Annotated in this window: 54 protein-coding genes (2 of these 54 cut by a window edge); 43 read left to right on the top strand and 11 right to left on the bottom strand. The window is 45.5% G+C overall.

Annotation, left to right across the window (positions count from 1 at the left end):
• The 4 genes from HPY28_RS01455 to HPY28_RS01440 form a co-directional block, all read left to right on the top strand.
• Nucleotides 1-297, top strand: partial view of a dihydrolipoamide acetyltransferase family protein gene (locus tag HPY28_RS01455; protein ID WP_174229953.1) — the 3' portion only. It extends 1,005 nt beyond the left edge of the window; 297 of the gene's 1,302 nt are visible here — the last part of the coding sequence; its start codon lies off the left edge, out of view; the stop codon is at nucleotides 295-297.
• A complete protein-coding gene (gene lpdA / locus HPY28_RS01450; RefSeq protein ID WP_017248395.1) occupies nucleotides 298-1,743 on the top strand; it encodes a dihydrolipoyl dehydrogenase in 1,446 nt (481 codons plus the stop codon).
• Between the two features lie 131 nt (nucleotides 1,744-1,874).
• Nucleotides 1,875-2,225, top strand: a complete 351-nt coding sequence (locus HPY28_RS01445) for a VOC family protein (RefSeq protein WP_017248396.1) — start codon at nucleotides 1,875-1,877, stop codon at nucleotides 2,223-2,225.
• A 430-nt stretch (nucleotides 2,226-2,655) separates the two neighbouring features.
• A complete protein-coding gene (locus HPY28_RS01440; protein ID WP_017248397.1) occupies nucleotides 2,656-3,090 on the top strand; it encodes a hypothetical protein in 435 nt (144 codons plus the stop codon).
• A 169-nt stretch (nucleotides 3,091-3,259) separates the two neighbouring features.
• Here HPY28_RS01440 and HPY28_RS01435 read toward each other — a convergent pair whose 3' ends face one another.
• Nucleotides 3,260-3,850: an NAD(P)H oxidoreductase gene (locus HPY28_RS01435; protein WP_026043077.1), complete on the bottom strand. Its 591-nt coding sequence runs from the start codon at nucleotides 3,848-3,850 to the stop codon at nucleotides 3,260-3,262.
• 2 nt (nucleotides 3,851-3,852) lie between these two features.
• A complete protein-coding gene (locus HPY28_RS01430) occupies nucleotides 3,853-4,851 on the bottom strand; it encodes a hypothetical protein (protein WP_017248399.1) in 999 nt (332 codons plus the stop codon).
• Nucleotides 4,852-5,018: 167 nt separating this feature from the next.
• On the opposite strand from HPY28_RS01430, the gene HPY28_RS01425 reads away from it, so the two are divergent.
• The 3 genes from HPY28_RS01425 (at nucleotide 5,019) to HPY28_RS01415 (ending at nucleotide 6,598) form a co-directional block, all read left to right on the top strand.
• Nucleotides 5,019-5,363, top strand: coding sequence for a winged helix-turn-helix transcriptional regulator (locus tag HPY28_RS01425; RefSeq protein WP_007721669.1), 345 nt, complete (start codon nucleotides 5,019-5,021; stop codon nucleotides 5,361-5,363).
• Nucleotides 5,364-5,393: 30 nt separating this feature from the next.
• Nucleotides 5,394-5,612 carry a hypothetical protein gene (locus tag HPY28_RS01420; RefSeq protein WP_174229952.1) on the top strand — a complete coding sequence of 73 codons (219 nt, stop codon included), beginning with the start codon at nucleotides 5,394-5,396 and terminating at the stop codon, nucleotides 5,610-5,612.
• A 491-nt stretch (nucleotides 5,613-6,103) separates the two neighbouring features.
• Nucleotides 6,104-6,598, top strand: a complete 495-nt coding sequence (locus tag HPY28_RS01415) for a YdhK family protein (protein WP_173621753.1) — start codon at nucleotides 6,104-6,106, stop codon at nucleotides 6,596-6,598.
• 92 nt (nucleotides 6,599-6,690) lie between these two features.
• On the opposite strand, the gene HPY28_RS01410 is transcribed toward HPY28_RS01415, so the two are convergent.
• The 3 genes from HPY28_RS01410 to HPY28_RS01400 form a co-directional block, all read right to left on the bottom strand.
• Nucleotides 6,691-7,161 carry a GbsR/MarR family transcriptional regulator gene (locus HPY28_RS01410; RefSeq protein ID WP_173621754.1) on the bottom strand — a complete coding sequence of 157 codons (471 nt, stop codon included), beginning with the start codon at nucleotides 7,159-7,161 and terminating at the stop codon, nucleotides 6,691-6,693.
• A 128-nt stretch (nucleotides 7,162-7,289) separates the two neighbouring features.
• Nucleotides 7,290-8,690: a M14 family zinc carboxypeptidase gene (locus HPY28_RS01405; RefSeq protein ID WP_371813410.1), complete on the bottom strand. Its 1,401-nt coding sequence runs from the start codon at nucleotides 8,688-8,690 to the stop codon at nucleotides 7,290-7,292.
• A complete protein-coding gene (locus tag HPY28_RS01400; RefSeq protein ID WP_174229950.1) occupies nucleotides 8,674-9,867 on the bottom strand; it encodes an MFS transporter in 1,194 nt (397 codons plus the stop codon). The genes HPY28_RS01405 and HPY28_RS01400 overlap by 17 nt, the downstream gene beginning before the upstream one ends.
• A gap of 212 nt (nucleotides 9,868-10,079) precedes the next feature.
• On the opposite strand from HPY28_RS01400, the gene HPY28_RS01395 reads away from it, so the two are divergent.
• The 24 genes from HPY28_RS01395 to HPY28_RS01280 all read left to right on the top strand — a co-directional run bounded on the left by HPY28_RS01395 (nucleotide 10,080) and on the right by HPY28_RS01280 (nucleotide 37,936).
• Nucleotides 10,080-12,146: a sigma-54-dependent Fis family transcriptional regulator gene (locus HPY28_RS01395; RefSeq protein WP_174229949.1), complete on the top strand. Its 2,067-nt coding sequence runs from the start codon at nucleotides 10,080-10,082 to the stop codon at nucleotides 12,144-12,146.
• A gap of 223 nt (nucleotides 12,147-12,369) precedes the next feature.
• Entirely contained in the window at nucleotides 12,370-13,620 is a 1,251-nt protein-coding gene (locus tag HPY28_RS01390; protein WP_173621756.1) for an MFS transporter, read from the top strand.
• 161 nt (nucleotides 13,621-13,781) lie between these two features.
• Nucleotides 13,782-14,558 carry an enoyl-CoA hydratase/isomerase family protein gene (locus HPY28_RS01385; RefSeq protein WP_174229948.1) on the top strand — a complete coding sequence of 259 codons (777 nt, stop codon included), beginning with the start codon at nucleotides 13,782-13,784 and terminating at the stop codon, nucleotides 14,556-14,558.
• 21 nt (nucleotides 14,559-14,579) lie between these two features.
• Entirely contained in the window at nucleotides 14,580-15,347 is a 768-nt protein-coding gene (locus HPY28_RS01380; RefSeq protein ID WP_174229947.1) for a 3-hydroxyacyl-CoA dehydrogenase, read from the top strand.
• A gap of 34 nt (nucleotides 15,348-15,381) precedes the next feature.
• The gene (locus HPY28_RS01375; protein ID WP_174229946.1) at nucleotides 15,382-16,149 is read left to right on the top strand and encodes an electron transfer flavoprotein subunit beta/FixA family protein; all 768 of its coding nucleotides are present in this window, start codon (nucleotides 15,382-15,384) and stop codon (nucleotides 16,147-16,149) included.
• Nucleotides 16,150-16,171: 22 nt separating this feature from the next.
• A complete protein-coding gene (locus HPY28_RS01370) occupies nucleotides 16,172-17,140 on the top strand; it encodes an electron transfer flavoprotein subunit alpha/FixB family protein (RefSeq protein WP_174229945.1) in 969 nt (322 codons plus the stop codon).
• Between the two features lie 86 nt (nucleotides 17,141-17,226).
• Nucleotides 17,227-18,624 carry an aldehyde dehydrogenase family protein gene (locus HPY28_RS01365; protein WP_174229944.1) on the top strand — a complete coding sequence of 466 codons (1,398 nt, stop codon included), beginning with the start codon at nucleotides 17,227-17,229 and terminating at the stop codon, nucleotides 18,622-18,624.
• Nucleotides 18,625-18,656: 32 nt separating this feature from the next.
• Entirely contained in the window at nucleotides 18,657-20,258 is a 1,602-nt protein-coding gene (locus HPY28_RS01360) for a long-chain-fatty-acid--CoA ligase (protein ID WP_174229943.1), read from the top strand.
• A gap of 26 nt (nucleotides 20,259-20,284) precedes the next feature.
• On the top strand, nucleotides 20,285-21,328 hold the full coding sequence (locus HPY28_RS01355; RefSeq protein ID WP_174229942.1) for a zinc-dependent alcohol dehydrogenase family protein: 1,044 nt from the start codon (nucleotides 20,285-20,287) through the stop codon (nucleotides 21,326-21,328).
• 139 nt (nucleotides 21,329-21,467) lie between these two features.
• Nucleotides 21,468-23,375, top strand: coding sequence for an alkyl/aryl-sulfatase (locus HPY28_RS01350; protein ID WP_174229941.1), 1,908 nt, complete (start codon nucleotides 21,468-21,470; stop codon nucleotides 23,373-23,375).
• 228 nt (nucleotides 23,376-23,603) lie between these two features.
• A complete protein-coding gene (locus HPY28_RS01345; RefSeq protein ID WP_174229940.1) occupies nucleotides 23,604-24,020 on the top strand; it encodes a PaaI family thioesterase in 417 nt (138 codons plus the stop codon).
• On the top strand, nucleotides 24,017-25,198 hold the full coding sequence (locus tag HPY28_RS01340; RefSeq protein WP_174229939.1) for a CaiB/BaiF CoA transferase family protein: 1,182 nt from the start codon (nucleotides 24,017-24,019) through the stop codon (nucleotides 25,196-25,198). The genes HPY28_RS01345 and HPY28_RS01340 overlap by 4 nt, the downstream gene beginning before the upstream one ends.
• 176 nt (nucleotides 25,199-25,374) lie before the next feature.
• Nucleotides 25,375-26,556, top strand: a complete 1,182-nt coding sequence (locus HPY28_RS01335) for a lipid-transfer protein (RefSeq protein ID WP_174229938.1) — start codon at nucleotides 25,375-25,377, stop codon at nucleotides 26,554-26,556.
• A gap of 25 nt (nucleotides 26,557-26,581) precedes the next feature.
• Nucleotides 26,582-27,775: an acyl-CoA dehydrogenase family protein gene (locus tag HPY28_RS01330; protein ID WP_174229937.1), complete on the top strand. Its 1,194-nt coding sequence runs from the start codon at nucleotides 26,582-26,584 to the stop codon at nucleotides 27,773-27,775.
• 55 nt (nucleotides 27,776-27,830) lie between these two features.
• Nucleotides 27,831-29,435 carry a long-chain-fatty-acid--CoA ligase gene (locus HPY28_RS01325; protein WP_174229936.1) on the top strand — a complete coding sequence of 535 codons (1,605 nt, stop codon included), beginning with the start codon at nucleotides 27,831-27,833 and terminating at the stop codon, nucleotides 29,433-29,435.
• Nucleotides 29,432-29,839: an FAS1-like dehydratase domain-containing protein gene (locus tag HPY28_RS01320; RefSeq protein ID WP_174229935.1), complete on the top strand. Its 408-nt coding sequence runs from the start codon at nucleotides 29,432-29,434 to the stop codon at nucleotides 29,837-29,839. Before HPY28_RS01325 ends, HPY28_RS01320 begins: the two co-directional genes overlap by 4 nt.
• A 13-nt stretch (nucleotides 29,840-29,852) precedes the next feature.
• Nucleotides 29,853-30,233, top strand: coding sequence for a MaoC/PaaZ C-terminal domain-containing protein (locus tag HPY28_RS01315; protein WP_173621768.1), 381 nt, complete (start codon nucleotides 29,853-29,855; stop codon nucleotides 30,231-30,233).
• Between the two features lie 18 nt (nucleotides 30,234-30,251).
• Nucleotides 30,252-31,496, top strand: coding sequence for an acyl-CoA dehydrogenase family protein (locus HPY28_RS01310; protein WP_174229934.1), 1,245 nt, complete (start codon nucleotides 30,252-30,254; stop codon nucleotides 31,494-31,496).
• A 15-nt stretch (nucleotides 31,497-31,511) separates the two neighbouring features.
• Nucleotides 31,512-32,255: an SDR family NAD(P)-dependent oxidoreductase gene (locus tag HPY28_RS01305; protein WP_017248424.1), complete on the top strand. Its 744-nt coding sequence runs from the start codon at nucleotides 31,512-31,514 to the stop codon at nucleotides 32,253-32,255.
• Nucleotides 32,256-32,257: 2 nt separating this feature from the next.
• Nucleotides 32,258-32,716, top strand: a complete 459-nt coding sequence (locus HPY28_RS01300) for a MaoC family dehydratase (RefSeq protein ID WP_035291153.1) — start codon at nucleotides 32,258-32,260, stop codon at nucleotides 32,714-32,716.
• A 28-nt stretch (nucleotides 32,717-32,744) separates the two neighbouring features.
• Nucleotides 32,745-33,896 (top strand): acyl-CoA dehydrogenase family protein, encoded by a 1,152-nt coding sequence (locus HPY28_RS01295; RefSeq protein ID WP_017248426.1) that lies wholly within the window; start codon nucleotides 32,745-32,747, stop codon nucleotides 33,894-33,896.
• Nucleotides 33,897-33,932: 36 nt separating this feature from the next.
• The gene (locus tag HPY28_RS01290; RefSeq protein WP_173621772.1) at nucleotides 33,933-34,748 is read left to right on the top strand and encodes an SDR family NAD(P)-dependent oxidoreductase; all 816 of its coding nucleotides are present in this window, start codon (nucleotides 33,933-33,935) and stop codon (nucleotides 34,746-34,748) included.
• A gap of 85 nt (nucleotides 34,749-34,833) precedes the next feature.
• Entirely contained in the window at nucleotides 34,834-36,879 is a 2,046-nt protein-coding gene (locus HPY28_RS01285) for a heterodisulfide reductase-related iron-sulfur binding cluster (protein WP_173621773.1), read from the top strand.
• 208 nt (nucleotides 36,880-37,087) lie between these two features.
• Nucleotides 37,088-37,936, top strand: coding sequence for a VOC family protein (locus HPY28_RS01280; RefSeq protein WP_174229933.1), 849 nt, complete (start codon nucleotides 37,088-37,090; stop codon nucleotides 37,934-37,936).
• Nucleotides 37,937-38,065: 129 nt separating this feature from the next.
• Here the strand turns inward: HPY28_RS01280 and HPY28_RS01275 are convergent, their stop codons facing one another.
• Nucleotides 38,066-38,695 (bottom strand): hypothetical protein, encoded by a 630-nt coding sequence (locus HPY28_RS01275; protein WP_174229932.1) that lies wholly within the window; start codon nucleotides 38,693-38,695, stop codon nucleotides 38,066-38,068.
• Between the two features lie 432 nt (nucleotides 38,696-39,127).
• Between HPY28_RS01275 and HPY28_RS01270 the strand changes: the two genes are divergently transcribed.
• On the top strand, nucleotides 39,128-40,606 hold the full coding sequence (locus tag HPY28_RS01270) for an Lsa family ABC-F type ribosomal protection protein (RefSeq protein WP_017248431.1): 1,479 nt from the start codon (nucleotides 39,128-39,130) through the stop codon (nucleotides 40,604-40,606).
• Between the two features lie 162 nt (nucleotides 40,607-40,768).
• The gene (locus HPY28_RS01265; protein WP_017248432.1) at nucleotides 40,769-41,359 is read left to right on the top strand and encodes a dihydrofolate reductase family protein; all 591 of its coding nucleotides are present in this window, start codon (nucleotides 40,769-40,771) and stop codon (nucleotides 41,357-41,359) included.
• A gap of 61 nt (nucleotides 41,360-41,420) precedes the next feature.
• On the opposite strand, the gene HPY28_RS01260 is transcribed toward HPY28_RS01265, so the two are convergent.
• Nucleotides 41,421-42,386 (bottom strand): DHH family phosphoesterase, encoded by a 966-nt coding sequence (locus HPY28_RS01260; protein ID WP_017248433.1) that lies wholly within the window; start codon nucleotides 42,384-42,386, stop codon nucleotides 41,421-41,423.
• Nucleotides 42,387-42,472: 86 nt separating this feature from the next.
• Nucleotides 42,473-44,485: a sigma-54 interaction domain-containing protein gene (locus HPY28_RS01255; RefSeq protein WP_017248434.1), complete on the bottom strand. Its 2,013-nt coding sequence runs from the start codon at nucleotides 44,483-44,485 to the stop codon at nucleotides 42,473-42,475.
• Nucleotides 44,486-44,733: 248 nt separating this feature from the next.
• Between HPY28_RS01255 and HPY28_RS01250 the strand changes: the two genes are divergently transcribed.
• From HPY28_RS01250 to HPY28_RS01220, 7 genes are all read left to right on the top strand, one after another.
• On the top strand, nucleotides 44,734-46,344 hold the full coding sequence (locus HPY28_RS01250) for a glutathione ABC transporter substrate-binding protein (RefSeq protein WP_035291157.1): 1,611 nt from the start codon (nucleotides 44,734-44,736) through the stop codon (nucleotides 46,342-46,344).
• Nucleotides 46,345-46,373: 29 nt separating this feature from the next.
• Entirely contained in the window at nucleotides 46,374-47,294 is a 921-nt protein-coding gene (nikB, locus tag HPY28_RS01245; protein WP_017248436.1) for a nickel ABC transporter permease, read from the top strand.
• A 17-nt stretch (nucleotides 47,295-47,311) separates the two neighbouring features.
• Nucleotides 47,312-48,856: an ABC transporter permease gene (locus HPY28_RS01240; RefSeq protein WP_017248437.1), complete on the top strand. Its 1,545-nt coding sequence runs from the start codon at nucleotides 47,312-47,314 to the stop codon at nucleotides 48,854-48,856.
• Nucleotides 48,857-48,866: 10 nt separating this feature from the next.
• The gene (locus HPY28_RS01235; protein WP_026043082.1) at nucleotides 48,867-49,832 is read left to right on the top strand and encodes an ABC transporter ATP-binding protein; all 966 of its coding nucleotides are present in this window, start codon (nucleotides 48,867-48,869) and stop codon (nucleotides 49,830-49,832) included.
• Nucleotides 49,833-49,851: 19 nt separating this feature from the next.
• Nucleotides 49,852-50,817 (top strand): ABC transporter ATP-binding protein, encoded by a 966-nt coding sequence (locus HPY28_RS01230; RefSeq protein ID WP_174224599.1) that lies wholly within the window; start codon nucleotides 49,852-49,854, stop codon nucleotides 50,815-50,817.
• A gap of 35 nt (nucleotides 50,818-50,852) precedes the next feature.
• Nucleotides 50,853-52,208: a M20/M25/M40 family metallo-hydrolase gene (locus tag HPY28_RS01225; RefSeq protein ID WP_017248438.1), complete on the top strand. Its 1,356-nt coding sequence runs from the start codon at nucleotides 50,853-50,855 to the stop codon at nucleotides 52,206-52,208.
• Between the two features lie 174 nt (nucleotides 52,209-52,382).
• Complete coding sequence (locus tag HPY28_RS01220) at nucleotides 52,383-52,958, top strand: hypothetical protein (RefSeq protein ID WP_017248439.1); 576 nt, start codon at nucleotides 52,383-52,385, stop codon at nucleotides 52,956-52,958.
• A gap of 114 nt (nucleotides 52,959-53,072) precedes the next feature.
• Here HPY28_RS01220 and HPY28_RS01215 read toward each other — a convergent pair whose 3' ends face one another.
• From HPY28_RS01215 to HPY28_RS01205, 3 genes are all read right to left on the bottom strand, one after another.
• Entirely contained in the window at nucleotides 53,073-53,444 is a 372-nt protein-coding gene (locus HPY28_RS01215; protein WP_017248440.1) for an ArsR/SmtB family transcription factor, read from the bottom strand.
• A complete protein-coding gene (locus HPY28_RS01210) occupies nucleotides 53,445-53,879 on the bottom strand; it encodes an SRPBCC family protein (protein WP_017248441.1) in 435 nt (144 codons plus the stop codon).
• A 182-nt stretch (nucleotides 53,880-54,061) separates the two neighbouring features.
• The gene (locus HPY28_RS01205) at nucleotides 54,062-54,973 is read right to left on the bottom strand and encodes a LysR family transcriptional regulator (RefSeq protein ID WP_174229931.1); all 912 of its coding nucleotides are present in this window, start codon (nucleotides 54,971-54,973) and stop codon (nucleotides 54,062-54,064) included.
• A gap of 209 nt (nucleotides 54,974-55,182) precedes the next feature.
• Between HPY28_RS01205 and HPY28_RS01200 the strand changes: the two genes are divergently transcribed.
• The 3 genes in view from HPY28_RS01200 to HPY28_RS01190 are tightly spaced (at most 39 nt apart) and all read left to right on the top strand, a layout consistent with a single transcriptional unit that may run on beyond the window.
• Nucleotides 55,183-55,965 carry an enoyl-CoA hydratase/isomerase family protein gene (locus HPY28_RS01200; RefSeq protein ID WP_173621784.1) on the top strand — a complete coding sequence of 261 codons (783 nt, stop codon included), beginning with the start codon at nucleotides 55,183-55,185 and terminating at the stop codon, nucleotides 55,963-55,965.
• 39 nt (nucleotides 55,966-56,004) lie between these two features.
• On the top strand, nucleotides 56,005-57,546 hold the full coding sequence (locus tag HPY28_RS01195) for a class I adenylate-forming enzyme family protein (protein WP_174230162.1): 1,542 nt from the start codon (nucleotides 56,005-56,007) through the stop codon (nucleotides 57,544-57,546).
• A 1-nt stretch (nucleotide 57,547) separates the two neighbouring features.
• On the top strand, nucleotides 57,548-57,671 hold the 5' end (the start) of the coding sequence (locus HPY28_RS01190; RefSeq protein WP_017248445.1) for a long-chain-fatty-acid--CoA ligase. 1,463 nt of this gene lie beyond the right edge of the window; 124 of the gene's 1,587 nt are visible here — the first part of the coding sequence; it begins with the start codon at nucleotides 57,548-57,550; its stop codon lies off the right edge, out of view.

The following is a 57,671-nucleotide window of genomic DNA, read 5'->3' as shown; positions in this document are numbered from 1 at the left end:
GGCAAATTGACCATGGAACACATAACAGGCGGCACCTTCACGATCAGCAATGTAGGTCCAATCGGGGGACTGCAAGCAACTCCCATCATTAATCACCCCGAAGTGGCCATTATCAGCTTGCACAAAATGGAGAAGCGATGGGTTGTGCGTGAGGATGAAGGGGTCATTCGCTGGATGATGAACCTGTCACTTTCGTTTGATCACCGCCTGATCGATGGCGTGACGGCAGTGCGTTTTACCAACCGGATCAAGGAGCTGCTGGAAGATCCGAATCTATTGTTTGCGGAGATGGTATAGATGGTAGTCGGCGAAGTAGCAGTCGAAACAGATGTGGTTGTCATCGGTGGTGGGCCAGGAGGTTATGCAGCCGCTATTCGTCTCGGGCAGCTGGGGAAATCGGTCGTTCTAATTGAAAAAGAAGTACTGGGTGGAGTCTGCTTGAATCGCGGATGCATTCCGTCGAAAGCATTGATTCATACAGCAGGTGAATACCACAAGCTAAGTAGTCTGAATAAGCTTGGAATCCAACTGCCTACAGGGAAATCGACCTTCCATATGTCGAGCTGGCAGACGTGGAAGTCCTCTGTCGTTGCTCAACTGAACAATGGGGTCGATTATCTCTGCCAGGCCAATGGGGTTACAGTCGTAAAGGGGACAGCGACATTTCTCTCGAGTGATCGGATTGGCGTAGAGACGAGTGGCGATTTTGAAACGTACAAATTCAAACAAGCGATTATCGCGACAGGATCACGTCCATTCATTCCACCGTTTTTGAAAACAGATGGAGAATATATTCTGGATTCTACTGATATGCTGGCATTGGATGAAGTACCGGAAACACTGGCTATTATCGGCGGGGGTTATATTGGAATGGAGCTCGGGATGGCGTTTGCCAAGCTTGGATCACAGGTGACCGTCATTGAGGCAACCCAGCGCATTTTGCCGCAAACAGCTGCCCATCTCTCCCAAGAAGTGCTCAAGCAGGCAAAACAGCTCGGGATGACGGTAAAGATCGCGACAAAAGTAGAAAAGGCTGAGGTAGCGAACGGAAGAGTCACACTCGTATGTACTTCGGAAAAGAACGGTTCTGAAAGTATCACCGCACATAAAACGCTCGTCACTATTGGGCGAGTGCCTAACACAGGTGAACTCGGACTTGCTCAGGTGGGAGTAGAAATGGACGAGCGCGGCTATATTCCCGTGACATCGACTGGTAGTACGAACAAGTCGCATATTTTTGCCATCGGCGATGTAACACCTGGCCCTGCGTTAGCCCATCGTGCGACGAAGCAAGGGATTGTGGCAGCCGAGGTGATCGCAGGGCTGCCTAGCAGTGTAGATTCCCCTTATGTCCCTTATGTGATTTTTACCGAGCCGCAAATTGCGGGTGTGGGGATGACACGAGAAGAGGCAGAGCTTCAAGGGTATAAAGTCAAAGTAGCAGCCTTCCCTTATCGAGCGAATGGCAGAGCACTCGCCATGGATGAAGGAGAAGGTTTTGCAGAAGTGATCGTGGATCAAGAAAGTCATTTGTTGTTGGGAATGCACGTAGTAGGTGCTGATGCATCGAACCTGATCGGGGAGGGTGTGCTTGCACTTGAGCTTGCTGCACGTGTAGAGGATGTGGCGTTAACCATGCATCCGCATCCCACTTTAAGCGAGATATGGCTGGAGGCTGCCGAAGCGGTGTTAGGTCATGCCATTCATATCGTAAACAAATCAAAAGTAGCTGTGAACAAATAGGTTTATCGTGAAACCTTAAAGATAAGTGACGGATATTCATGACAATGATCAGCCTCGGAGCCTGTCAAGATTAGCACTTGCATGAATGTGCTACGCTTGAATTAATCTCGTGCAAAGGATGTGTGGTCATTATGAAATTGAATCACGTCAATCTTACCGTTACGGATGTTCCAGCTGCTTCTGATTTCTTGGAGAAATATTTTGGCCTGAAAAAGTTAGATACGTCGGCAGATGCCCGTGGCGATAATTTTGGGGTCCTATTTGACGATAACGGCCTGGTGTTTACCTTGATGAAGGGTGCCGAAGTCCAATATCCCAAGACATTTCATATCGGCTTCATCCAGGAGAGCGAAGAGAAAGTAAATGAAATCAATCAACGCTTAAAAGAAGATGGTTACAAAGTAGCTCCGCCAGTAAGATCGCACGGATGGACGTTTTATGTGAAAGCTCCTGGTGGCTTCACAGTTGAGGTACTTGCGTAACGCGTATACACATAGTCGAAAGCCTTCTTTTTCTCATAAGAAAAAGGGGGCTTTCTCTTTTCGTGCTCATAGATGTGATTGGCTTGAGAAATGAGAGACAAAACGCGAAAAGATGACTGTCAATGATCACCGAAATATTCGGGGGAATTTCGGGTGCGGGAAGTAATGTATCGGATCGATTGGAAGATAAATAAACGGAGAGGGGTGGCTCTCTGCGGAGACACTAGCCGAAAAAAATGCCAGAGTAACTTAAAATGATACAGTTGTATTATTTAAAATTGCGTGTTATGATGTTTTTGTAAAAAATGGAAGGAGATGGAAATTGTGTATATTTTGTAATGTTCGAATGTCGCTACCAAGTCTATTCCCCTGTCAACTTGCTTCTCTTCTGAGGGCGAGTAAAAAGAAGAGTAAGAAGGAGTGTTTTACGATGAAAAAGTTTATGACTAGTTTAGCAACACTAGCATTATTGACTTCAGCAGTTCCTGCATTTGCACAGGAGGGACAGCAAACACCTGTAACTACTGCATCCACACAATATTCGTCATCAACCATTTTATCAATATCTCCTAATGAAGACGAAAAGTATGAAGATGTGTTTCAAGATATTGGGGTGAAGTTTAATTATATTCCAGGTGTAGATAGATATAAGTGGGTTCGTTACAATATTACCGATGGATATGAGGATATGACTGGTACCTCGTACACTACTAGCTCAAAAATTTATAGTTTCAGAATTGGAAAACTATACAGATTAACTGCTTATGCTGTAGACTCAAACAATAGAATTCTCGCAGTATCAGACCCGGTGGAAATTAGAGGGGAAAAAGGTTGGGATACGGTTATTAATTTTTGGTTGAAATAGTTACCTACTTAATAGATAGACAAAAAAGCACCCACGAGGTGCTTTTTCTTTTACAAAATGAACTCATTAGGCAACGGTTCCATCCTCGCCCTTTGTCCAGTACTCCTCATCTTTGTCTGGAAAGGTCATTTTGAGAACATTAATTTGCCCACCGATAGCTCAGATAAATTTAAATAGACAGGCTCTCTTTTTTTCCAAAATGGAATCCCATGTGATAAGCACGGTCCAACAACTGCTCGAGATGCACAGGATTTTGCGCCAAGGTGTCATAAAGGAACTCAACCCTCGAATCGTCGATTCCGACGTAACTGGAGATCCCGACATTGAGGTGGTGAACCATCATTTGGTCATAATTTCTTTTTTGAAAATGATCTTCATGAGCAGCTGCGAGACCGATCCACAATGCATGCTTATGATGCAGTTTACGTGAACCATAGGCAAACCCGTTGTTCCAGACGCGATCGATATATCCTTTCAACATGGCAGGCATGCTGAACCACCAGATCGGAAAAATAAAGGCTAACGCATCGTGCTTTTTCATGCGCTCCATTTCAATCTCGACCTCTTCGGAATATTTCTTATCCCCATTGTTCCAATCTGGCTCATCTTCCTCCCATAAAACAGGATGAAACCCAATGCGATGCAAATCCAAAACTTCAACCTCATGTCCTGCATCTTTTAGTCCCTGAACGAAACGTTCTGCAACGGCAAAGGTTAAGGAATTGGTTCGTGGATGGGTAACAACTGTCAGTACTTTCATTTTCATACACCCTCCATTTCTGTAGTAATTTGTACGCCAAAATCTTTGATGCGCGCGATAGCTGTGTCGATGGGGAGGAGGGTGTCAGGCAGATAAACTCCTCCATCAGCGGGTGGATTGCCATCCCATCCGAGAATGCGCTCAATCGATAGCAAAACCCCAAGGGCTGTCATATGGGCGTGACCCTTTGGATCAGAGATGCTAATACGGTAGGAGGCGGGTTTTCCCGTTTTCAAAAATCCCTTCATCTCGATATATAAATCTTGAGATGCCGATTTACCTGCGCGTGTACCAATCGAATCGCCCAAAACAAAATCAAAGCGGACGTTCGGAGCACCTGTGATCGATGCCAAATTAGGTACATCCAAGATCGCCATCGGGAAGCCTTCCACCGAGTAATCACCAGATAATCGCACCAATCTTCCATGTTGGGTAGCATCGACCCATTTCCATTGGGCATCTTGTCGCAAGAGAGCTCGACTGATAAAGCCTTCTGACTCTTCCAGTGTTGAAGGTCCAATCAGATCGCGTTCGTCGTGGAGACTCGCCAATTCAATGGATTCCACCAGGGCAAAGTCCATAGCTGCTTGTGCCGCGACAAATGTTAGAATACCCGTCTGCGCATGACCAAGTGGGACAATAGGTCGTTTCGGTGGTGTTTGCAGGGCTGCAAATGTGAGTGTGGATAGTTCATCTGCAAGCTTCGTAATCCCAATGTGAGCAATCCCTTTTGTCAAAGCAGCTTGTAGGAGCACATCTCCAGGATCTTGCAAGGCAACGACAATCAAATCCAGCTCGCCAAGATTCTCTATCGTTTGACCGCTCGTCAAGTCAAGGTAAGCTGTCTGAGAATGGCCGAGTTCACGAGCGAGAGGAGCCCCTTTTTCCGGATTGCGACCTGCCAGTACAATCTCGACATTTTTGTTGATGCTCCGGATTAGGCGAGCGATTGCACTGCCAATGACACCGTAGCCTCCCGCGATCAGTAGGCGATTCGCCATTTTCCTTCCCTCCCGTTTTACAAGTAAGGTGCTGGTATATCCGAATCATGCACCATATAATGGAATGTGAAAAGTACGCACTTTTTTGTGCTTTCGATACCAAAAAGTAACATAGGAACAAAAAGGTTCCTGTAAAAATCGTATGAATGAGGGAGGATAGCCAATCGATGAGGCCAAAGCTCAAACATACATACCAGATTCCTTCTGAAGCAACGCTAGATGTTTTAGGTGGCAAATGGAAAACCTTGATTTTATGTCAGTTATACTACGGCCCAAAAAGAACGAGCGAATTGAAAAAACAAATGCCGGACATTAGCCAAAAAATCCTGACACAGCAGCTTCGTGAGCTGGAAGAGGACGGAATTGTCATCAGGACCGTATACAGCCAAGTACCGCCAAAGGTCGAATATGAATTGAGTGAATTGGGTGAAACGCTCAAACCAATCATGGATCTCATGTGTGAATGGGGCGAACGTTACCTTCGGGGGGAAATACCGGGGAAAGAGTCTTAAAAGCCAGTCGGTGGAAGGAGGAACAATCACGTGCATTCACCCTTGTTTCCATTTTCAGACCCTGCAAAAACGCGATTCGATACAGAGCTTTTCAAAGGATTTGACAGAAAGATCAGAAAAGAAAAGGTCGCCAGCTGCCTCATCATTCAAGACGGTTATCTTGCATACGAACAAGGACTGATTGCTGATTTAGAAACTCCTATCTATTCCTATTTTCCATTTAGAGCAAAAAACGGTCGATCCCGTTAAACGCACGATTACGCTGTTCACTTGCTGTCGATGACTCCTGGATTTGATTGGCCAGATACGAGAGGATTGGGTCTTACGGCTTGGATTGGTGGAGTGAAAGAATCGATTCAAGGAAAAGTTGGTCAGAGGACAACTTCTACCCGCTTGATTTATTCAGAAAGTACATACTTGCAGCGGAATAGAACGAAAACCAGTTCAGGACACGAGCAGGTCCATAGAACTGGTTTCTTTTTACATGAAACATTTTACTTGGACGGTTCGTCTGTATGGACAAGAGTTTTTCTGGCGCCGAAAGTATTCTCAAGGACCTACCAAGTGAGCAGAGGAAGTAATTCTATGCTCTGCTTTTACAGTTGATTGAAAACAAGGATTTGTCCATTCCGTCCAAGGATGCATTCAAGTAAAGCAACGAGCAGGATGCAAGTGGATAAGGAAGGTCTTGTGTACCCATAATACCTTTGACAGACAACTAAGAATTCGGGGTGTTTAGAATGAAAAGATGGAAACTGTTATCGCTCATGCTGGTTACCGCGATGGGGTTAAGTGCATGTGGCGGTCCTGCTGCACCGGATGTACTGGAGCAAGTAGAGATTGTACCGAAACCTACGTTTACAGTAGGGAGTGAAGTCATCTTGAAAGCAAGTCACCAACCGGGGATGCAAGGGGCAAAAGCAAAGATTGTGGGCGCTTACGACACAACGGCCTATTCAGTGACCTATACGCCTACAACGGGTGAGCCCCCTGTGAAGGGCTATAAATGGATTATTCAAGAGGAAATCAAAAACCACATCAAGCAACCGTATGATCCGGGAACGGAAGTCGTTTTGAAGGCGGATCATGTGAAAGGGATGCTCGATGCATCAGGCAAGCTTGATACGGCAAATACAACGACGGTCTATATGATCGATTACACCCCCACGACAGGGGGAGGAGAAGTGAAGAACTACAAATGGGTGACGGAAGATGAGATATCGCCTGTCAAATGATCGATGCCATCCTCTTATGAAAAAAGGCAGCCTTGGCTTTTTCAGCGCCAAAGCTGCCTTTCTACTTTTCCATTGATACGAGCTGTTTGATGTTACATGCGACGGTACTTCCACTCAGCGAGCATTTGGGTGAGAGATTCCTTGTATAGGTCAATGGCTTCTAGCGTCTCATGGAATCGCTGGATAACGAGCTCACTTTGCTTCAAGCTGTCAATTTGTATTCCTTTTTCTATGACATTCTTCAATGATAGGATTCGCTCTAAATTCTGTAAAATCTCTTCTTCAATGGCGTTTGGTGCCATGATGTAATAGCTCACACGGTCACCTGTCACACTCTTTTTTTCCGCGAATCCAAATTTTAAAAGAATGCGTATATTGGTAGACACACTTCCTAGACTGACTTGCAATGTAGTGGCAATCTGCTCGGATGAAAGTGGTTCCTGTGAGACCATCAATAGTCCAATAATCCGGCCAGCAATTCTGGATAATCCTTGATTTTCGTGATGGAGAGCCATTTCTTCAATCAATTGCATCGTTTCTGCCGTTAATTTGTCCAACTTCATGACTCCTTTTTCCTCGTTTTTCCCGATTTCCATGCTTTTGTCTATTATACTACCAATAGTCATCGCTTTCTTCAGAAAATACCAAAAGAAAATGCGCCTGCTCTGCTGACAGGCGCTCATGTCACTCATTATTTTAGTGGCGTGGCAGTGCTTTCATGGGTTTGACGAAGGTACTCCATGATCATCAAGGCAGAACCTAGCTGGACACCGCACAATTCGCGCAGTGGACGCATCGACCAGTTAAAAAAGGAGAGTAGCTCTTGCAAGCCTTGATCCAGCCATTTTTCTGAATCTGCTCGAATCTCTGAAAGGGTGATGTTGTCAGGCTGGGCGTCCAGCATGCGGATCATCATGCTGCAACAGCATAGAGAGCTCCATAGAGTGCGTAGTTTCAAGTCAAACATTTCAGCTACTGTTGCGAAGCGCGCTAAAGCTGCATCACTTTCCGCTAATTTTAAATGATGGGAGCGAGTTTCCTCCATACCGATCAGGAAATCCTCTACAGATCGCTGAAATCTGGTTGGTACCGTTATGGATGCCTGTGCGCTTTGGTATTGTTTGGATAAAAAAGCAATCTGTTCCCCTTCCAGTTTGGCTATGTCCAGCATAGCATCCTTGTAGCTATAAGTGGTTTCAGTTTTATCTCCCATCCTTGGATCCGTAAACAACGATATTTCCGAAACAAGGCAAAAGGTACGGTAACGTGACCCAGCATAATCGCGGGATGAGCCACCCATGAGGATTGCTTTCGCAGGGTCTTCTCCAGTAGGTAGGATGCTTTGGTAGTAATCGTACATGGTAGACAGCTCAGGCAGCTGATAAAAACCGTCTTGGATAGGGGGCATGAATGGTGCCTCAGGTTCGCCGATCATCAGCGGTAATTGATGATCATGGGTCAGTTTTATGATCTGTTGGCACAATGCATCGGGAAGAGGAGTCGATACATAATAAAACGTTCCGGTTTGATCGGAGCTGTGCAAGCTGTTGAGGAAATGCGGCTTGGCTTCATCAATCGCCCGCATAAATGCAACGGTTTCAGGTATGGGCTCGCTGAAGCTGAACGTTTTATACGCATACGGGAATGTCCATTCAGCTTGTTCGAGTATACCGGGACGATAGTAGCTGCGGATGTAATAATCTGGAGAAAACGGGCCACCGTACCAACCTTCATTCAGTCGGCAGCCATCTACATCGATTTCCTTGATGATATAAAAGGTATAATCCATTTGCTCTAATAGGGCAGTATCCTCACATAGCTTTTTGCTGAGATACTCTAGCGATAGAGCTCCAATCGGCTCATTTGGATGCGGACAACCGACGAACAGCGCCCGATGTTGACCATTTCCGATTCGCAGCATGAGGATGGGGTGTCCGTCAGTAGAGTGACCAACGGTACTGAGGGTAACGAGATGTGGATAGGTGGCTGCTAATTCACGGGAAGAGGTGTCCAATTCCTCAATGGTTAGAAAATGTGAGAAATCAGGCATGTCTTGCAGCAGTTTTTGAATGAAATTAGTCAAGCTCCTCACTCCTTTTGAGATGGATAAGAAAGGATGAAACAAAAGCGATTCCTGCACCTACTAGCAAAAGGGAAAAACCAGCTTGAAAGGAGTACGCCTGAATGAATGCGCCCATCGCGATTGGTGTAAAAATACTTGCCAGTTTTCCTCCGGTTAACAGAATTCCACTAGCAGTGCCCAAAGCAGCCGAGGGAATGATACGCATGGTAAGTCCAAGAATAGGTTGAGTGGTAAGGGATAGAAAAAACAAAGAGATCGACTCAAACAACAGAAACAGGTTGACATTGTCAGATAGGATCATAAGCGTAAGAAAAATCGTTGAGAACAGAAGGGACGGAATGACCATCGTTCGAAACTTTTGATGAAAGTAACGGTCAAACAACCAACCGCCTGCCAAATAGCCAAGCATCGAAATGAGAAGAGGAAGCGATGCATATAAGCCTGATTGGGTAATAGCGAGATGTTTTTCAGTTGTTAAGTAGGTAGGTACCCATGTCAAGCATCCAACCATCACGATTTGAATTCCGCAGAGCATACTTGTTAGTTTCCACAAATGCCCGTTACGTATAAGAGATAGGAAAGGGATAGGTTTCGATTTTGATACTGAGCTTGAAGGTTGTTCAATTACGAAAGGACGGGGAAGGAATATCCAGAGAATGGGGGCCAAGAGCAGGCCGATTGATGCTGTAACAAAAGTAGCTTCCTGCCATCCCAGTATCGCAATCAATGGTGCTACCAGAAAAGGGGCAAGTCCAGTCCCAATTGGTTCGGCTGATGAAACGATGGATAATGTGGTCGTACGGATGTTTGCAGGTGTTCGTTCGGCAATCGCTTTTAACATAGCAGGCATTAGTGGGGCATCGATAACCCCCAACAAAAAACGGACAACGAGTAAGGCAGCAAAACCTGTGACCGCCCCTGTAAGCGCAGTCAATATTGCCCACAGTACCAAGCTGATTACAATAATTTGCTTCGATCCTCGTTTATCAGCAATGATCCCTCCCGGAATGGTAAAAATCGCGAAGCCTAAGAAATAAACACTGACAATCGCACCTTGCTCCACTGGATTCAGCTGAAATTCCTCTCCAATAAGTGGTAGTGCCATAATGATGCTGTACGAGCCAAGAACCCCTACGAGTATAGTGAGAAACAAGAGCACAGCACTAATCGAAGCAGACTTTTTCATGTGCATCACTTCCTAAAAGATGTTATGTGTATTATCTTAATTATTTTCAGTTATTTTAGTCAATACTGAAATTACTGAAATGAGAGTCATTTGAAAAAACTCCTTAGCCAACTCTGAAACCATGTTACAATATGAAAAGGGATTTGTTTCCACTATACAAGATGTGTTAGAAATGAAAACAGCCCCTAATTATATGTATGGAGTTGAAGGAAATGCCCCAGCTTAGGGATATCATTACTCCCGTACATGAGTGTCTTTCCCCCGAACATACCTTGTCTGATGCTATTCAATTCGTACAGCGGACCAAATGGGATACGATTCCTGTTACCGATGAGCATCAAAAATTGCATGGAGTATTGACCAGAAGCAGCCTCAATCAAGCCATTCTGGATGGACAACCATTAGCGAGCGCCATTCATTCCCTCATTAAAAAAGACGTCATTTGGACTCACATTGACAGTTCAGTAGGAGACATCCAAGAAATCATTCAAAAATCAGAAGTGGGGAACATCGTCATTTTGAATGATGACCACCAAGTAACCGGAATGCTTACCAAAACGGACATCATTTTCACATTGTTTCGAGCAACGAGTTCTTTGAAGGATCAACTGGAAGAAATTCTGGTTCGATCAGAGCTCGGCGCGATCATCACGGATGATTCCGAACGGATCACTTTCGCCAATCAGAAAATTTGCAATATGATAGGGCTGACACAAGCAGAATTGCTCCAGCGTGAGGTAACTTCGCTCATTTCAGGTATTCAATTAGAGTCCATGGAGCCTTCCGATCATTATCGGCTACAACTGGGGAATAGTCACGCCGTTACTCGTATTTCTCGCTTTGGGAAAAAAGGGTGCATCCTTCTGTTTCAAGATGTATCGCAAGTGGAAAAAATGGCTCAGGAGCTACAGAGCGTAGTCAAATGGAAGAGTATTTTGCAGACGGTCATCGATAATGCGTACGAAGGTCTGATCATGATCAATGAATGGAAAGAAGTTAACTTCGTGAGTCCATCTTTACTTGAGCTTTTTGAGTTTGAAGAATCGCAAATTTTATATAAGCCAATCCATGACGTTCTTCCTCAATTGGGACTCGACCGCGTCATGAAATCAGGTCTACCAGAATATAGCGAGATGATGCAGGTAAAAGGCATCCGATATACCGTGCATCGCGTCCCCATTATGCAAGACAACGAAATCATCGGGGTTATCGGGAAAATCTCGTTCCGTGGACTGCACGAAATGAAAGAAGTCGTACGTAGACTGGAAAAGAGTGAAAAAGAAGAGAAGCAAGCCCCACAAGCGCAGCACGAGACCTCCCGATTCTCGTTTGAGCAGATTCTCACACAGGACCCTCAGATGGAGAAAATTATACGCAGCGCCATGAAGACAGCCAAAGGAAACTCGACTGTTCTGATCAGAGGCGAGAGTGGAACCGGAAAAGAGTTGTTCGCCCATGCGATTCACAGCATGAGCTGGCGTAGCAATGGCCCATTTGTAACAGTCAATTGTGCCGCGATCCCGGAGCATTTATTAGAATCAGAATTTTTTGGATATGAAGAAGGAGCCTTCTCGGGGGCAAGGCAAAAAGGGAAAAAAGGAAAGTTTGATTTGGCAAATGGGGGAACCCTGTTTCTAGATGAAGTGGGAGATATGTCGCTGCAGCTTCAGGCGAAAATGCTTCGTGTCCTCCAAGAAAAGGAATTTTACCGTGTAGGTGGAACAGAGCGTATCCAGGTCGATGTGCGCATTATAGCAGCAACGCATCGTTCCCTGGAGGAAATGGTCCGAAATGGGGAATTCCGAAACGATTTGTTTTATCGATTAAACGTCATCTCTTTTGAAATTCCGCCACTGGCGAAAAGGAAAAAAGATATTTTGTTGTTTATTCCTTTCTTCATGGAAGAATTAAATCGCCTGAACGGGACAAGCATTATCGGAATTGACCCGCTGGCGGTAAAAGCCATGATCGACTATGATTGGCCTGGCAACGTACGTGAACTTCGAAACGTAATGGAGCGCGCTATGCTGTTCAGTGAACACGGAAAAGTTGAGCTAGCGGATTTACCCGAATACATGTTGGGTCATGGAAAAAATGAAATGACCGCATTCTCATTTGATTCAGAGAGCACCCTTATGGAAAAGGCAGAAAGAGCTGCTGTACAGCAAGCGTTAGAGCAATCGGGCGGTAACAAATCCAAGGCAGCTAAATTACTGGGAGTAAGCAGATCTGTGTTATATGATCGTCTGAAAAAATACCAATTAAGTGTACAAGAGTAAATCATGGATGACTTCTGGATGAAACGGAAGTCATTTTTTTATGGCTACGTGTCTGTATTTTTTACATTTGTCTGTAAGGGGTGTTTAGTCGCCATACATAACAACATCTATCCAAACGGTAAGGAAGAATAAGAAAAGACTCATGTGTGATTGGCATAACACTTGCTTTTTCTGAATTTTGCGTCTAATTATCATTTTTACTACGAAGGAGGGGAGTTTTGGGATGAGATGGATAGTTCTAGCACTCATGTTTTTTGCCTACGTCATTAACTATGCGGATAAGGCGATCATTGGGTATGCAGCAGACCCTTTGATGAAGGAGCTTGGCTTAAATAGTGCCCAATGGGGGATGGTCGGGAGCAGTTTTTACTGGTTATTTGCGATCGCAGCTTTACTTGGAGGGACATGGTCAGATCGGATTGGCACTTCGAAAATGATCGTAGTTCTATTGCTTGCTTGGACCGTTCTGCAGTTTGGCTCCTATGCCATCATGACCTTGCCGATGCTGATCTTGTATCGGTTATTGTTGGGGGCGTTTGAAGGGCCATTTGGGCCGGTTGTGATGAGCCATGCTGCCAAATGGTTTCCTCCCGAAAAACGAGGAATAGCCTTTGCAGTCATCGTCTCTGGTGCCAGTGTTGGCGGAATTATTTCAGCGCCCATCCTTGTCGCGATGATAGAAAAGTATGGCTGGCGTTTGACCTTTGCACTCTTAGGTGTAGTGAGTCTGGTTTTGGCTTTCATCTGGTTGTTTGTTGATCGAAAAAACAAGAATCACCCGAGTAATCAAATGGCTCTATCCAAGGTGAAAAAATTGAGATGGGCAGATATTTCTCCCGTGTTGCGCAATCCAGCATGTTTTCTCACCCTTGCATTGGCGTTCTCTGCTTTTTGGCTATCCACTTGGTTGCTTATTTGGCTTCCACTGTACTTGACAAAAGTGCTGCACTTAGAGGCGATGAACATGGCTTATGCCGTCGCTGGAAGCGGTGTTGCAGCTACAGTCATGGTATTGGTACTATCATCCTTTTCCGATCATCTTTATAAGAAGTCTAAGAGCGATTTCAAATCGCGGGTTCTGGTTTCAGGGATCGTCACGCTTATTGGTGGACTATCGCTCGCCTTTATGCCGGTATTTGATTCTTTTATCTGGATATTTGTTGCTTTGTGTTTAGCAAAAACATCGAGTTACAGCATTGCTGCAGTTGGACCGCAAATACTGATTAAGCTCATGCCTGAACGAGCTGGTTTCATGACAAGTATCTATTCGTTTATTACCAATATAGCCTCCATCGTGGCTCCGCTCATAACAGGAATCTTAGTGCAAGCAGCGGGCAATAACTTTGTGCTCGGATTTCATTACTCGCTTTACGTCATCGTGGGACTCTTCATTGTAACGGGGATTCTCTTTTTGGTGTTTGTCAGGCCGGATCAACCGTCCAAAGATATTCCGCTTCAAGTGGAGTCTGTGTAGGTGTCTGAAAACAAGATAATTGCGTTGAATTACCTGTTTGAAAATCAAACAATCCGATATTTTTCGTGTTGATTTTGTATAAGGAACTACTTTTTTGGTGTTGGCATGACCTGTGCTTTCTCTTTTTACAAAACAAAATCGACAGGGAAGGAGAGACAGCGATGAGTCTGGTCAATGTTGAAAAACGGGAGAAAATCGCGATTGTCAGCATCGACAATCCACCGATGAACGCATTGAGTGCTGGGGTCAAAGAAGGATTGCGAGTCATATTCGCTGAGCTCCATGCTAGCGCCGACGTGCTGGCAATCATTTTGACAGGAGCTGGGCAAAAAGTATTTGTGGCGGGAGCCGATATCAAAGAGCTGCCAAAACGAATCGGAAATCCAAATTTGCTTCCTCAATTTATGGAGAATCACAACTTTTTTAACAGCATTGATTATTCTCCGAAACTGACGATTGCTGTTATAAATGGATACGCACTGGGAGGTGGCTGCGAGCTTGCCTTGACATGTGATCTGCGCATTGCGGAACAGCACGCATTTATTGGGGTGCCAGAAGTGAAGCTTGGGCTGCTCCCCGGGGCAGGCGGTACACAGCGTTTACCGCGCCTGATTGGAGAGGCGAAAGCAAAAGAATTGTTGTTTACAGGTGAGCATATTACCGCAGATGAAGCCATGCGGATTGGCTTGGTCAATCGTGTCGTACCCACTGGCGAGGGACTGGCAGCAGCGCTGACTCTTGCACAAAAAATTTGCCAAAACTCGCCTTCTGCTCTTCAGCATATAAAAAAAGCAGTGGATGAAGGGATGGAGCTACCTTTTCAGCAGGCACTCAAGCTAGAGGCTGAGTTATTCCAAGATTTGTTCTTGAAAGAAGACGTAAAAGAAGGCGTACAAGCGTTTTTAGAAAAAAGGAGCCCGCAATTTCAAGGGAACTAGACAATAGAGGAGAGAAGGGCAATGGATTTCAAAAACAGTGTGGTAGTAGTTACCGGCGGTGCTTCAGGTCTGGGAGAGGCTACCGTGAAAAATATCGTAGCGCATGGTGGAAAAGCACTCGTGATGGATGTCAATGATGAGAAGGGAACCCAGCTCGCAGAAGCACTAGGCGACCAGGTTCTTTATGTAAATACAAACGTCGTCGAAGAAGCGGATGTCAGGTCAGCATTAGACCAAGCGGTTGAAAAATTCGGTAAAATAACAGCGGCCGTTAACTGCGCAGGTATCGGCGGTTCACAAAAAACGTATGGAAAAAATGGTCCATTCGATCTTGTACTTTTTACCAAAATTATTCAGGTCAACTTGATCGGAACCTTCAATGTCATTCGTTTAGCGGCAGCGAAAATCAGCGAGAACGAACCGAACGAGCAAGGGGAAAGAGGGGTTATCGTCAATACGGCATCTGCTGCTGCCTTTGAAGGACAAATGGGTCAGGCTGCCTACAGTGCGTCAAAAGGCGGAGTGGTTGGGATGACGCTTCCCATTGCAAGGGATCTATCCTCGCTTGGCATTCGTGTCGTTACGATCGCGCCAGGTCTTTTTGAGACGCCGATGCTAGGCAGGGCTCCCGAGCATGTTAAGCAAGCACTAAGCGCTATGGTGCCGTTTCCTCAGCGGTTGGGTCAGCCGAATGAATTTGCCCATCTCGTTCAAAGCATTATCGAAAACCCGATGTTAAACGGGGAAGTCATCCGTTTAGATGGTGCACTGCGTATGCAGCCAAAATAATCGAAAATAAAACGAAGTCTGGAGGAGAATACAGATGAACATTTTAGTCTTGTTGAAACAAACCTTTGATACAGAAGAAAAAATCGTGATACAGAACGGTCAGATCAATGAAGAAGGCATCGAGTTTATCGTGAATCCTTATGACGAGTATGCTGTCGAGGAAGCAGTCAAGCTCAAGGAAGAAAACGGAGCAGAGGTCACCGTGATCACCGTTGGCCCAGAGCGTGCGGAGGGTGCTCTTCGAACCGCACTTGCGATGGGAGCAGATAAAGCGATACTCGTCGATCCAGGTGAAAACGAAGCGGATGAATACACCATTGCTAGTTTGATTACGGCAGCGATTAAGGATCAATCATTCGATTTGATTCTCGGGGGCAATATGTCAGTAGATACCGGGGGAGGACAGGTTGCGATTCGGGTTGCAGAGGCATTAGGTATCCCACACGTATCTACGATTACGAAGCTTACAATCGATGGCGACAAAGCAACCGTCGAAAGAGACGTAGAAGGCGATATAGAGATCATCGAAGTCGGTCTTCCACTCTTGGCAACAGCTCAGCAAGGGTTAAACGAGCCGCGCTACCCGTCTTTGCCAGGCATTATGAAAGCGAAGAAAAAGCCAATGGAGCGTTTGACTCTGGAAGATTTGGCTCTTGCAAACGATAAGAGAAAGGCCCGCACAACGATTGTCGAGCAGTATTTGCCTGCCAAGAAGCAAGCAGGTCGCCTATTGAACGGAGAAATCAAGGAACAGGTAATCGAATTGGCACAACTGCTGCGTACAGAAGCGAAGGTCATCTAAAGAAAAAAGGAGAGGATTAACCATGAGCAAAAAGGTTCTGGTGCTTACCGAAGTAAAGGATGGAAAATTACGGAATGTATCTCTCGAGGCATTAACTGTTGCGAATCAGGTCGCGGCAGGGGGAGAAGTCATCGCGGCGTTGTTCTCGCCGAATGCGGAAGCGTATGTGCAGGATGTCAGCAAATACGGAGCCAATACCTTGTATGTAACGAAAACCCAAGCGCTATCTACTGGCACTACCGAGGTGTATAGCCAAGCATTTACGCAACTCATTCATGAAGTGCAGCCAGATGTCGTCTTGGTCGGTCATACTTCATTGGGAAAAGATATCTCACCAAGAGTAGCAGCCAAATGCAGAGCGGGACTCATTTCAGATTGTACAGCTGTAGAGACAAACGGAGAGCAAATCACGTTTGTTCGTCCGATCTATGCGGGGAAAGCGTTTCAAAAAAAGAACTTCCAAGAAGGAATGGTGTTCGCAACCCTGCGTCCCAATAATTTTGAAATCATAGAGACAGCTGTGCAAACCGCGATCGTAGATTTTCAGTCAGAAATCACTGATCTTCGTACCATCATCAAAGAAGTCGTGCGAAAAACAGCAAGCGGTATCGATCTCAGCGAAGCCAAAATCATCGTCGCTGGTGGACGCGGTGTGAAAAGCGCGGAAGGCTTTCAACCCCTGCAAGAATTGGCTCAGGCACTTGGCGGTGCAGTGGGAGCGTCCCGTGGAGCTTGCGACGCTGATTACTGCGATTACTCCTTGCAGATCGGACAAACAGGAAAAGTAGTGACACCCGATCTGTATATTGCGTGCGGCATCTCAGGGGCTATTCAACACTTGGCGGGAATGTCGAACTCAAAAATTATCGTGGCCATTAACAAAGACCCGGAAGCACCGATCTTTCAAATTGCCGACTACGGAATAGTTGGAGACTTGTTTGAAGTCGTTCCACTGCTGACAGAAGAATTGAAGAAAGTTCTCGTATCATAATCCCAGGAACTGTCGGAAAAATTCCTCACCAAGATCGACATTTTGATGATGAAAATGCGTGAACGAATGATCGGAGGGCTTTCTTGATGGTTGATGGTACGGATCATATTCAACAAATATTCGAGTTACAAAAGAAACATCAGCATGTTGTCAAAAGAACCAGTGCCGCAGAACGTATACAAAAATTACAGAAACTAAAAACAATCATTCGTACGCAAACTCCTGCTATTTTACAAGCGCTTCAACAAGATTTGGAGAAGCCTTCTTTTGAGGCCGTCACAACAGAAGTGCTCGGTGTCATTCATGAGATTGATCGTTTTATCTCCAGCTTGGAACACTGGATGCAGCCTGTCGAAGTCGCTACACAAAGCATGGGAGCAACTGCGAAAATTATTTGGGAGCCAAAAGGACAGTGCCTGATTTTCTCTGCGTGGAATTTTCCATTTTACTTGCTGTTTCTTCCGTTAATTCCTGCGATTGGGGCAGGGAATGTATGTATCTTGAAGCCTTCTGAAATGGCGCCAGCAACCAGCCGACTTGCGTCGAAAATCGTTCGCGAGGTGTTCGAGGAATCTGAGGTTGCCATCTTTGAAGGGGGAGTGGATGTTTCAGAAGCTTTGCTAGCCCTTCCATTTCACCATATCTTCTTTACCGGGAGTACTTCGATTGGCAAGCATGTCATGCAGGCAGCTGCTAAACATCTGGCATCCGTAACGTTGGAGCTGGGCGGCAAATGCCCTGTGATTGTCGACGAGCATGTTGATTTAGAGAAAATGACTCCTCGCATCGCATTTGGCAAATTTGCGAATGCAGGACAAATTTGCCTTGCTCCAGACTATGTTTTTGTCAAAGAGCATCAACTTGAAGAATTTGTACAGCATGTTGAAGCGTATGTCCAACGTAGCTATTTTGAAAATGGACAGCTTACCCAAACAGATATGGCCAAAATTATTAATGAACGTAATTTGCAGCGTTTGCAAGATTTGTTGGAGGATGCTGTCTCCAGAGGGGCGAAAGTACGATTTGGTGGTACGATTGAAGATGGAAGAATTCACCCAACACTCGTAACGGACGTCCCTCTAGAAGCGAAAATCATGCAAGAAGAAATATTTGGACCGATTATGCCAGTCCTGACGTATACCGATTTGGATGAAGTGATCGAGTATATGGATTCAAAGCCCAAGCCTTTAGCTTTGTACATCTTCAGTGATCATCAACGTTTTGTGGACAATCTGCTAGCCAGAACAACTTCTGGAGGAGCAACCGTGAATGATGTCATGCGGCATATGGCGGAACCGAATCTTCCTTTTGGCGGAATCAATGAGAGCGGGATTGGACGATATACGGGTGTTTTTGGATTCAAGGAATTTTCGCACGAACGCGGTGTTCTCTTCCAAGCACCAGTGGGAAGCAATCCGATGGAGGAATTTGCACGTGCTCCCTATAAAGGAAAGCTAGAGACGTTGATGAAAAGATTGAAATAATCGGATCTGCATGATTACGTTCTTTTCGAGGGGTGAGTGGCTTGAATAAACCTTGGCTCGCATTTTATCCTCAAGAAGTTTCGCACGAAGTAGAGATTCCATCCATAACCATTTATGATGTGCTAGAACGAACGGCTCGTCTACATTCTTCTAATATCGCAATCTCTGACAGCGAGAGAGAAATCACCTATTTACAACTAAAGGAAGCGTGTGAACGAATTGCTTCTGCCCTTTATCGACGCGGTTATCGAAAGGGTGATCGCATCGGAATCATGGTTCCAAACAGCATGGAATATGGGCTATCCTTTTTTGCTATTCAGCGTTTAGGGGGAGTGGTTGTTCAGGTCAACCCGAATTTTCAGCCTGCCGAGTTGGAACATCTGCTCAAAGATTCAGAAGCGACAGGGGTCATAGCCTTTCGAGAACAGAAAGAGAAGCTGAAGAAAACCGGATTAGCTGATCAAGTGACATTCATCGCAGCAGATCGGGAGATTTTTGAGGAAGACAATCTGCATCATTGGATTCTTCATGAGAGTCCCGACCTGCCGGAAAAGGATGTACAACCTGAAGAGCTTGCTGTCCTAACGTATACAGGAGGAACCACCGGCAGATCAAAAGGCGTCATGATCACACACACAAATATGATAGCGAATCTCTATCAATCATACGAAACAAATAAGTCCGTATTAAGTAAAGCTGGTCATTGTCAGCTAGGAATTAGTCCACTCTACCACGGTATGGGGCTGTTCAGCTTCGTTCAATTTGTCAAAATGGGGGCGAAGTACGTTCCTGTCGCAAAATTTGAGATGAATCGTATTCTGGAGTTGATCCGCAAGCATCGGCCTACCTATTTTACTGGTTCGCCTACGATGTATATTGCGATCTTAAACCACCCGGACTTGCAGAAAGATGACCTTTTGTGTTTTCAAATGTGTATAGGCGGTTCAGCTCCTTTGCCTGTTGAAGTGATGAAAAATTTTGAACAAAAAACAGGCGTTCCGATTATCGAGGGTTATGGCCTTTCGGAAGCGACATGTGCAGTGATGCGCAATCCACTGATTGGGCAACGAAAAGTAGGGAGTGTTGGTCTACCGCTTCCCAATTCAGATGCAAAAATTGTAGACACAGTTACCGGAACAAAAGAGATGCCGATGGGAGAATCAGGGGAACTGATTGTAAAAGGCCCACAGGTCATGAAAGGATACTGGAAGAATCAACAAGAGACAGAGCGTACCATACGTGATGGCTGGCTGTATACAGGTGATATCGGGACCATGGACAGTGAGGGTTATTTCTATATTGTAGGACGAAAGAAAGATATGATCATCACGGGCGGCTTTAATGTATACCCGGTAGAAGTAGAAGAAGTGATTTACCAGCATCCGGCCGTGTTGGAGGCGTGCGTCTACGGTGTTCCTGATCTATATCGTGGCGAGACGATTAAGGCCGTCATTGTTCTCGGTAGACAAGCAAATGTGACGGAAGAAGATATTCAGAGCTGGTGCAGAGAACGCCTGACCAGATATAAGGTTCCTCGCTTGATCGAATTTAGGGAAGCGCTTCCAAAAACGCATGTAGGTAAAATCCTGCGTAGCAAATTGGTAGAAGAAGAACGGAACAAGCAAAATATCTGATCAATAGAAATGGGAGGTGTATGCACATGAGAGTTGCTGTTTTAGAAGCGTTTAACGAGCCTTTGGTCGTAAGGGAAATCGCCGATCCGACACTGACTCCGGATGGGGTCATCATTAAATTAGAAGCAACAGGCGTATGCCGGAGTGACTGGCATGGGTGGACAGGACATATGAGTATGATTCAATCCTTTCCGCATATTTTAGGGCACGAGATGAGTGGAGTGGTGGAAGAGGTCGGAAAAAACATACGCAATTTCAAAAAAGGTGATCGAGTGATTGTGCCATTTCATATCGGCGATGGGGTATGTCCGCATTGCGTCGCAGGTCACCACAATGTATGCGATAACCTCAAATTGGTCGGCTTCGATTTGAATGGCGGGTTTGCGCAGTATATTCATATCGGAGAGGCAGACCAAAACCTCATGCATTTACCTGAAAACATTGATTTTGTTGAAGCAAGTGCAATGGGATGTCGCTTCATGACTGCCTACCATGGAGTCATCACGCAAGGAAATGTGCGTCCTGGTGAGTGGGTAGCCGTGTATGGCGCTGGTGGTGTAGGACTATCTGCTGTTCAAATTGCTGCTGCTTCAGGAGCGAATGTCATTGCGGTGGACATCGCGGATGATAAACTGGCCTTTGCGAAAGAGCTGGGAGCAGTGGCTGTCGTAAATAGCAAGCAAGTGAACGCGCCAGAGGCTGTGCGGGAAATAACAAAGGGCGGTGCGAACGTCTCCATTGAAGCGCTCGGTATCCAGGAAACGTTTTTGAATGCTCTCCTGAGTCTCACGAAGCGAGGAAGACATGTCCAGATTGGTATGAGTTCGAATCCGAATGGAGGTCTTACTTCCGTCCCTATTAACTTTTTACTCCGGCAAGAAGCGCAGATTATTGGATCGATCGGCATGCCTTTGCCTGAATTTTCAACGATGCTTCGCTTAGTAGAAAGCGGGCGCCTTTCACCCGGGAGATTGGTAACGAAAACAATCTCCTTGGAAGAGATAAATGCATCATTCGAAGAAATGAATACGTATTCCGGTGTAGGAGTTACAGTAATTAACAAATTTTAGGATGAAGCGCCGCACTTTACGGGCCATCGCTCTTGCCGTAGTGATGGTCTTGCTGCTTTTACCAAATGCATACAACTAGGAGCTCATGGACAAAATATCCAATGAAAATTCAAAAAATAAACATTCTGGAGGTATATAAATGGCAGATTTGAAAGTCAATCAGTCATTACCTGCCACGTCTTTTACGAAAAAAGCACAGGAGGATGTTTATGCCTCTCTCCCTTTTGAAGACAAGCAAGATTTCGAGGATGCTAATAGAGGTTTCCTCGCCCCCATAGAAGCAAAAGTCATAAAAAATGAGGCTGGAAAAGTTGTTTGGGACATCGAAAAGCTCGGATTCCTTGATCAGCCTGCACCCGATACAGTCAATCCTAGCTTGTGGAGAAATTCGCAGTTACATGCGATTACAGGGTTGTTCAAGGTAGTAGAGGGCGTTTATCAAATACGTGGACAATCCATCGTCACGACCTTTTTCATCGAAGGAAAAGAGGGAGTCATTGTTGTCGATACGTTAGCCGGTGTAGAATCCATGCAAGCCGCGATGGAGTTATATTATCAGTATCGACCTAAAAAACCGGTTACCGCGATTATTATCAGCCAAAGTCATGGAGACCATTTTGCTGGTACCGAAGCAGCACTTCAGTATGCGAAAAATCCCGAAATCCCCATTATCGCACCACAACATTTTACAAAAGAAGCGTTGAGCGAAAATGTACTGCTTGGTACGATCATGGCTCGTCGTGCAGGGTTTCAATTCGGGAAAAATCTACCGGTCAACGCTACAGGAACGGTTTCTGTAGGGATTGGCCCCGTGACCAATTCGGGTAAGTTCAGCTTTGCGCTGCCTACGGTTGATATCGTAAACGAGACGCAGACCATGGAAATCGACGGAATGACCTTCGAATTTTTATTAACACCCCATACAGAAGCACCTGCAGAAATGCATTTCTATATCCGCGATTACAAAGCCTTGTTTGTCTCGGAAAATGCCAATAAATCCATGCATCAAATCTACACCGTAAGAGGAGCAAAAACACGAGATGCTTTGCTATGGGCAAACGCCCTGGATAAGACGATTGACTTGTTTGAGGCAGAAGAGGTGGATGCCCTGTTGATGATCCACGCTTGGCCTGTATGGGGCAAAGAAAACGCCATTGCCCATCTAAAAATGCAACGCGATCTGTATAAATATATGCACGATCAAACGGTGCGTTTAGCCAATCATGGTTATACGATGGATGAAATAGCAGAAACGATCAAGCTTCCAGACACACTGGATAAATACTGGGGAAATCGAGGGTACTATGGAACGCTAAAGCATAACGTAAAAGGAATCTACAACTTTTATCTCGGCTATTATAGCGCGCATCCTTCTGATCTAGATCCGCTACCACAGGTGGAAGCTGCCGAGAAATATGTGCAGTACATGGGTGGCGCAAGTAACATTTTGCAGCAGGCAAAGGCTGATTATGAAAAAGGCGAGTATCGTTGGGTCGCGCAAGTAGTAAAGCATGTGGTCATGGCTGATCCCACTCATACTGAAGCCAAAAATTTGCTGGCCAATGCGTTTGAACAATTGGGCTATCAAGCGGAATCCGCGAACTGGCGAAACATGTATTTGGTAGGAGCCGCTGAGCTGCGCAATGGGGTAAATAAGGACAATTCTCCAACTGATGTATCAGGAATCATTACCTACATGCCCATTTCGGATTTCTTAACACTGCTAGCTGTGAAACTCAACGGTCCGAAAGCAGAAGGCAAAAAGTTTACGATGAATGTAACGATCATAGATGCAGACCTATCCTTTGCCATGTACCTGGAAAATTCCGTTCTCGTGAACAAGCTAAATAAGCTGGACGCACATCCAGACGTTACGATAGGTACGGATCGAATGACCTTCTTTGCATTGATGCTTGGTCGACTTGCACTCAATCAAGCCATGGCAACCGGAAAAATAGAAGTATCCGGTGACTCGACTCCAATCAATGCGTTTATAGCATTATTGGACGAATTTGATCCATTTCCCGCTATTGTGACACCTGAATAAAAGCTCAGCGAGTTAACCCTTGAGAAATCAAGGGTTTTTACTTTGGTCGTCCAGTGTTGATGTGTATAGATTTTGTACAACTGTTCTAGATGTGTACGATTTACTTGCGCATAAAATTTATATCGCATGCATTTCATTCAAATAAGAACGGAAGGTTTCTTTGGCACGGCATTTGCAATTCAGATAAACCAACAGTGTCATAGTGCAACAGCAAAACGAGGTGAGAGTATGTCCATTACGGAACCTCCAAAACGGATACAAGCAGGATTTGAACGACATCTCGGCATTCAAATTACGCATAGGGAAGAAGGACATGTGGTAGTCGAGCTGCCAATTACATCCGAATTGTTGAACGCCGATAATTTGTTGCACGGAGGTGTCATAGCGAGCTTACTCGACCACGTGATGGGTTTGACAATCCGATCTCAGACGGAGTACAGCCTGGTAACGGTCAATTTAAACATTCATTATTTGGCCTCTGCCAAAGAGGGTGATCTCGTTGTTGGAACAGCAAAAATTCGCCATATAGGCAAAAGCCTTGCCACAGGTGAAGGAGAGGTACGAAACAGTACAGGCAAACTGCTGGCGATAGCGAGTGCTACCTTTAAGCTTTTATCTACCAATTTGAATGAGGTGAAAAAATGAGCTTGTTGCGTGGCTATAAAGTTCTCGATTTCTCAACTTTGCTGCCGGGACCTTTTGCAACGATGATGCTAGCAGATCTAGGAGCAGAAGTGCTTCGCGTAGAATCGTTTACCCGACTGGACAGTATCAGGCAAGGCAAGCAAGTAGATGGGGGTGTAACGGCAGCACATGGCTACTTGAATCGCTCGAAATCTTCCATCGCGCTTGACCTCAAAAAACAAGAAGCGGTAGATATCGTAAAAGAACTCGTGAAAGAATACGACATTGTCCTTGAGCAGTTCCGTCCAGGGGTCATGGAACGACTTGGCCTTGGATTTGAGGCACTGCGAGCGATTAATCCGCGACTGATCTACTGTTCGATCACCGGATATGGTCAGACTGGTCCGTACCATAATCGACCTGGGCATGACAACAACTACTTGTCCATTGCAGGAATCAATGAGTACTCCCGGAGAAAAGGCTCGCCTCCGTCTCCGCATGGTTTTCATATCGCAGATATTGCGGGTGGTTCGCTCCACTCCGTGATTGGGATGCTGGCTGCTTTGTTGCATCGCGAGCGGACGGGCGAAGGTCAATACATTGACGTCAGCATGACGGATGCTGCATTCGTACTGAATACGATTCATGGAGCTGGTTATCTTGCGTGCGGAGTAGAGCCTCAGGCAGAGGTCATGCGGTTAAACGGCGGGATCTTTTACGACTACTATGAAACAAAAGATGGACGGTATTTTTCTGTAGGCAGTCTCGAACCTCAATTCCGTAAGCTGCTATGCGAAGCGATAGGTGGCGCGGATCTGTTGCCATTGTCTTTCAGTGAATCTCCAGACGATGTCCAAGCTTTTAAAAATTACGTTCGTAACGCATTTCGAGCGAAAACCTTCGCGGAATGGACAGCCATTTTTCAGGAGATAGAAGCGTGTGTTGAACCCGTACTTACATTTGCAGAAGCGTGCGAGCATCCGCAATTGAAAGCACGTGAGATGATTGTGGATGTACCGAAGCCGGACGGAACCACACAGCGACAATTTGGTTTTCCGATCAAATTTTCCGCCGCCCAACCAGAATATAAGCATATCGGAAGCAAGCTCGGTGAGCATTCGATTCCCGTACTGAAATCTCTGGGTTATACCGACGAACAAATTGCAACGCTTAAAGAAAACGAGGTTTTTGCGTATTGAAAGTGTATGGATTTTATACAGTTCTATCATTATTTTTGTATTTAGCACATACACAATGAACGAAGAGGCTTTGACAGAGTCGATCATTGGCGAAAAAACGTGTTGGCACGACATTTGCTAAACCTAATAGTTGTGAAATGTGAAATGGTTAGTGATCGTCCAAAGGGGGAAGAGGCATGAGTCGAAAAACAAAAGTCATCGGTGTAAATATGGTACCGTTTACAAAGCCTGGCTCGCATGAACCGTATGAGGTGATGGCATCCAAAGCGGTCAAAGGCGCATTGGAAGATGCGGGCATTCACTATTCGGACATCCAACAAGCTTATGCGAGCTATGTATATGGAGACAGTACATGTGGTCAACGAGCTTTGTATATGGTCGGGATGACAGGAATTCCGATCATTAACGTCAACAATAACTGCTCTTCTGGTTCTACTGCGCTATTTTTGGCGAGGCAAGCAGTTGAATCGGGTATGGTAGATTGCGCACTGGCAGTTGGTTTTGAAGAAATGAAGCCAGGCGCATTGGCAAGTGTCTGGACAGATCGGACTCCTCCGTTAGGCTGGACACAAAATCGCTTAAAAGGGCTGTGGCCAGACGTGCCGGATTCCGCTTCGAATGCGATCAAGATTTTTGGTTCAGCAGGAAAGGAATACCTTGAAAAGTACGGAGCTAACCCAGACATTTTTGCCAAAGTATCCGTGAAAACGAGAAGTCACGCGATTCAAAATCCGTATTCTCTTTTTCATAAGCCGCTGACGGTGGAAGAGGTATGGAACGCCCCAGCCTTAATGCCTCATTTGACACGTCTGATGGCTTGCCCTCCAACCTGCGGAGCAGCGGCAGCGATTGTATGCAGTGAAGCCTTCGCGATCAAGCACGGGATTACGAATGCCGTAGAAATTGTGGGTCAGGCGCTCACAACAGATACCGATGTTACACATGAATCTATCCTCAATCTAGTTGGTGCTGATATGACCCGACGTGCAGCGGAACAAGTCTATGAAATGGCCGGGATCGGTCCGGATGAGGTCAACGTGGTAGAGCTACACGATTGCTTCACTCCCAATGAGGTCATCACTTATGAAGGCTTGGGCTTGTGTGAAGAAGGCGGGGCCGAGAAGTTCATCCACGATGGCAATAACACATACGGGGGAACCTACGTTGTCAATCCATCTGGTGGTTTAATGTCAAAAGGTCATCCGCTGGGAGCAACCGGTCTCGCACAATGCACAGAGCTGGTCTGGCAGTTGCGAGGTCAGGCAGACAAACGGCAGGTAGAAGGGGCCCGCGTCGCTCTCCAACATAACTTGGGCCTTGGCGGAGCTTGTGTCGTTACGATGTATCGTTTCGGCTAATCCATACAAATCGGAGGGATGATTCATGTCTCAAACCATTCCAGCATCGAAACCAGCGACGTTCGATTTATTCAAAAGAAATCGACCTTTTCTCACGCAAGAGCATGAAATGTTTCGCACTTCTCTTCGCAAGTTTTTGGAAAAGGAAGCCGTACCGAATATTGAGAAATGGGAGGAAGAGCAATTCACTCCACGCGAGTTTTATCAAAAAATGGGCGAACAAGGATTCCTCTGCCCGCAAGTTGCTCCTGAGTACGGCGGACTTGGACTCGATTTTGGCTTTAATATGGTTCTGGCCGAAGAATTGAGTCGGGTTGGAGTAGGCGGCTTAGCAAGTATGAGCAGTTCGATCATCGTTCCCTATTTGGAACGCTATGGTACCGAGGAGCAGAAGAAAAAGTACTTGCCCAAATGCGTATCTGGCGAGATTACGACAGCGATCGGCATGACGGAACCAGGCATCGGCTCCGACTTGGCGGGAATGCGGACAACAGCCGTGCGAGATGGAGACCACTACATCATGCATGGGCAAAAAACGTTCATCTCCAATGGATTCAATGCAGGGCTGTTCTTCATTTGCGTCAAGACAGACCCAACTGCCACTCCTGCTCACAAGGGGATCAGCATCCTCTTGGTTGAGGACGATACACCTGGTTTTTCTCGCGGTCGCAAATTGAAGAAATTGGGGCAGCATTCTACTGATACGGCAGAGCTGATCTTCGAGGAGGCACGTGTCCCTGTATCCAATCTGCTTGGTGAGGAAGGCAAGGGCTTTTACTATTTGATGGATAAGCTGCAACAAGAGCGGATCATGATTGCAATCGGGGCTTTGGCTGTTGCCGAAGAAATGCTAAAGTCGACGATGGCTTATGTAAAGGAAAGACATGCTTTCGGAAAACCGATCAGTTCCTTTCAAAACACTCAGTTCGAAATTGCCGAAATGGCGACCGAAGTCACCATGGCACAGACCTTTCTCGATGATCTGACAAACCGGCATATGAAGGGCGAAAATGTAACGACGCAAGTCTCCATGGCAAAGTGGTCGATTACCGAAATGGCGCGGCGTATGTCCGCCCGATGCCTACAGCTTCATGGCGGCTACGGCTTCATGGAAGAGTACTCTATTGCCCGCCGCTATCGAGATGTCGCTGTCATGCCGATCTACGGTGGTACGACAGAAATTATGAAAAACATTATCGCGAAAAATCTCGGGTTGTAGGCAAAAAACTGTTAGACTTAACCACCTGAAAATCGCTTTAGGAGGAGAAGTTAGCATGAAGGAAGCTGAGATTCGACCCTGGCATGCGTTTTATCCAGACGGAGTTTCCCCCCTCGTGGAAATTCCGTCCATCTCCTTGTATGAATTTTTCAAGCGGACGGCAAGTCAATATCCCGATGAAAAAGCAGTAATAGACGGAGGAAAAACGTTTACCTACTCCCAATTGAAAGAGGTCGTGGATCGGCTGGCAGCAGCCCTCCAGCACCGGGGTTTTCAAAAGGGAGATCGACTAGCCATCATGCTACCCAACAGCGTCGAGTATGTGATTTCCTTATTCGCTATACTCCGATTGGGCGGAATCGTGGTACAGGTAAATCCGATGTATACGACTCACGAACTGAAGCACATCCTAGAAGATTCCGGTGCGATTTTGTTCGTGAGCGAGGGCGTGCAAGGAGACAAACTGGAGCAAACCGGAATGGCTGAATCGATCACCTTCCTTCAAGTTGACACTCTATCCGATGAGAGCGGAACCTTCTACCAATGGATTTCGGAAAACCACGCAGACGCAACAAATGTGGAGATTGCGCCAAGTGAAGATGTAGCACTTCTGCAATATACAGGTGGAACGACTGGTCGCTCAAAGGGTGTCATGCTCACTCACGCCAATCTGATCAGCAATGTTTTTCAGAACTTTCCTGTCATTTCAAAGCAATTGCAAATCCCCGGCGAAAGATTGTTAGGTATTGCACCTTTGTTTCATATATTTGGCATCGTGACCTTGAACAGAATCATGATGTTAGCGGGCACGTATATCATTGTGCGTCGTTTCAAAGTCGATCAAGCATTAGAAGTCATCCGTCAGTATCGCCCGACCATTTTTCCGGGCATGCCTACCCTCTATGTTGCGCTGCTGCAACATCCAGACTTGAAAAAAGATGACCTATCCAGCTTCAAACTGTGCCAATCCGGAACAGCGCCATTGCCAATCGAGGTGGCGCAGCAATTCAAGCGAAAAACCGGACTGAACATCATAGAAGGGTATGGTTTGTCAGAGGGTCTGGTCACACATGGCACACCGACTGCAGGCGCCATACGAGTAGGGACGATTGGCATTCCGCTCCCAGAGTGTGATGCAAAGATCGTGGATGTAGTAACAGGCAAGCACGAATTGCCCCCAGGCGAAACCGGGGAATTGATTGTCAAAGCGCCAAGCATCATGAAGGGATATTGGCGAAATCCACAGGAAACAGCGGCTGTATTGAAGGACGGATGGCTCTTCACGGGTGACTTGGCAACGATGGGGGAAGATGGCTTCTTTTCGATTGTGGGACGAAAAAAAGAGATGATCATCGCAAGCGGCTACAACGTATATCCCTCGGAAATTGAAGAAGTACTTTACCAGCATGAGGCAGTCAGCGAGGCTTGCGTTTTCGGCATACCAGACGAATACCGAGGAGAAACGGTAAAAGCGGTCATCGTACGGAAGTATCCAGATGTCACGGAAGAGGAGATTCTCGAGTGGTGTCATCAAAGGCTGGCTCGTTATAAAGTACCGCGCGTCATCCAATTTCGAGATGAGCTGCCAAAATCGGCTGTCGGGAAAATTCTCCGCAGAGTTTTGGTGGACGAAGAAGTTAGAGCGGGAGGAGACTCATGAACAAACAAAAAGACGATCGAGTTGGGATCAAGCTAGAACCCTTTACTTATAAAGTGGAGCGATGCAAAGTCAGGGAGCTATTATGCGCACTCGATAATAATCAGTCCGTTGACGTAGAGGACGGGTTCATTCCCCCAACTTTTCCTACTATCATCGAATTTTGGGGTACGCAAAAGTCCATTTCGAAGATTTTGGGTCTGAAAATTGAAAAACTTCTCCATGGAGGACAGGAATATGAGTACCGAGACAAAATCAGAATCGGGGATGACATAACTGTTTATGGAGAAGTGGAGGACGTATACACAAAAGCGGCCATGACCTTCGTTGTCATCAAAAAAGAGTTCGTCAATCAACATGGTGAAACCGTCGTCGTTGGACGCTCGACCATCATCGAAAGGCACTAGGGGGTGAATGAACATGATCGGTAAACCATTCGAACCGCTTTATAAAGAGGAAATCACACATAGCCAACTCGTACGATATGCCGGGGCCTCAGGTGATTTCAATCCTATTCATACGGTAGTGCCCGTTGCCGAAGAAGTAGGGCTTGGTGGCGTCATCGCACACGGCATGATGGTCATGGGCTTTGTCGGGCAAGCCATCCATACGTGGTTTCATGCAGATGATCTCCTGAAGTTCTCCGTTCGGTTTCGAGGCATGACGCGACCAGGAGAAAAAATCATCGTTAAAGGCTCCGTAGTAGCTGAAAAGGAAGATCGTTGGCTATGTGAAGCAGAAGCTGTCAATGAAGGAGGAGAAGTAAAGGTTAGTGCCCAGTTTGAAGTTAGAAAAGGATAACAGGGGAGGATATCAATCATGATCAGCTTTCAGGTTTCTGAAGAAAACAAAGAGGTAATCTCCGCGATTTATCGATTCGTTGAAGTAGAAATTGAACCGCTTCGCAAGAAATATCAAAAAGAGCTGGAAAATGAAAGATATTTTTACGACGAAAACGGCTTGTATTCACCTGGGATACAAGAAGCGTTGCAACAAGTTCGCTTAAAATCAGCAGAAGCTGGATTTTACACGATGTTTGGTGATCCTGAGCTGGGGGGAACGGGAGATGAATTTGGACCTATTGCTGTTGCGTTGATTCATGAAGCCATCTTGAAAAAATACGGGCTAGACCCACTAGTCATGGAGATTTTCCCTGCTGGTCTGTTTACGGGGGGACTGACACCAGTGCTGTTGGGCATGCACCCTGATACCAAGGCAGAGCTTTTACCCAGTATCGCAAAAGGTGAGGCTACCTTATGCTTTGGTCTGAGTGAACCAGACGCAGGCTCAGATGTATGGGCAATCAAAACGAAAGCGGTGAAGGATGGTGACTACTGGATTCTGAATGGTACGAAGCAGTGGATTACGAATGCGCATTACGCCAAATACGCGATTATTTTCGCTGTGACTGATCCGGAATTGGTGGAAAAAAGAAAGGGTGGAATTACCTGCTTCCTTGTCCCGTTTGATGGAAAAACATGTGTAGCTACCTCATCTATTCCGTATATGGGACACTTAGGCTCTCGCATAGGCATCATCTCCATGGAAAATGCGAGAGTACATGAAAAGTTTATTATCGGGGATTTGCATCAAGGGTTCGGCAAAGCCTTGCACGGCGTTGATCTCGGAAGGATCGTCATGGCAGCATTATGTGTGGGTGCAGCACAATGGGCGTTGGACAAAGCGATCCAATACGCCAATGAACGAAAGACGTTTGGCGTCACGATTGGGAACCATCAGGCGATCCAAATCATGCTTGCAGATTGCGCGATGGAGATCTATGCGGCTCGAAATATGCTGCTTCACTGCGCTTGGAAAATGGAAAATCAAGAAAAGCTCCCGCTTAAGGAAATCTCGATGATCAAAGCTTATTGCACAGAAATGGTGCAAAACGTCGTCGATCGGTGCATGCAAATCCACGGCGGCATGGGCTTAACGAATGAGATGAAGCTGGAAAAAGTATGGAGATGGGCGAGAACCTTGCGAATTCCTGACGGTACGACGGAAATTCAAAAGCGTACGATTGCCAGACGCTTGCTCCAAGGCGATCAAAGCTTTCAGTAGAAATGGAGGAACTAAATGAGATTTCAAGGGAAAGTAGCTATCGTCACTGGCGCAGGAAAAGGAATTGGCAAATCGATCATCCAAAAATTCGCCCAGGAGGGAGCACTGGTTACCGTAGCAGATATTCATAGCCAACTTTGTGAAGAGACTGCTTTCGAAATCAATCGGGCTGGGGGACGTGCCATCACTTCGGTAGTGGATGTAACTAAATCCGAGGATACTGAAAAGTTAATCGAAAAGACCGTACAGGTGTATGGCAGAGTGGACATACTCATCAACAACGCAGGAATCGTACGGGATATGAAAATCACAGACATGCATGAGGATGATTGGAATCAAGTACTGGATGTATGTCTGAAAGGTGCCTTCCTTTGCGCGAAATATGCTGCGCCATATATGATCGAGCAACAATACGGGAAGATTGTCAATATTTCATCCCGCGCCTACCTGGGGAATCCAGGCCAAGCAAACTACTCCTCCGCAAAAGCAGGAATCATTGGCTTAACCCGATCACTTGCCAAGGAGCTAGGAAAGCACAACATAAATGTGAATGCGATTGCACCTGGTCTTATTGAAACAGAGACGTTAAAAAGCCATCCCAAATACGAAAAGATCAAGGAACTGCAAAAAAGAGACACGCCGATTCCACGAGTTGGCTTACCTGAGGATGTAGCGAACGCCGTCTTGTTTTTCGCTTCTGACGAGTCTTCCTATATTTCAGGTGATATTCTGCATGTGACCGGAGGACGATTCGGTTGAATATGTCAGAACAAATCTTATATTTTGAAGACTTTGAGGTAGGAACATGCTTTACATCCCCTGCTCGAACCATTACGGAAGCAGATGTGGTTAATTTTGCTGGTTTGTCAGGGGACTATAACGCACTCCATGTGGACGCGGAATACGCCAAGAGCTCGATTTATGGTGAACGGGTTGCTCATGGTCTGTTAGGATTGGCTGTTTCCTCTGGATTGTTTACGAGGACGGAGCTGAATAGAAGGATGGCCCCGTCCCTGATTGCGTTGTTAGGTATTCAATCCTGGCGATTTCTCGGACCGCTCAAAATAGGCGACACCATCCATTTGGAAGTCGAAATTGTAGAAAAAGAAGAAACGAGCAAGCCTGATCGTGGAATCGTCTTTTTCAAACGCAAAATGCTCAATCAGCGAGGAGAGGTTGTCCAAGAGGGAACCACGCCGATGTTGATCCGAAGAAAGTAGACCAACCTGATACAAAGAGGTGAACATAATGTCTCTTGCATTAACCGATGAGCAAACGATGATTCGAGATACGGTGCGCAAATTTTTGGAAAAAGAAATATTTCCAATGGTAGATAGCTATGAGAAGTCAGGCAAAGCAGTATCAAAAGAAATTGTGCAACGACTTGTTCCTTTTGGGTATCTCGGGGGGCAACTGCCTGAGGAAGCAGGTGGCCACGGGCTTACTTACACGACGTACTTCACGATGATCGAGGAGCTATCAAGAGTCTGGCCGTCGTTGCGCGCAACAGTGGGACTCTCCAACTCGGTGTTGACGCACATTTACGAATACGGAACAGAAGAACAACGTAAGCAGTTTTTAGGACCATTACTGAAGGGTGAAAAATTTGGGTTCTTTGCCTTGACTGAGCCGAATGTCGGTTCCGATACATCCAGCATTCAAACCCGGGCAGAGCGACGAGGAGACAAATGGGTCCTGAATGGCTCCAAAATGTTTATCACCAACGGAGTAGAAGGGGAAATCGGCATCGTCATTGCCCAAACGGACAAATCCAAAGGGAATAAAGGTATTGCCGCTTTCATCATTGAAAAAGAAATCTCTCCTTATCAAGCCAAGCCGATTGAAAAAATGGGAACAACGAGCTGCCCGTTTGCTGAGCTCATTTTCGAAGATTGTGAGATTCCGGCAGAAAACCTGCTGGGTACCGTCGGAGATGGTTTGAGACAGGGGCTGAAATTCCTCAATGGAGCAAGGGCGATGGTTGCCTTTATCTCCACTGGAATTGCTCAAGCATGTGTAGACGCTTCCGTGAAGTATGCCAAGGAACGCGTTCAATTCGGTAAACCGATCGGTAGCTTTCAACTGATCCAAGCCAAAATCAGTGAAATGGTGACGCTGACGAGTGCTATGCGTCTGCTCGGTCTCCAAGCGAGTCATTTACTCGATGAAGGAAAACCATGCAAAGTAGAATGCTCGATGGCCAAATACTTCGCGACTGAAAAGGTACTGAAAGTCGCAGAAGAAGCGTTGCAAATTCACGGTGGCTACGGCTATACAAAAGAATTTCCGGTTGAACGCTACTACCGTGATATCCGTTATTTTACGATCGCGGAAGGAACAAATGAGATTCAAAAACTGATCATGGGAAGAGAGATCCTAGGGATATCAGCATTTTCATAAAGGGGAGTTCATTTTACATACCAAAAGGAGGTCTCTATGAAGAACATGCTAGAAAATCAAGTGGCAATCGTTACAGGGTCAGGACGCGGTGTTGGAAGAGAAACAGCCTTGATGCTTGCAGAACAGGGTGCTCGCGTTGTCGTTAGCGATAAAGACGAAGCACCAGCAGCCGAAGTCGTCTCGGAAATCAAGCAAAAAGGCGGAGAAGCGGTCTTGTTTTGCGGGGATGTAACGGAAGCAGATTTCGCGAAAAAGATAACCGAAACAACCATCTCCGAATTTGGAAGACTAGACATTTTAGTCAACAATGCCGGACTTACCTTAGATAACATGATTCATAACATGACGGATGAACAATTTTATACCATTCTGGATATCCATCTCGTGGCGCCTTTCCGTCTGATCCGCGAAGCAGCCCCCTATATGCGGGATGCAGCCAAAGAAGAGATCGAACAAGGCATTGTTCATCACAGAAAAATTATCAACGTTTCTTCCGTAGCCGGAATCCGGGGGAATGTGGGACAAGCCAATTATGCATCTGCCAAGGCAGGCGTTATCGGTTTAACAAAAGTCGTTGCCCTTGAGTGGGGAAAATTCAACATCAATGCTAACGCGGTTGCCTTTGGCTTTATTGATACACGACTGACAAAACCGAAGGAAGAGGCTGAGGTCATAGACGGGGTACAGCTAGGCATTCCGGAGAAAGTCCGAAATATGTTTATCGATAAAATTCCGCAGAAGCGTCCTGGAGATGCGAAGGAAGCTGCCGCTGGCATTTTGTATTTGGCTTCTCCGCTCTCCAATTATGTCAACGGCCAAGTCCTGCAAATCAACGGCGGTTCTTATACGTAAGGAGAGAGTAGGCTTCCCAAGCATATCATTGGCGCATGAAAAGTCGCTCCGATTATATGCCTGTCTGACTTGAGGAGGTTCATCTATGTTATCCTTCCTAAACTTTGTAGCATTTCTCGCCATAACAGGGTATGCCACATACTTATTCGTACAAATCGTGTACAGTCGAATCGTCTTTATCAAGCTCGGCAAAAAAGCGAACCTGAAAAAGGATGCTGCGATACGGGTCAATGAATTTCTCACGCAAGTATTCGGCCAAACCAAGCTGCTGAAAGACCCGAAAAGCGGTGTCATGCATATCATCATGTTTTATGGCTTCATCATTCTTCAGTTTGGGGCGATTGAACTCATTATCAAAGGGTTCGTCAAGGGCTTTGAATACCCGATGGGAGAGGCTCACAAGTTTTTCAGTCTCAGTCAGGAGATTACGACTTTTCTCGTGCTTCTGGCAGTTGGGTATGCCTACTATCGACGCTATATCGAGAAAGTAAAGCGTTTGAAACGAGGGTTTAAATCGGGGCTCGTGATTATCTTTTTAACAACACTGATGCTTTCGATTTTCTTTACCTTGGCCTTTGAGCATCTTTGGTTGGAAGGATCAGGTGGGTCGTATGCTCCCATCTCATCGTTAATCGCTAGCTTGTTCGCTGGCATGCGCCCTGAAATAGCTGGTGCACTGTTCTATCTGTTTTGGTGGGTTCATCTACTTACGCTACTTGCGTTTATGGTCTATGTCCCGCAATCGAAGCACGCGCATGTACTATTCGCGCCTGTAAATATCATGTTGCGCGATACAAAACCTGTTGGGAAGCTCACATCCATTGATTTTGAGGATGAAAAGCAAGAGACTTATGGTGTCGGAAAGATCGAGGATTTCCGGCAAAATCAGTTGATCGACCTGTACGCCTGTGTAGAATGTGGCAGATGTACCAGTATGTGTCCTGCTTCAGGTACAGGCAAAACGTTATCGCCGATGGATCTGATTGTGAAAATGCGCGATCATTTGACGGAAAAAGGCTCAGCGATTACATCACGTACAGCATGGATGCCATCCTTTGTGTTTGCGCAGGTAAAAGGGAGCTTTCCGATGCACGATGAAGTGGCTGTTACCGCAGAACAAGCTCCCGCGCTGATCGGAGATGTCATTACAGAAGAAGAGCTATGGGCTTGTACGACGTGCAGAAATTGCGAGGACCAATGTCCGGTAGCGAATGAGCATGTGGAAAAAATGATTGATATGCGCCGTTATCTCGTGTTAACGGAAGGCAGTATGCCGCATGAAGCATCTCGCTATTTCCAAAATATCGAACGACAAAGCAATCCGTGGGGGATTAACCGTAAAGAACGGTTGAAGTGGCGAGAGGGGCGGGAAGACATCCATGTGCCTACCGTGAGTGAGGTAGAGGAGTTCGAATATTTGTTCTTTGTCGGCTCCATGGGATCGTTTGATCTTCGCAGCCAAAAGATCGCACAGGCTTTCGTCAAAATTATGAATACGGCAGGTATTTCCTTTGCTGTTCTGGGCAATGAGGAACGCAATTCCGGGGATACAGCCCGCCGGATGGGAAACGAGTTTTTATTCCAGCAGCTCTGCCAGGAAAACATCGCGAACTTCCAAGGATATGGCGTAAAGAAGATCGTCACGATTTGCCCACATACGTACAACACGTTTAAGCATGAATATCCAGAATTCGGTTTGGAGGCAGAAGTCTATCATCATACAGAATTGATCTGGAAGTGGATGCAGGAAGGGCGGATCAAGCCGACGAAGGAAGTCGAAGAATCCATTGCTTATCACGACTCCTGTTACATTGGGCGCTATAACGATATTTACGATATCCCGCGGCAAATCCTTACCCACATTCCGGGCGTTCAAGTGTTGGAGATGGCGCGCAACAAACAAGATGCGATGTGCTGCGGGGCAGGCGGCGGGATGATGTGGATGGAAGAAACACAAGGAAAACGGGTAAATATTGAGCGTACGGAGCAGGCACTCCGTCTGAATCCAACGACAATCGGCAGTAACTGTCCATACTGTCTCACGATGATGAGTGACGGGACAAAGGCAAAGGAGATGGAGCATCTCGTCAAAACGTTGGACATTGCAGAAATCGTGGAGAAAGCGATCTAAAAGAACGACGAAAAAAGAGCGAGAGACCGCTCTTTTTTTATTTGGGGAGGATTTTTCGTGACAATTGGCATTAGATATAATATAGTAACTTTATTACAAATCGTAAGTTAAAAACGCACCTTCACCATTGAATAGAGACGGTCTTTTATGGTCAGCTTGACAGTAGTACGAAGAACGCTCATTTGTATAAACGAGGAGGAACACGCTTATGAAATTTCATCAAAGTCCCCATACGTTTGTCCGACAAGTCAATCTCAAGGTGCAAAACCTGGATCGCTCCCTGGCTTATTATCAGGAAGTGATCGGATTCAAAATCTTGAACCAATCTGCCACAAAGGCGGAACTGACAACTGACGGCAAAACCGTGTTGCTCTCCATCGAACAACTGAATGATGCATTACCAAAACAAAATCATACGACAGGTTTGTATCATTTTGCGCTCTTGTTGCCAAAACGCTCTGATTTGGCAAACGTAGTGAGACACTTCTCTGCGTTGAATATGCGTATCGGGTCTTCGGATCATCTCGTTAGTGAAGCGCTATACTTATCGGACCCGGATGGAAATGGGATTGAAATTTATGCCGATCGTGATTCTGATCAATGGAGCTGGCATGCGGGCACCGTAGACATGGCAACGGAACCATTGAATTTTACAGATTTGTTGTCCAGTGGGGAAGAAAGCGCGTGGAAGGGTCTGCCTGCTGGTACCATCATGGGACATATTCATCTGCATGTATCGAGGTTGAATGAAGCTGAACATTTTTATACCAAAGGACTTGGCTTTGAGGTAGTGAACCGATATGGAGCACAGGCACTGTTCATTTCCACTGGAAAGTACCATCATCATATCGCGTTGAACACGTGGGCGGGTGTGGGTGCTCCACCGCCACATCCTAAGAGCCCAGGACTTGAATCGTTTGTCATGGTGTTCCCGAATGAGGAAGCGAGAAATCGTGTAATCACTCAGTTAAGAGACATCGGCGCATCAGTACAGGAGGAGAGCGGTCATTTTGTAACAGAGGATCCTTCTGGCAATCGGATTCAACTGCACATTTGATTGGAAGCCGCAGGAGAGTTTTCCTTTCGATTAACGAAAACGACCTGTGGGTTGCACGAATGGTTTTCCATCGTGCTACCTACAGGTCGTTTCATTATCTCATTTCGTAACAGATTGTATCCGTAATGATTAGTACTTTCTTGTAAGAATTCGAGAATGCTCTCCATCTACAGTGATTTCCCAGCCTCTTGGGATTTCATAAGCAAAGGCTGGCGAAGGATGCTTGACCGCTTCAATGCTGGATTCAGTAGGGATACTGGTGATATTTACGATATGTTTTTCATAGAGACTTACATTTACCACGACCCAGCCATATGGTACAGGCTGGCCGGTACCGACCCATTTATTTTCCAGCTCTTGAGGTTGGTACCGTTTTTTATTTTCATTTCTGATATCGATATAAGCTTGTCTCTTACTGTTATAACCTCGACCGATTTCTACCCAACCAGAAGGGATGTTAAAGCTTAAGCTTCTTTCCACTTGCCCATAATTAGCGCCAACAATATATTTCGCTACTTCATATCCAAGCTGTGTTCCACGATGTGGCTCTTTTTCAATCGAAATCCATCCATTCGGAAAGAAGGTATCGTATGCCACTACTAACGTATCACCGTACCGCCAGTTTCCATCAAAGATATATTTTTGTGGACGAACGTTAGAGTCTTCTCCTTTTCCTACCGCATCTGCTGCTTGAGTCGGGACGAACAGGAATGATGATGCCAAGACGAGAATACCCAAACCTCTTACTACTTTTTTCATAGCTTAACTCCTCCATATGAATGCAATAAGTAAAAAAATTTCAATAAGTATGAGAATTCAAAACAAAAATTTAAATTCCTTCTTTTTATGGAAAAAAATTCTTGGTACTAAGTGGTCGAGGGAGTCGTGTCGTCGGAATGATAAAAAGTGAAACCTGTTGAAACTAAAATTTGGATATGATACAATGCTGTTAAATTAATGACGGGAGCTGAAAGGTATAATGGATTCTTTTCTTGCCTAAAAAATAAAACAAAAAAGCGAAATCCTTCGCATGTTTTATTCTTTATACGCAAGAAAGTTACATTATCTTTTCACTCAATCAATATATCCATATCTAACTCTTGTTTGAGTTGGATTTGCTGTATTTATTTGAGCTACAAGAGAGGGTAACTTTCTTGTAGCTTTTCTATTTTGATACAGGAGGATGATTGTATGTCATTAATCAATGTAAATAACTTGACGTTTGCCTATGAAGGCAGTTTCGATAACATTTTTGAAAACGTGAGCTTCCAAATCGATACGGATTGGAAATTAGGGTTTACGGGAAGAAACGGGAGAGGGAAGACGACCTTCCTCAACCTGTTGCTTGGTAAATATGAATACAGCGGAAAGATTAGTGCGCATGTCAGCTTTGAATACTTTCCTTTCCAAGTCGAGAACAAAGAATATCTTACCATTGATATCGTTCAAGACATTGTCCCTGACTATCAGTTATGGGAATTAATGCGCGAGTTCTCCCTCTTAAAGGTTTCAGAGGATGTTCTATATCGTCCCTTTGAATCTTTGTCTAACGGGGAGCAAACGAAAGTGATGTTAGCTGCCTTATTTCTAAAGGAAAACAGTTTTTTGTTAATTGATGAGCCAACCAATCACCTCGACATGCATGCAAGGGAGCTCGTCAGTGATTATCTCCATTCCAAAAGCGGTTATATTTTGGTGTCCCACGACCGGGCATTTCTAGACAACTGTGTCGATCACATCCTGTCCATCAACAAGACGAACATCGAGGTGCAAAAAGGGAATTTCTCTGATTGGTGGGAAAATAAACAGCGACAGGATAACTATGAACTCGCTGAGAATGAGAAGCTCAAAAAAGACATTAAACGATTGTCGGACGCAGCCAAACGTACAAGCAACTGGTCAGATGCTGTGGAAAAGACGAAAAATGGAACATTGAATTCCGGTTCCAAAGTAGACAAAGGGTATATTGGCCACAAGGCTGCGAAAATGATGAAGCGCTCCAAATCGATGGAGCAAAGACAGCAATCCGCCATTGATGAAAAATCGAAGCTGCTGAAGAACATTGAAAACCAAGATAGCTTAAAAATTGCACAGCTTGCTTATCATAAAAATCAACTAGCCGAACTGGAGAAGGTCTCCATTTATTACGGAGAGAAGCTCGTATGCGCAGATGTCAACTTTACGATTGAGCAAGGCGAGCGCATTGCGCTGGCGGGAAAGAACGGTTCTGGAAAATCCAGCATTCTCAAGCTCATTTGCGGGGAGAACATCGAACAAACGGGGACCTTCAGAAAGGGGAGTCAATTGAAAATCTCGTATGTTTCTCAGGACACTTCCCATCTAAAGGGCAATCTCACTGACTTTGCGCGAGACAACGGGATCGAAGAGAGCTTGTTTAAATCAATTTTGCGCAAGCTGGATTTTTCCCGGGTGCAATTCGAGAAGGATATCTCTGCTTTTAGTGGCGGGCAGAAGAAGAAAGTTCTCATTGCGAAAAGTCTTTGCGAGAAAGCACATCTTCATATTTGGGATGAGCCGCTAAACTTTATTGACGTCATTTCTCGCATGCAAATCGAAGAGCTGCTCCTCGAACACTCGCCAACGATTCTTTTTGTGGAGCATGACAGGGAATTTTGCAATAACATCGCGACAAAGATCGTTGAACTGTAATAGGACGAAAAGCGTCTAAAAGGAAGAAGGTGGGGAAAACCGTTTCGTTTTCCTCACCTTCTTTTTTGTCGAAAGGGAAATTTGAGCAATCGAGAAGAAATACTGAGTAGTGAAATGTGGTAATTTTTAGATAATACTATATGAAAGAATGGCGGAGATCTGATGGGGAAAATAATTGCAAACGTAAGCAGCACATTGAATGGTATCTATACGGGGCCGACAGGAGAAGAGGACAATATGGTTAGCTGGGCGTTGCCTGGAATCTTGGACGCCACAGAGGATGGTCTTGCGTTCTTCCAGAAGGTCGACGCAATCTTGATGGGGCGAGTCACCTATGAAGGTTTTGCAAGCTATTGGCCGTTCCAAGAGGGTGATTGGGCTGATGCTATGAATAAGACACAAAAGTTTGTCGTAACCAATAATAGTGAGCTAACGGAAGTTCATTGGGGGGACTACGCCAATACGGTTACACTCCTTTATTCTGATGTCATGACGAAAATAAAGGAGCTAAAAAAACAAATCAAGGGTGATATCATTGTTCCTGCAAGTGCGGGTCTTGTTCAAAGTTTGATCAATGCTGATTTACTTGATGAACTTCGAATCATTATTCATCCGGTCTTAATGGGCAGCGGCAAATATTACTTTGACAACATCCATACACGTCACGACATGAAGTTGATAGAAACCAAGCTTTACGGAAAAAGTGGATCCATACAACTGCGATATGAGATCGGAGAGGCACAAGGAGAATAAAACAAAAAAAGTCCAATTTCTCATTTCACGGATGGAGAAATTGGACTGATTGTTTTTTGCTCTAATTCGTTCGTAAAGCAGGGTACACGAAAGACTTTAACGTAACGCCCGTAAAGGAACATCCAGAAGCCTTTGGATGACCGCCACCACCGTAATGCTGGGCGATCACAGACAGATTCACGTCTTCGCGAATGGTTCGAAAGCTGATTCTGCCTTTCCCAGGATCTAGCATCGCGACGAAATCAATCATTTCCGCATTCTTACATAAGAAATTGCCTGTCGTGGAGTGATATTGTTCGAGGAAAACCACACCCACTTGATACGTTTTTGGCTCGTCTAAATCGATTTCTACCGGAATCAGCTTCATTTGCTTCAGCTTTTTTTGTTCAAATTCATCGATTCGTTTTTCTTCTGTATAAATGAGGATGGATTCTACTTCGTCAAATACGAATTGATCCGTATCAGCACCTTCACCACGCAAGCGTCCCAGCACATTTTGAACAAACGTGTCTCGCTCGACCATATAGAATAAAATGTTCAGTTGATTAGCTTGTACAGTGCCGGTTGCATCCCAGTCCCACGTATCAAAGGCACGAACCAGCTCCACATAGTCAGAGAGAACGCCAGTAGGGGTCAAATATCCCTGGTTTACCAGGTAATCATAATAAAGGCTCGTTGCCGAAGTCTTTGTCCCTGATTCTTCTGTAATAACCTGTGCCCACTCGTACTTGGAAGCCAGTGGCAGGGCGGTTGGGTGATGATCGATCAAGATAAACGCATGTCCCTGATCGACTTTTTTCTGAATGAGCGTTGCGACCTCGTCATTGACACTTACATCGGTAATCACGACATACATCTCGGAGGTAAGCTCTTCTTCGACAAACTTTTGTACGTCTTGATTGACAGTGTAAGGAGTTACCCCGCGAGAATCGACTTCTTGATTGGAAAAAGCAATTTGACTCAGGATCGCACAGGATACGCCATCCAAGTCCTTATCACTGAAATGGACGATTTTTTGATGATTCATTGAGCATCTCCTTATCAAATGAGTCCAGATTTCGTAGTTCACTACCATAAATCATTTTTCCCAGGACCGCAATAGATAGACCATCTTTATTTCAATACCCTCAATCCAGCATCGGTTAACCTCGTCCCAAAAGGCCCCCGGCTTTTCACAATATATCCACGCGATTCAAGTACATCCAATCTGCTGCGAATCTGCTGCTCGCTCAGTGGCTTTGCCCAATCCTTGCTCATCTCGGTTATTTTCCGTCGATTTGGCCTTTCGCCACGTTCAGCGATGGTTTGAATACTCCGTAAGATAAGCAGCAGCTCGTCTTCTTCATCAGGAATGACCGGCGCTTCGGTATGTGAATGATCGCTTTTTAAAAAGCTATTTTCCCACGGCATGTCCTCAATTTGGATGATATCCTCGTCACAGACAGCCAGCATGTAATCGATGGTGTTCTTTAACTCCCGCACATTTCCAAACCACGGTAGGGTAGTGAGCCTCTCGATGACTTCCGGCTTGATAGTCACTTGTGGGTGTACGCTTTGTCGGATAAAATGCCGAACGAGCAGCGGGATGTCATCGGTTCGCGTTCGCAGGGAGGGGAGATCGACAAAGAGAACACGTAGCCGATGATACAAATCTTCCCGAAAAGTCCCTTGTTCGATCATATGCAGCAAATTTTTGTTAGTGGCAGCAATGATCCGAACATCGATTGGAATGATTTGGCTTCCCCCGATGCGCATAATCTCTTTTTCCTGCAGGACCCGCAGAAGTCGTGCCTGTAGCTTCAGGCTACTGTCACCGATTTCGTCCAAAAAGATCGTGCCGCCGTTTGCTTGCTCGAACAAGCCAACTTTTCCACCTTTTTTAGCCCCTGTGAATGCACCGTCATCATAGCCGAACAGCTCGCTTTCCATCAAATCCTCAGAAATGGCGCTGAAATTGACAGCGAGAAACGGCCTCTTATCCCGCAGCGATGCGTTGTGGATGGCACTCGCAAAAAGTTCCTTGCCCGTGCCGCTCTCTCCTTGGATCAGGAGGGTGAGGTCTGTTTTTGCCAGTTTTTTTGCCTTTTCCTTTGTGCGTGTGAGGATTGAGCTTTCCCCAATCATATCGTCAAATGTGTATTTGGCCACAAAGCCTTTCTTTTTCAATTCGGAGCGCAGCGATCTTTCCAACTCGATTGTCTTTCTCGCATTCTTGAACGTAGCGACGAGTGATTGGTCATTGTTTAAAGGGAAGCGGTGAACAATGACTTCAACCTCACCGAACGTAAACCAGCGATCCTCTTCCTGTGAGAGGGCAAATAAAAAGTCGATGAGCTCAGGATGATCCATGACATCACGAATATGTCTCCCAATAACACGCTTGGCAGAGACACCGAGCAGAAGGCCGAGCTCCTCATTGAAGACCGTGATCTTGCCATCTTGCGTAATTGTCAAGATCCCGTCGTTTACGCCATCCAGCACCTCATTCAAATGCTTATTCAAATCTGTGGCGATCTGGTTGGCATCAGCCAGCCGCTTGCTCAATTGAATGATTTTACGCAAATAGCGCTGAGAGATCACATCTCCTGGCCCGTTCAGTTGGAAATGGTCGAGTATTTGATGAATTGTCGAGATGTCCATCAGGCGGGGACCGATACTCACTACATCTTGAACATGGTCAGGGATTAGCTCGAACGCCCCTGGTGTCACTGCGAGATCAATTTTTTCTACGTGCGGAATGCCGGGATAATACGGTATGTAATGAATGTGGTCAATCCCCAGCTTTTTCAGTGATTCAATGGACTCCAAACATGTTTCTAAGGAGTCATTGACGTAATAAGCTTTGGTTCCAGCTGGTAAGTATAAGAGCCTGTCGATGTTTTCGTAATTGATGATCCTATTGGCGATGATGAGCTTGCAATTTGTTCCAAGGCATGCTCTTATTTTTGGCTCTTCTAATACGAGCGGGTGGGAGAGGACGACCAATTGATTATGAAGGGTTGTTGGAAGCTCCTCCTCGACGGAATAACTACTCATCCGCACATACCCGTCCATAATCTCCTGAAGTTGATTGACAAGCGCGATTCGGGTGTCTTTGCTGCCAGCTAGTAAAATGAATTCGTTCATCATGCCTTCCTCGCTTTTGGTTATTTGGGTGTGTTTGGTTGAATTAATTGCAAGAAATAACCGAATATTCTATATCGTAAACCAAATAGTATTTCATTGCACGATTAATTGATGGAGAAAACCAGCAAATATCAACGGTTCAGGACGAGGAAGCAGCATAGACTGCTGCCTATTTTTTTGGCATAGATCATGCTAATTAATTCAGTAGTTTCACTTCATTGATAGAAAGGGGAGAGATTTACGTGCAGATGAGAAGAAGAGTGAGATTACTCACAGTTAGCTTTTTGATGGCAACAGCCATGCTATCTGCCTGTACGAGCAATTCTGGTCAACCCCCGCCAACAAGCGGACCAGCGCCTGGAAATGCTCAACAACAAGAAGTACCAGCAATGGCAGTACGAAATGCGGAATTAACAGTGGCTCTTGAAGCGGAGACCACCTCACTTGATCCTTGGAATTCCACGGATAGCAACACGCTGCATATTTTGTCCACGATGTTCGAAGGATTGCTTACGCTGGATGAAAATCGGGAGGTTGTCCCTATTCTTGCAACCGATTACAAATTAAGCGCTGATGCAACTTCTCTGACTTTTCATTTACGCAAAGGAATCCTTTTTCATGACGGTTCACCCTTTGATGCAGAAGTAGTGAAAAAGAATCTGGATTACGTACGCAACAAGGAGAATGGCATGGCAAGAGCGAGCTTCTTTGGATTTATCAAGGAGGTTACTGTAGTAGACCCGTACACGATCACTGTTGTGGCGAACGAACCCAATTCTGCGATGGTTGCCTATATGGCACATCCTTCTGCCAGCTTTAAATCGCTGAAAGAATTGCAAAAAAAGATCGATGATCCGAAATACAACTTGGACCGCAATCCAGTAGGGACAGGACCCTACCAATTCCGCGAATGGAAGAACGGGCAGTTTGTGAAGGTAGCTGCCTTTGATGGTTACTGGGATAAAGAGAAGCCGGCAAAGCTAGCAGCGATTCTGTTTAAGCCTGTGACGGAGGCGAGTACGCGGGTCAATATGCTCAAAGCCAGCGAAGTAGACATTGTGACAAGTTTGCCGACCCTGGATGCGCGGAGTATGGGAACAGATCCGAATCTGGATGTTTACTCCGGTCCATCGCTCAACATGATTTATGTCGGTATGAATACAAAGCTGGATAAGTACAAGGACAAGCGGGTGAGGCAGGCGATGAACTACGCGATCAACAAAGAACAATTGATCAGTCAGGTTGCTGACGGTTTTGGCACAGCTGCCGATTCACCGCTTTCGCCATTGGTAAAAGGCTACGCGAAACAGCAAGGCTATCCGTACAACGTTGACAAAGCGAAACAGCTTTTGACAGAGGCTGGTTATCCAGATGGTTTCGCAGCTACGTTGTGGACGCGCAATTCAACGGAATTCGTCGCGATTGCTGAAAATATCAAAATGCAGCTGCAAGCTGTAGGGATCAAAGTAGAGGTGCAAGCTTACGAGAGCGGCACGCTATTTGAAAGGCTGGATGCCGGAGAGGGAACGGATCTCTATATCGGGCGATGGGGTACGGGTACAGCGGAAGCGGATTGGGGAATGCGACCGAACTTTGCATCTGACCGAATTCCACCGAACTATAATAACTCTGGCTATTATCAGAACCAACAAGTCGATCAGCTGCTAAATGAAGCATTGAAAGCAACGGCCAACAGCATGGCACAGCAAAAATACACCGAAGCACAAAAAGTCATCATGGATGAAGCCCCATGGATATTCCTGTACGTCCCGGATGTGGTGATCGCAAAACGGAAAAATGTCTTGGATGTTGGGGTTACTCTTGATACAGTTCGTCTCCAGGCTGCATACAAACAATAAGTTAGTTTTCTAAAGAGAAGGTGTAGGAAATGGCTAGATATATTTTTGGTCGCATATTGGGCATGATCCCCATTTTAGTGATCATCTCGATCCTTTCTTTTTTGTTCGTACATCTTACCCCTGGCGACCCGATCCGCATCATGTACGGTGCGGAAATGGATATGGCCACCTATGAGAAAGTAAAAGCGAATCTAGGCTTTCATGATCCACTCTATGTGCAGTACGGTCGTTATCTTCAGCAAATTTTGTCCGGCGATTTCGGTGTTTCCTATAAAACAAAGACCAATGTGTCTGACGAGATCGGTAAGCGGTTCTTATACACGCTTGGATTAACGTTTGCCGCCATGTTCTGGGCGCTGATTATAGGCCTGGTTGTCGGAATTTATTCAGCGGCTCGGCGCAAGTCGATTTGGGATCGCATCGGGATTATCTCAACCACGACGATCATTAGCATTCCGGAGTTTTGGTTCGGACTCATGCTCATGCAAATGTTTGCCGTGCAGTTGGGGTGGTTCCCAACCAGTGGCAGCGGAACCTTTGCGCACCTTCTGCTTCCGTCGATAACACTAGGATTCGGAGTGTCTGCGATCATTGCCCGCTTTACACGCTCCAGTGTCCTTGAAGTATTACAGGAAGATTTTGTACGCACAGCCAAGGCAAAAGGGCAGCGAGAGTCAGTCATCATTTGGACGCATGTATTGCGTAATGCGCTGATTCCCGTGATCACGATGACTGGGTTGCAATTTGGCTTTTTGCTCGGAGGAGCAGTCGTAGTTGAGCAAGTTTTTGCCTGGCCAGGGCTGGGATCGTATTTGATTGATTCCGTTCTCGCTCGCGATTATCCGGCCATGCAAGCGCTCATTCTGCTCTTTTCCGTCCAGTTTCTCATCGTCAATCTTCTTGTAGATATCAGCTACAGTCTTGTGAATCCGCAAATCCGTTATGAATAACAAAGAGGAGCAGACGAATGAAAAGTCAGAATACTCACTCTCCCATTCAGCTATTTTTGAAAAAGTTCAAGAAACAGACGATGGCGGTAGTAGCCTTCTGGATATTAATCGGCATCTTTCTGCTAGGGTTGGCAGGGCCATGGATCACACCCTATGATCCGAATCGGCCTGTGACAGAGCAGTATGAGGAAAAGGGAATCGACAAAACGAAAGAATTGACCGGATCGATTCAAATAAGCGGGATCATGAGTGATGGTACAGAACGCCCTGTGTCTGAGCTTATGCTGCAAAGTACGAACCGACAGATTTCCACCGTCAGTGAATCGAATGGCTCGATCACCATAACACCAGTCGGGCAAGGAAGCACAACAGTGCTGATGGCAAAAGGAGATGTCGCTACGCAGATCAAGCTAGACGTTTCTGCAGAGGACTCCCCACCGATTCTTACGCAGCTGCTGCTTCAAGGTCCGGCAGGCATGGTAAAGAAGGGGGACATCTTCCAGCTTGAGCTAGAGGCCAGACTTTCAAATGATGTTAAGCTGATCGGCTTTGAACAAATTCGTAGCAACCTGAAACAAGTAGTGGGGGCGAACAAGGCTGTCTCACAAGAAAACAACGGGTTCGTAACAGCCAAGAAAAAGCAATCGGAAGAGGACGGACAAATTCATTACCAGTCGACAGATGAAAAAGTAGTACGTGTAACGCCTGATGGGACGGTGACCGCGCTTGGTCAGGGTATCGGGCAAGTGAAAGTATCAATCGGGCCTGTATCTACCATTGTCCCGATAGCTGTTGAAACATCGATGCAAGAGCCTGTACTCGTCCAAATACAGCCTAGTCAGACGCATATCGCACTTATGGACAATAGGAAACATCAACAGCCATCCCTACTGCACTGGTTCGGAACCGATCATCAAAATCGGGATATCTTCAGTCGTGTCTTGGCTGGGACTCGTGAAACACTGTTCATTGGTTTCGTATCTGTCGGGATCGGTGCTGTTATTGGGACGCTGCTTGGCCTATTAGCTGGATATTACGGAAGGTGGATTGACTCGATCATTACGCGTCTAACCGATATTTTGTTGGCGTTTCCGGGGATATTGCTCGCGATCGCAGTGATTGCCGTGCTAGGGGCTGGGATGGTTAACATTATTTTTGCAGTAGCAGTTTTTACGGTTCCCATCTTCATCCGCATCGTCAGAGGGAGTGCTCTAGCGTTAAAGCAAATGACGTATGTGGAAGCGGCTAAATCAATCGGTGTGCAGGATTTTGTGATTATCATACGGCATATTTTGCCCGGTATGCTTCCTGTGGTCATGGTTTATTTGACGATGAGAATTGGTACAGCGATTCTGCTTGGAGCTGCTCTTAGCTTTCTCGGTCTAGGTGGTGACATAACAGCTCCGGAATGGGGGGCGATGTTGAGCGCAGCCAAAGACAACAGCCGGAATTTTTTCTACCCAACATTTTTTCCTGGGATCGCCATTGTACTGACTGTCGTCTGTTTCAATTTGTTTGGCGACGGTCTGCGAGATACGCTCGATCCCAAGCTAAAGGAGTAGAAGTGAACGAATGAATACGCCTATTTTAGAGGTCAACCAGTTACAGGTTTCTTTTAAGAAAGAAAAGGAAGAGATAACTGTCGTCAACGGTATTTCCTTTATTGTTCATGCGGGTGAAACCTTGGGGATCGTCGGAGAATCCGGTTGCGGCAAAAGCATTACCTCACTATCGATCATGCGCCTGATCAGCCCACCCGGCCGCATTACGAATGGACAAATTGTTTATAACAACAGGGATTTGACCCAACTCTCCGAGGAAGAAATGCGTGTGGTCCGAGGAAACGAGATCGCGATGATTTTCCAGGAGCCGATGACCTCCTTAAACCCTGTTTTTACGATCGGCCGACAAATCGATGAGATTATTCTACTTCATACGTGCGCATCCAAACAGGAAGCAAAAGAACAATCCATTGAGATGCTAAAGCGCGTCGGTATATCCCGTGCTGAGCAAATCTACCGAAGCTATCCGTTCGAATTGTCGGGTGGAATGCGGCAACGGGTAATGATTGCGATTGGGATGGCATGCCAGCCAAAGCTGTTGATTGCGGATGAACCAACAACGGCGCTGGATGTAACGATTCAATTGCAAATCTTAGACCTGATGAAAAAATTGCAAGAAAAAGAAAATACAGCCATCATGCTAATCACTCATGACCTGGGGGTGGTCGCTGAGATGTGTGATCGCGTTCTGGTGATGTATGCAGGAGAAGTCGTGGAAGAAGCTGACGTCGATGATTTATTCCATAATCCTAAGCATCCTTATACCATTGGTCTACTGCAATCCATGCCCTCTTCAGTAGAAAAGAGAAGCCGCTTATATACGATCAAAGGGCAAGTCCCGCCAGCAGGGTCGATCACCAAGGGTTGTCGCTTTGCAGAACGGTGCGATCGTGTTATTGACCGTTGCTGGGTGGAAGACCCCGCGATCGTTTCGGTCGGCAATAATCATACGTGCCGCTGCTGGTTACATGCCTAGGAGAACGGGAGGTGTTGGGATGGACCCATTAGTAGAAGTACAACAGTTACAGGTGTTTTATCCAGGGAAGAGCAAGCTGCTGCAAAAAACGAAGAGTGTAGTGAAGGCCGTCGATCATGTTTCGTTTACCATCAATCAAGGAGAGACGCTCGGGCTGGTAGGAGAATCCGGATGTGGAAAATCGACGATGGGCAGGGCGATTTTGCACCTGACAAAACCAACTTCAGGAGATATCAGCTTTGCAGGCAGGAGTCTGTCCTCCTTATCAGCGAGTGAACTGAGGCAACAGCGCAAGCATTTTCAAATGGTGTTCCAAGATCCATTCTCGTCGCTTAACCCACGATTGACGGTAAAGGAAATTCTAGATGAGCCGCTAAAAGCCCATAGATTGGGTGATGAACATCAGCGTTTGGAAAAAATACATCATATGATGGAGGTTTGCGGGTTAAATCGCACGTATGCTGAGCGGTATGCTCATGAATTTTCGGGTGGGCAGCGGCAACGAATTGGCATTGCTCGTGCACTGATTCTTCAACCACAGCTAGTAGTGGCTGATGAACCCGTCTCTGCACTAGATGTATCGATCCAGTCGCAAATCTTAAATCTCATGCAGGATTTACAAGAAGAATTTCAACTGACTTACTTGTTCATTTCCCATGATCTCGGGGTAGTTCGGCATATATGCAATCGTGTAGGAGTCATGTATTTAGGGAGAATGGCGGAGCTTGCGACAACGGAACAATTGTACGCCAATCCATTACACCCTTATACCAAGACGTTGTTATCCGCCATCCCAGTGGCAGATCCCCGATTGAGGAAAGAACGAATCATTTTGCAAGGGGACGTGCCTTTACCAGCCAACTCTCCACTGGGCTGCGCTTTTGCCAGTAGATGTCCGAATGTGATGGAGATATGCAAAGAAATCAGACCAGATATGCAGCAGGTAACCGATTCGCATAGTGTGGCTTGTCATCTCTATGTCTGATCAAAAAGGAAACCATAGATAGGAGAGAATATAGCATGAGCTTAGCTACTGTTCAGCGTCTGATAGTGGAGCGTAAAGAACTTTATTTACAGCAACTGTTTGCCTTGTTGAAACAGAAAAGCATAAGTACAACCAATGTAGGCGTACGAGAATGTGCGGAGCTGTTGAATGAGATGATGCAGGCATGTGGGATACAGAGTCGCCTAATGGAAACAGCGGGACATCCAATTGTATATGGAGAATGGATAAAGGCTGAGAATGCATTCACAGTATTGATCTATGGTCACTATGATGTCCAGCCCCCTGAGCCGCTCGAGGAATGGCTGTCGCCACCCTTTGAACCGAACATACGAGACGGAAGGATTTATTGTCGAGGAGTAGGAGACAACAAAGGTCAGTTAATGGCTCAGGTACTGGCGATTCAAACGTATTTGGACAGCTTTGGTGAGTTGCCAGTCAATGTGAAGCTGGTATTTGAAGGGGAGGAGGAAAACAGTAGTCCTCATCTCGCGACTTTCGTTGAAGAGAATAAAGAGCTATTGGCATGTGACCTTGTTTACACATCAGATGGGCCCATGCATGGAAGTGGTATCCCTTCTGTTGAGTTAGGTGTCAGGGGTATTCTTGGTGTCGAACTGGTAGCACACGGAGCAAAATGGGATCATCATTCGGGAAATATGGGAAATATCGCACCCAATCCGGCATGGATGCTTATTGACTTGTTAAAAACGATGCGTGATGAGCAAGGGAGGGTGCTAATCGAAGGATTTTACGATAATATCCGCCAACCGACTGCCTATGAGCTGGATTTGCTTCGCAAGCTTCCTTTTGAACGTGAGGTGTTAATCGAGCAGATCGGATATCCAGATATCGAAGCGGATGCCGAAACCTTTTATCGCTTGGTATCCTTGGAACCGACTTTCAATATTTGCGGTTTTCACAGTGGATACGGGGGAGACGGCTCCAAGACGATTATTCCTGCCACTGCGCGTGTGAAAATGGATATACGGCTAGTCATCGATCAAGACCCAGACGATATTTTTCAAAAGCTTTGCGAACATGTGAAAAAACACAATCCTTCCATAGAGGTCTTGCATCAAGGAGAAATGAAACCTTCACGTACTTCTGCTGAACTAGAGATCGTGAAAGTGGTTACACAGGCAGTCAGAGATGCGTACAGAGTAGATCCTCTTCTTGTACCTGGAGTCGGCGGGAGCCTCCCCGATTATGTCTGGACTCAGATTCTCGGAGTCCCATCCGTGATGGTCCCGTATGCGAACGCAGATGAGGCGAATCATGCGCCGAATGAAAATATGGTAGTGGACCTTTTTTATCAGGGCATTTCATGTACATGCCATGTGATTCATCGATTAGGGGAGCTTTCAAAGTAAGAATCAATAAGTAGTAATTTGCTATTCATATCCATATGTAATATAATGCTTGGGTTAATAGCACTCCACGTATCAGTAACGGCACGGGCGTGTTCGCGATAGTTCGCGATCGCCCTTATTTCTAATACGCGAATAAAACAGTGGAGAGAGAATATAGAAAAGGTGGTCCTCAACATGAAAAAGTCTACATTGATCCCAGCTGCACTTCTGTTAGCAGTCCTGACTGCTTGCGGCAACACGCAAACTGCAGAGCAACCAGCAAAACAAGATCAAGCGGCAACAGGTACCCAACAACCAGCAGGTGAAGCAACTACGCAAAAACCTGCAGAAGCGAAAAAAGAAGAGCAACAGGTGATCGTTGTTCCACAAGAAATCGTTGTGTACAAGCAAGGGGAAAAAACATCCCTGAAGCCGGAAGATGACAAGTTCAAGGAAATTCTTGCGCTCATGAATAAACGTTTTGAAACACTTGCGGACCAAATGCGTTTTGATGACAGCACTCAAGCGGTGGAGAAGGACAAGAAAGAGGCTTTGGCAGTTGAATTCAACTACGCTGAAGTAACGACAAACACTTTGCCAGCGACTGTTGGAACTGATAACAAAGCAGAAGTAAAGGCGAAGACACTGTTCTTCGTATTGAGCGGAGACAACAAAAACCATATGTTTGATTCAGAAGATGGCAAAGCTTATGGAACAGCACCGTTGCACTTGACCGAATCCACTGAACTGACCGAGCTGTTGAATAAGTAAGCCAATTACCCAGACTGTCGAGCAATCGGCAGTCTTTTTGCTATAAGAAATGCCTGATCAAAGATAACCCTCTTGATCTTGGGTCAATCGATCAAGAGGGAAGGGCATGATAAACTATTTCCTTTTTTGATCCGGTTCCGATTGCACGACAGTTAATGCCGTATCGCCATCGGTTTCCACCAGATGCTTCAACATAGAGAGCTTATTGTTCCAAAACTGCTCGTAAAAGGAAAGCCATTGCTTTACTTCTGTTAGGGGACCGGGATGCAACCGATAGATTTTCTCGCGACCTACCTTATGTCCCGTAACCAAATCTGCGTCAGCAAGTATATGAAGATGCTTGACCACAGCCGTTCGGCTTATGGGGAAATGAGAGGTAATTGCAGAGATAGGCAATTCTTTTTCAGCTAGCAAGCGAAGTACTTCTCGACGAGTAGGGTCAGCGATCGCTTGAAATACATCAACCTTTTCTGCTGAAGCAGACATTTAGCCTTCCACAACCTTTTTCAGACGCTCATGTACAATTCCAACCCAACCTTGATTCATCTTCTCACGAATCATTGCGCTCTTCGCGTTTGCTTTTTCGATGATCTCATCTGCCGCTTTCCATCCACCATGAATGAGGGTAAACTCCGTTTTATCTCCCAGGTCTTTTAAAAGAAACGAGACTACCCAACCGTCTGTATCCCAAGCAAAAGAAAGGCGATGAGGTTCTTCTACTTCCAACACTTTGCATGGGGACGGTCCAAAAGGGGATTGGATATGAAACTCATGACCTACCACTGGTTGAAAATCATTCGGCATAAACCAAGCAGAAATGGCTTCCGCAGTGGATACTTTCTCCCATACCTTTTGAATAGGGGCGTCGAAAACAATGGTTTGTTTAATATCTTCTACGGTTTGTTGATTGTTCTGTTCCACGATAAATCTCTCCGTTTCGTAGTGAAAATATAACACCTTTTGGTTTTACTTCATGATGATATAACACCATTTGGTTTTATGTAAATGGTATTTTTCCTCCAATGATCAACGTTTATACAAAAAAAGGAGATCAGATTTACTGAAGCTCCTTTGTCATATTCATGCATCGACGCATTATTTGCTTATTCTTTATATTGATTCGCCTGGGCTTGAAGTTCTTTTAAAAATTCCTTACCGACTTTGGAAAAGTATTGGTTTTTTCGTTTGATGCAATAATAGGAGACCACGGGCTCTGTTGCAATGACGGGCTTACAAATAATATCTTCCCCTTGAAAAAATGGATCAGCTTTCGTCGTTAGGTAGGTTTCAAAGCCCAATGCCAATCCTTGTGAGATGAAATGTTTTTTTGTTTCATAATTTTGAGATTGAACCAAAAAATTGATTTTATCAAACTCCCCAAAAATATAGGCATGAAATTTTTTTGTGTCACTCAAATTGGTTGATCCAACAAGCGGGTAGTTATATAGATCCTCCATGTAAAGAATGTCTTTGGATGCCAATTCCGAATCCTTTCGAAAGCAAACCATCATGGAGGTATCGGTGAGATGTGTTGTGGTAAGTAGTTGGTTTTCTTCGTGGGAGGAGGGAAATGAGTAGATAATGCCAATGTCGACATCACCATTTAAAACGTCTTTTCGAACTTGCGTAAGATGTGCTTCTTTCACATGAAGATGGACTTTTGGGTATTTCAAATTAATAGAAGCCAATGTTTTTGGGATGATGGTTCTACAGATGCCAGGGACAGTTGAGATGGATAGCTGTCCTTCAAACTTGGAAGAATCATATTTCGCCTCGTTTTTAAATTCCTCGATATGGATTAATATTTCCTGTGCACGAGCGATCAGCTTTTTCCCCAGTTCAGTTGGCTCTAATCCTGTTCGAGAGCGATCAAAAATCTTTACACCCAGCTCCTCCTCCAAACTGCTGATCGCAAGGCTTATACCTGGAGAAGATACAAAAAGTCGTTCGGCTGTATTCGCAATCGATCCCGTTTTTGCTATTTCAGTTATGTAGATTAGTTGCTCGATTCGCATAGCTTCACCTCAGTACCATTGATTTTCAAGTAGACTGTTTAGGCTTGCTTATATGAGCCATTAATATTTACATAACGAACCTTTTCATTTCTAAACTTTCAAAATAGATAATACCAGAATATCATGAATACAAGATTCCGAACAATCAGAATTATTGTTTTAATGACATTTGACCAAACTTGGTCCGAGTACGCAAAGAGGTGAGTCGTATGAAGGAAAAAAACATCGTGACTACTATGGAAAACAAAGTCTGCATCATCAAATTGAACAGGCCAGAAATCAGAAATCCTTTAACGGAAGTGGCATGGGAACTACTCGATACCTTTAGGGAAATTCAATATGACGACCAAGTCAAAGCGGTTATCATCACGGGTACAGAACGTGCGTTTAGTGCTGGTGGCAATTTGAACAACGTTCAGGGCGATACTTCGAATGCCTTTTCTACCCGTAAAAGAATGAAACAGTATTATGAGCTGCTCCACATGATGAGAAAAGTGGAAAAACCCATGATAGCAGCAGTAAATGGCGCCGCAGCAGGAGCAGGAGTCAGTCTGGCATTAGCCTGTGACTTGGTGATTGCAGCCCGTTCCGCTTTCTTCATTCAAAGTTTCGTGAAAGTGGGGGCACTTCCCGATTTCGGTGGGATTCATTTTTTAACACAATCATTAGGGCCTCACCGAGCAAAAGAACTGATGATGTTGGGAGAGCGCATCTCGGCAGAACAAGCATACCAACTCGGGTTGGTGAATGAAGTAGTCGATGATGACATCTTACTGGAGCGGGCATGTTCCATAGCGCAAAAGATTGCAGAAGGGCCAAGCTTGTCAATTGGACTGATCAAACAACTCGTTCACTATAGCGCAAATGTCAGCTTAGAAGAATTTTTGGAGTTGGAAGCCTTTGGTCAAGGAGTATGTTTTCAGACGGAAGATTTGAAAGAAGGAGTTACTGCATTTTTTGAAAAACGGGCTCCACAATTTAAAGGGAAATAATGTGAGATTTCCTTGTTGGTGAGGTGCGTCATCGTGAATATGGGGAGTTCACTTGTCAGAAACACGAATATGATGCCGGATAGAGTCGCGATCATCTATCAGGATCAGACATACACGTATGAACAGCTAAATCGAATCGTAAATCGACTGGCACATGGCTTGCTTTCACTTGGGATCACAAAAGGTGAAAAAATATGCTTCATGATGAAAAACTCCAATATCTTCCCGATCGCTTTGTTTGCGGCCGCCAAGATCGGTGCTGTCACGGTTCCGATTAACGTTCGCCTGACGAAATCAGAAGCAGCATACCTCATCGATCATTCGGATGCCAAGCTGGTCATTTATGATGAAGAGTATGGAGCGTTGATTGAACACGCTCGATCTGCCAAGGTCGCCCATTGTATTGCTGTTCACCATACGCAAGTAGAAGGACATTTGTCGTTGCAACAAGTTCTGACCGAAAATGAAAATGAGCCTGATGTAGTGGTTGAACAGCATGATGATTCTCACATCCTGTATACATCCGGAACGACAGGAAGACCCAAAGGAGCCGTATTCGATCATCATCGAGCTATTTTGTTCATTTTTCATTCGCTTGGTTTGAGTGGGGAAACAATGAACAGCCGAATCTTGCATTTCATGCCTTTCTTTCACGGTGCAGGATTCAGTATCCTCTTCAAGGATTTATTTTTGGGACAAACACTTGTCATTCAACAAAAATTTGATCCTGTTGAAGTTCTAAAAGCAATTGAACATTACAAAATTCAATCATTTATTGCCGTTCCAACGATGTATAACATGATGCTGCAAGTCCCAGATGCAGACCAATACGATTTATCCTCGATTGAAAGTCTAAGGTATGGTGGAGCACCGATGTCTCCTGAACTCATCAAGAAAAGTATGGAACTGTTTAAGACGGATCAGTTCAACAACCGTTGTGGATTGACAGAAGGCGGACCTTCCGGGATTTACTTATATCCGGAGGATCATAAGGAAAAGCTGGGGACAAGCGGAAAGTCTAGATTCTTGACGGAAGCTAAAGTCGTTGACAAGGATGGAAAAGAAGTTGCCCCAGGAGAAATTGGGGAATTGCTTCTTCGGAGCGACATGATCATGAAGGAGTATTATAAAAATCCAGAGGCTACTGCTGAGGCAATTCGTGACGGGTGGCTATATACGGGAGACTTGTGTTCCGTTGATGAAGATGGCTTCATAACACTTGTTGATCGCAAAAAAGATATGATTATTTCGGGTGGCAGCAACATCTATTCCGTTGAAGTAGAGAACATTCTGTATGCTTTTGATGGTGTATGGGAAGCAGCAGTGATAGGAGTTCCCGATGAGAAGTGGGGCGAAATAGTGGCAGCGGTAATCATCGCAAAACCTGGTTATACCATCGATAGAACCGAGTTAATTGAATTCTGTCGGAAGCATCTCGCTGGTTACAAGATTCCTCGCGCAGTAATCTTCACGGACGTTTTGCCAAGAAATCCTTCTGGGAAAATACTGAAATATGAATTGCGGAGCCGTTACATAAAACATCAATCCGAATCCACTTCTTCAAATGAAAGGAGTCGGTAAATTGAAAAAGCCATGGCACGCCTTTTATCCGAAAACAATCCCCGTAGAAATGGAAATTCCTCTGTGCTCCATCTACCATTTCCTTGAGCGAGCTGCACAAGATTTCCCTCATCATCCAGCTATTA

This window comes from Brevibacillus sp. HB1.2 (assembly GCF_013332495.1).
Taxonomy (GTDB): domain Bacteria; phylum Bacillota; class Bacilli; order Brevibacillales; family Brevibacillaceae; genus Brevibacillus; species Brevibacillus porteri.
The sequence above is the reverse complement of the archived record's forward strand: the minus strand, read 5'-3'. Positions and strand labels throughout refer to the sequence as shown.

What these genes read in the sequence shown, in the direction of transcription:
- HPY28_RS01410 (WP_173621754.1), bottom strand. Translation starts at nt 7,161, where the DNA reads ATGAAGTTGGACAAATTAACGGCAGAAACGATGCAATTGATTGAAGAA.
- HPY28_RS01335 (WP_174229938.1), top strand. Translation starts at nt 25,375, where the DNA reads ATGAGTCGAAAAACAAAAGTCATCGGTGTAAATATGGTACCGTTTACA.
- HPY28_RS01295 (WP_017248426.1), top strand. Translation starts at nt 32,745, where the DNA reads ATGTCTCTTGCATTAACCGATGAGCAAACGATGATTCGAGATACGGTG.
- HPY28_RS01370 (WP_174229945.1), top strand. Translation starts at nt 16,172, where the DNA reads ATGAGCAAAAAGGTTCTGGTGCTTACCGAAGTAAAGGATGGAAAATTA.
- HPY28_RS01345 (WP_174229940.1), top strand. Translation starts at nt 23,604, where the DNA reads ATGTCCATTACGGAACCTCCAAAACGGATACAAGCAGGATTTGAACGA.
- HPY28_RS01350 (WP_174229941.1), top strand. Translation starts at nt 21,468, where the DNA reads ATGGCAGATTTGAAAGTCAATCAGTCATTACCTGCCACGTCTTTTACG.
- HPY28_RS01445 (WP_017248396.1), top strand. Translation starts at nt 1,875, where the DNA reads ATGAAATTGAATCACGTCAATCTTACCGTTACGGATGTTCCAGCTGCT.
- HPY28_RS01240 (WP_017248437.1), top strand. Translation starts at nt 47,312, where the DNA reads ATGAAAAGTCAGAATACTCACTCTCCCATTCAGCTATTTTTGAAAAAG.
- HPY28_RS01285 (WP_173621773.1), top strand. Translation starts at nt 34,834, where the DNA reads ATGTTATCCTTCCTAAACTTTGTAGCATTTCTCGCCATAACAGGGTAT.
- HPY28_RS01340 (WP_174229939.1), top strand. Translation starts at nt 24,017, where the DNA reads ATGAGCTTGTTGCGTGGCTATAAAGTTCTCGATTTCTCAACTTTGCTG.
- HPY28_RS01390 (WP_173621756.1), top strand. Translation starts at nt 12,370, where the DNA reads ATGAGATGGATAGTTCTAGCACTCATGTTTTTTGCCTACGTCATTAAC.
- HPY28_RS01275 (WP_174229932.1), bottom strand. Translation starts at nt 38,695, where the DNA reads ATGAAAAAAGTAGTAAGAGGTTTGGGTATTCTCGTCTTGGCATCATCA.
- HPY28_RS01385 (WP_174229948.1), top strand. Translation starts at nt 13,782, where the DNA reads ATGAGTCTGGTCAATGTTGAAAAACGGGAGAAAATCGCGATTGTCAGC.
- HPY28_RS01230 (WP_174224599.1), top strand. Translation starts at nt 49,852, where the DNA reads ATGGACCCATTAGTAGAAGTACAACAGTTACAGGTGTTTTATCCAGGG.
- HPY28_RS01310 (WP_174229934.1), top strand. Translation starts at nt 30,252, where the DNA reads ATGATCAGCTTTCAGGTTTCTGAAGAAAACAAAGAGGTAATCTCCGCG.
- HPY28_RS01395 (WP_174229949.1), top strand. Translation starts at nt 10,080, where the DNA reads ATGCCCCAGCTTAGGGATATCATTACTCCCGTACATGAGTGTCTTTCC.
- lpdA (WP_017248395.1), top strand. Translation starts at nt 298, where the DNA reads ATGGTAGTCGGCGAAGTAGCAGTCGAAACAGATGTGGTTGTCATCGGT.
- HPY28_RS01315 (WP_173621768.1), top strand. Translation starts at nt 29,853, where the DNA reads ATGATCGGTAAACCATTCGAACCGCTTTATAAAGAGGAAATCACACAT.
- HPY28_RS01305 (WP_017248424.1), top strand. Translation starts at nt 31,512, where the DNA reads ATGAGATTTCAAGGGAAAGTAGCTATCGTCACTGGCGCAGGAAAAGGA.
- HPY28_RS01280 (WP_174229933.1), top strand. Translation starts at nt 37,088, where the DNA reads ATGAAATTTCATCAAAGTCCCCATACGTTTGTCCGACAAGTCAATCTC.
- HPY28_RS01435 (WP_026043077.1), bottom strand. Translation starts at nt 3,850, where the DNA reads ATGAAAGTACTGACAGTTGTTACCCATCCACGAACCAATTCCTTAACC.
- HPY28_RS01415 (WP_173621753.1), top strand. Translation starts at nt 6,104, where the DNA reads ATGAAAAGATGGAAACTGTTATCGCTCATGCTGGTTACCGCGATGGGG.
- HPY28_RS01195 (WP_174230162.1), top strand. Translation starts at nt 56,005, where the DNA reads ATGGGGAGTTCACTTGTCAGAAACACGAATATGATGCCGGATAGAGTC.
- HPY28_RS01290 (WP_173621772.1), top strand. Translation starts at nt 33,933, where the DNA reads ATGAAGAACATGCTAGAAAATCAAGTGGCAATCGTTACAGGGTCAGGA.
- HPY28_RS01440 (WP_017248397.1), top strand. Translation starts at nt 2,656, where the DNA reads ATGAAAAAGTTTATGACTAGTTTAGCAACACTAGCATTATTGACTTCA.
- HPY28_RS01205 (WP_174229931.1), bottom strand. Translation starts at nt 54,973, where the DNA reads ATGCGAATCGAGCAACTAATCTACATAACTGAAATAGCAAAAACGGGA.
- HPY28_RS01200 (WP_173621784.1), top strand. Translation starts at nt 55,183, where the DNA reads ATGAAGGAAAAAAACATCGTGACTACTATGGAAAACAAAGTCTGCATC.
- HPY28_RS01325 (WP_174229936.1), top strand. Translation starts at nt 27,831, where the DNA reads ATGAAGGAAGCTGAGATTCGACCCTGGCATGCGTTTTATCCAGACGGA.
- HPY28_RS01225 (WP_017248438.1), top strand. Translation starts at nt 50,853, where the DNA reads ATGAGCTTAGCTACTGTTCAGCGTCTGATAGTGGAGCGTAAAGAACTT.
- HPY28_RS01260 (WP_017248433.1), bottom strand. Translation starts at nt 42,386, where the DNA reads ATGAATCATCAAAAAATCGTCCATTTCAGTGATAAGGACTTGGATGGC.
- HPY28_RS01265 (WP_017248432.1), top strand. Translation starts at nt 40,769, where the DNA reads ATGGGGAAAATAATTGCAAACGTAAGCAGCACATTGAATGGTATCTAT.
- HPY28_RS01355 (WP_174229942.1), top strand. Translation starts at nt 20,285, where the DNA reads ATGAGAGTTGCTGTTTTAGAAGCGTTTAACGAGCCTTTGGTCGTAAGG.
- HPY28_RS01425 (WP_007721669.1), top strand. Translation starts at nt 5,019, where the DNA reads ATGAGGCCAAAGCTCAAACATACATACCAGATTCCTTCTGAAGCAACG.
- HPY28_RS01380 (WP_174229947.1), top strand. Translation starts at nt 14,580, where the DNA reads ATGGATTTCAAAAACAGTGTGGTAGTAGTTACCGGCGGTGCTTCAGGT.
- nikB (WP_017248436.1), top strand. Translation starts at nt 46,374, where the DNA reads ATGGCTAGATATATTTTTGGTCGCATATTGGGCATGATCCCCATTTTA.
- HPY28_RS01320 (WP_174229935.1), top strand. Translation starts at nt 29,432, where the DNA reads ATGAACAAACAAAAAGACGATCGAGTTGGGATCAAGCTAGAACCCTTT.
- HPY28_RS01375 (WP_174229946.1), top strand. Translation starts at nt 15,382, where the DNA reads ATGAACATTTTAGTCTTGTTGAAACAAACCTTTGATACAGAAGAAAAA.
- HPY28_RS01365 (WP_174229944.1), top strand. Translation starts at nt 17,227, where the DNA reads ATGGTTGATGGTACGGATCATATTCAACAAATATTCGAGTTACAAAAG.
- HPY28_RS01270 (WP_017248431.1), top strand. Translation starts at nt 39,128, where the DNA reads ATGTCATTAATCAATGTAAATAACTTGACGTTTGCCTATGAAGGCAGT.
- HPY28_RS01300 (WP_035291153.1), top strand. Translation starts at nt 32,258, where the DNA reads ATGTCAGAACAAATCTTATATTTTGAAGACTTTGAGGTAGGAACATGC.
- HPY28_RS01400 (WP_174229950.1), bottom strand. Translation starts at nt 9,867, where the DNA reads ATGAAAAAGTCTGCTTCGATTAGTGCTGTGCTCTTGTTTCTCACTATA.
- HPY28_RS01215 (WP_017248440.1), bottom strand. Translation starts at nt 53,444, where the DNA reads ATGTCTGCTTCAGCAGAAAAGGTTGATGTATTTCAAGCGATCGCTGAC.
- HPY28_RS01430 (WP_017248399.1), bottom strand. Translation starts at nt 4,851, where the DNA reads ATGGCGAATCGCCTACTGATCGCGGGAGGCTACGGTGTCATTGGCAGT.
- HPY28_RS01250 (WP_035291157.1), top strand. Translation starts at nt 44,734, where the DNA reads ATGAGAAGAAGAGTGAGATTACTCACAGTTAGCTTTTTGATGGCAACA.
- HPY28_RS01235 (WP_026043082.1), top strand. Translation starts at nt 48,867, where the DNA reads ATGAATACGCCTATTTTAGAGGTCAACCAGTTACAGGTTTCTTTTAAG.
- HPY28_RS01255 (WP_017248434.1), bottom strand. Translation starts at nt 44,485, where the DNA reads ATGAACGAATTCATTTTACTAGCTGGCAGCAAAGACACCCGAATCGCG.
- HPY28_RS01330 (WP_174229937.1), top strand. Translation starts at nt 26,582, where the DNA reads ATGTCTCAAACCATTCCAGCATCGAAACCAGCGACGTTCGATTTATTC.
- HPY28_RS01220 (WP_017248439.1), top strand. Translation starts at nt 52,383, where the DNA reads ATGAAAAAGTCTACATTGATCCCAGCTGCACTTCTGTTAGCAGTCCTG.